Source organism: Acidilutibacter cellobiosedens, assembly GCF_004103715.1.
GTDB lineage: Bacteria > Bacillota > Clostridia > Tissierellales > Acidilutibacteraceae > Acidilutibacter > Acidilutibacter cellobiosedens.
The window spans coordinates 2,364,532-2,422,202 of record NZ_CP035282.1; the positions used below are offsets into that span (position 1 = coordinate 2,364,532).

Consider the following 57,671-nt stretch of genomic DNA (forward strand, 5'->3'; position numbering starts at 1 on the left):
AAATATTCTCTCTGAGACAATTCTATATTTCCTTGATCTTTCACTAAATTTGCTTTCTTGCTTACACTTATATTCTCATAGGACTTAACATCCCTTATAATATTAAAAAAATCTTGTATATCACTTTTCATCTTCATCTGAACTGACGGATTGACTCTGTATACGGGCTCTACGTTGTCCGAAGCTTCCTTCTTCAGCCTTTCCGTAGTAAGCTCGTCTACAACATCCTTAGGAGATCTAATATCATAAGGGGCTGCATCCCCTATAGAAATATTTAATTTTTGGGGTTCTATTTTCCCTATAATTATTAAAAGCATTGGAAAAGTAAATACCATTAGCAATATAATATATGTGATTTTACTACTCTTTAGTGTATTACAAAATATATTTCTTATCGAAATTTTTATGTTTTTCTTTTCCATTGGGATACCTCCCTGTTGACCTTAGTTCTCACTCTTATCAAATTTTTCATAGGCAGATATAATTTTTTGAACTAAAGGATGGCGTACAATATCATTTTTACCGAGATAAACAAACTCCAATCCTTTAATGTCGGTCAGTATCTTAGATGCTATCTTTAATCCGGAAGATTTCCCTTTTGGAAGATCTATCTGAGTAATATCTCCCGTGATTATCGCTTTTGACCCAAATCCCAATCTTGTTAAGAACATCTTCATCTGTTCATTTGTAGTATTCTGAGCTTCATCTAATATCACATAAGCAGAATCAAGAGTTCTTCCTCTCATATAAGCTAAAGGTGCCACTTCTATAAGGCCTTTTTCCACAAACTTACCGTATGTTTCAAATCCCAGAATATCAAATAATGCATCATATATAGGCCTTAGATAAGGATCAACTTTCTCCTGTAAATCTCCCGGCAAAAATCCCAGGCTCTCTCCTGCTTCCACCGCCGGCCTTGTAAGGACTATCCTGTTAACTTCCCCATTCTTAAAAGCATTAACGGCTGTTGCCATGGCCAAATATGTTTTACCCGTACCTGCCGGGCCTATGCCAAATACAATATCATTTTTTCTTATAGAATCGATATATTTTTTCTGCCCTAAAGTTTTAGGCCTTATACTCTTGCCCTGAGCTGTAACACAAATAATATCATCTAACAATTCTTGTATTTTATCTTCATTTCCTTCGTATACCAATTGCATGGCATAAGATAACTCTTGATTGGAAATCTTTCCTTGTTTTTTTAACATCTCGACTAATTTAAACAGCAATTTTTCGGTAAGATCAACTGAAATTTTTTCTCCGATTATTTTCAGTTGCCCTTCTCTTAATAAAATCTCTACATTATATTCCTTTTCAATAACTTTAATATTTTCATCAAACTTTCCGAACAACTCTGGAATAAGAGAATTATTATCTATCGCCAAGCTCTTTTCAACAATTTCTTTGTTCAAATCTTACCCTCCCTAGTAAGTTATAATTTGTTTTTTACCAATATTTTCCATTACCTCTATTATGACTATGGTTGTAAGTTTATCCTCGTTTTCAATATATTTTACATCTTTTGAGACTATTTTTGAATCCTCAGGCAAAACTTTATTTATTTCCTTTACAGCCAATACTTGACAGGATTCTTTTAAGGAATCTACATTTTGTTTGACTTTTTTAATTTCTACTTCCTTATATTTATGAGTAATAATCGATATAGGAAAATTGAAAGGCTCTATAGTAAAAACATTGTTTTCTTCCACTTCTTCTATATATTCCTTAAAAGGAATATCAGCCGAGCCAAATTTAATTATCTTTTTGCCAAATTTATATTCTCTATGTTCATAGGAATTGCCCGTTTCTTCCTTAATTGACTTTTCTATAGGTTCTTCTACGGTATGAGTATACCGTGTAACTGCATATACTTCTCCTTCCGCATGAACAAGCATTTCTCCTTCAAATCTATCATTTTTTATTATTCCTGTTATTAAAATTTGTCCCTTATTTACCACATCCCCTTCCTTGACTACGCTTTTGCCATTTTTTGCAATTACCTTTTTTATTATTCCTTTCTTATCAGCCACAATATTGCATGGTGTATCGTCGCTTATGTTTTCTGGTGGAATATCTTGTTCCTTCACCTCAACAATCAGCTTTGTTCCTTCTATATCTATTGAAACAAAAGAAAATGTATTAATCTTTTCCAAAAGAACATTCTTTGCGTTATCCTCATCTATCTTATATCTTAAAACCCCTTCATATATATTTTCTTCCTTAAGTATATTTTTAATTTTCGTGTCATCAATTTTTTCATTCCCTAAAATTTCAATTTCCCATATAAAGGAGGTTAAAAAAAATATAATTCCTAAAAATATTATAAATCCTATTCCCAGCATCTTCCTCTTTTTCATTTTACCCATTAAAAAAGGTAATCCTCTTTTTTCATAGGCATATACTTTGCATTTCACTTTTCTTACAATATTTCTTAAGGACTTAAAACCTTCTATGCTTACCTTCGCTTCTACTATTGTATAATCAATTCTTCTTATATCCCAAATATATATGTTTTCTTGAGCGACCAAGTTCAGAAACTTCTCTAATGTCAACCCTTCAATTCTAATAATAACATATCCTCTTAAATAATTCCATATCTTAATAGCTAACATGCCCGCACCCCTAACTTAAAAATTCTATATTGTCAATTAATCCTGTCACTATTATTTCTTCTGTCAATATAGTCTTTATTACCAATTCTTCTCCTGTAATTTTAACTACTCCGCTGTTTGTATTAATCCTTATAACGTTTTGAGTGTATTCCACTATCCCTTTATGATTTAACAGGGATAATTCTATATTTCCTATAACTGTAATCTTGGGAAGATCCATGACGATATCTTTCGGTAGTTCCAGTGCTTCGGACATGTTAAGCTTCATATCTTTAATCTTTTCTTTCATTTTTTTAAACCCTCCTCCATACTAAAATTTATGCTCTATTTTTTAAAGGTATTACACAAAAGAAGAGCAGCCTCAGAAGAGAATTCAGATTCTCTTCTAAGACTGCTCTTTGTTATCTCAAACTTTTAGGTTTAGATAAAATCTCCGAAAATATAATTCCCCGGATGACATCTTCCTTAAAATTTCTCCTGCTTAACTTTTCAGTTTTTGTTTCTATTTTAGGTTTTTTCTCTTCCTGTTGCATAACTTCCGCATTTTCGGATTTCTCTATTTCAACCGTACTTTGAGTATACTCTTCTATATCGTTACTTTGAAATTCTTCTTCCTCTTCCACATTTTCCACACTTTTTTGATAATTATCAGTTTCTTTCTTATAAACCTGGTTAGGTATTCTTTTCCTTCTTTGACGATCTAATCTTTCCCTATCGATTTTTTGCTTTTCCTGTGAACTCTTTAGCAATGCGGGAATTATAAAAATAAAAAATGCAAATATCAATGCTTCAAATCCCATTTGCTCACATCCTATTCGTTGGAAGGTTTATCTTCCGTTTGAATTTTTGATATGGCGTTTCTCATTTCCGTATCTGCCAATATATTTTTCATATTATAATAATCCATCACACCTAATTTGCCTTCTTTTAATGCATTGGCAAGAGCCAAAGGTACTTCCGCTTCCGATTCCACTACCTTTGCTTTCATTGACTGAACTTCGGCCTTCATTTCCTGTTCTCTTGCAACGGCCATTGCTCTTCTCTCTTCTGCCTTAGCCTGAGCTATTCTCTTGTCTGCTTCAGCTTGATCTGTCTGCAACTTGGCACCTATATTTCTTCCTATATCCACATCTGCAATATCAATGGAAAGTATCTCAAAAGCAGTACCTGAATCCAACCCTTTCTCAAGAACAGTTTGAGATATGCTATCAGGATTTTCCAGTACATCTTTATGAGAAACAGAACTGCCAACCGTAGTAACTATTCCTTCTCCAACTCTGGCAATTATCGTCTCCTCACCTGATCCTCCTACCAATCTTTCAATATTAGCCCTAACCGTGACTCTTGCTTTTACCATTACTTCTATTCCATCCTTAGCCACCGCCGAAATTTGAGGAGTTTCTATTACCTTGGGATTTACGCTTACCTGTACGGCTTCCAATACATTTCTTCCCGCAAGGTCTATTGCCGCCCCTCTTTCAAATCCAAGAGCTATATTTGCCCTCTCTGCTGCTATTAACGCATCTATTAAGGTATTCACGTTACCTCCCGCAAGATAATGAGCTTCCAATTGATCCGCTCCTAAATTTAATCCTGCCTTCGTAGCCTTTATAAGAGGATTTACTATTCTGGAAGGCACTACTCTCCTCAACTTCATTCCTATAAGAGTTCCCATACTTATCTTAACTCCGGAAAAATAGGCTGTTATCCACAATCCAACAGGTATAAAAGTAAAAAACAAAATAACAAAAAGAATAATAATAATCGCTATACTTAACGTAACAACAAATCCTGACATATTACAACCTCCTCACAAATATTTTAGAGCCTTCTACTTTGTATATCTTCACTTGAGCTCCTCTATCAATATAGTTTCCTTCTGAAAGAGCATCTATTCTTGTTCCATCAATTTCAATTATTCCAGATGGACGAAGATCCGTAATTGCCACTCCTTCTTTATCTAAAAGTTGTTCCTGCAAAGATGAACTGTTATATCCTTTTTCTTTCGTAAATTTAGTCTCAAGCACTATTTTATTAAATAAAGGGCTTTTGTATCCTATTTTAATAAATACTACGGCGACTACGACCGTAACCATTAAAGCTACACTTAAACTCATTACAGCACTGGAAATATCTCCGGTAGCCATAATTATCCCTACTGCCAACATAATTATTCCACTGATTCCCGGCAATCCAAACCCCGGAACCATTGCTTCAACAACAAGAAGAATAAGACCTATTATAAAAAAAAGTAAACTTGCCCAATGGGAATTTCCGGCAATAATATTGCCTCCAAAAAATAATCCGAAAAAAACAATGGAAATAACTCCTCCAATTCCAAACCCCGGAGTAAATATTTCTATAACCATTCCTACAAATCCCAATGTTAAAAATAATGTACTTATAAACGGATTAGAAATAATTGAAGCAAGTTTATCTCTGAATCCTTCATTAACATTTGTTGAATATCCTTCACCATAAACAAAAGAACTTATTATCAATAATGCCATAATTATAAAAAATATCATCTTCCATTTTTTCAATTTATCACCTCCAGTTATTTATATTATATTATTACCCAAACAAAATACAATAAAAATATTAAATTTTATCTGAGCATAAATAAACCCAGGTAAAACCTGGGTTATTCCAAATATTTCTTACATATTCTATTTACTTCTTTTCCGTCAGCCTTACCCTTTATCTTAGGCATTACCGACTTCATCACCTTCCCAATATCTTTTATGGATTTTGCTTCAACTTCATCTATAGTTTGTTTAACAACTTTTTCTAATTCCTCTTCCGTCAATTGAGCAGGCAAATATTTCAAAAGAATATTCATTTCTTTTTCTGTAAGATCAACTAAATCTTGCCTTTTACCTCTTTGAAACTCTTCTATAGCTTCCTTTTTTTCTTTCAACTGCTTCGATATTATATCTATTATATCTTCATCTTTCAATTGGATTCTCTCATCTACTTCTCTTTGCTTAACAGCTGCCCTAATCATAGTAATGGTATTTTTTCTTACAACATCTCTATTTCTCATGGAATCTTTAAAGTCTTCCATAAGTTTTTCTTTTAATGACAAAATATCACCCTCTTAAAATCTACCCCTATTCTTCTTTCTAGCCGCTTCTGATTTTTTCTTACGTCTTACACTTGGTTTTTCATAGTGTTCTCTTTTTCTGTATTCAGCTAAAACGCCAGAACGGGCACATTGCCTTTTAAACCTTTTTAGGGCATTATCTAATGATTCATTTTCTCCTACTCTTATCTCTGCCATTTACTTTTCCCTCCCCTCTGCTACACCAAGAGTGCTTATACTTTATAAGTATAAGCGGAATTCGGCACTAATATATTATACATTATTCTTAATACTTCTGCAACAATATTTTAGCCCGGAGGCCATAACATTTCTCTGCCTCCTAATACATGAAAATGAAGATGATCGACACTCTGACCTCCAAATTCTCCGCAATTATTAACTATTCTGTATCCTTTTTCATCCAATAATTTTTCATGAGCAATTTTTTTAATAACAAGAAAAATGTGACTTATTATGGATATATTTTCTTCATTTATATCTTTAATTGAAGAAATATGTTCTTTAGGAATAACTAAAAAGTGTACAGGAGATTGTGGGTTTAAATCATTAAAAGCCACTACTTTATCATCTTCATATATAATATCCGAAGGAACTTCTCCACTCGCTATTTTACAAAATATACAGTTTTTCACCCCGTTCACCTCCCCTAAAAAATTGAATAATAATTATATTCTACATTCAGCTTAAAATTCCTCTATTTCTCCAATTAATTTTTCTCCGGCCAATTTAATTATTTTAGTTGAAACGATTTTTCCTTTTAAGCTTTTTCTATTTTTTGATATAACCCTCATATAGTTTGTCGTATAGCCTTCAACATAGCCCTTTTTATCCTTAGCATCCTCCTCATAAAGGACAGGCATGGACTTTCCAATAAATTTTTCTTCAAAATCTTCTCTCATTTCATTTCCTATTTTAATGAGTATCTCGCTTCTCTCGTGTTTAACATAGCCGTCAATTTGGCTTTTAAATTTACTTGCGGGAGTTCCTTCTCTCTGAGAATACTTAAACACGTGGATTCTTGAAAACCCGATTTTCCGAACAAAATTACAGGTTTCTTTGAATTCCTCTTCCGTTTCTCCGGGAAATCCCACTATTATATCGGTAGTTATCCCTACATCCTTCATATAATATCTAATGATATTAACTATTTTTTTATACTGTTCTACACTATATTTTCTATTCATCCTTTTCAGCACCGAATCACTTCCGCTTTGAAGAGAAATATGAAAATGATTACAGATTTTTTTCATTGAAGAAACTTTATTCATAAACTTCTCATCCACTAAAGTAGGCTCCAAAGAGCCTAATCTTATTCTTTCTATGCCTTCAATCTGATCTAATTCTTCCAATACATTTAATAAATCAACATCTTTCAAATCCTTACCATAACTCGCTATATGGATTCCCGTAAGGATAATTTCCTTAAATCCCTTATCTCTAAGCCTTTCCGCTTCTTTTAATATACTCTCTAAGGATCTGCTCCTTACAGGCCCTCTTGCATAAGGAATAATACAATAACTGCAGTACTGGTTACAACCATCCTGAATCTTAATATATGCTCTTGTCCTAAGCTTAACTTCGTCGATATTTAAATCTTCAAATTTTCTAAAATTTTTTATATCTCCCACTATATTTATCTTTTTTTTATTTTTCATGGCCTCTTCGCACAGATCCACCACTTTTTCCCTTCCTACAGTTCCTATTACTACATCTACATCTTTCATATTCTCTACTTCTCCCGGTGACATCTGAGCATAACAACCTACTACTGCTACTACCGAATTTTCATTGAGCTTTTTGGCCCTTCTTATAAACTGCCTGGATTTTCTGTCTCCCAAATTAGTAACAGTACAAGTGTTTATCACATATACTTCAGCTTCTTTTCCATTTTCAACAATATCATATCCCCTTTGCTGAAAAAGTTCCTCCATTGCCTCTGTTTCGTATTGATTTACTTTACAACCTAAAGTGAATATGGACACTCTCTTCATATAACCACTCCTATATATCTCCCAGCTCATATAACAATATAGATGCTGCTACAATTCCTGCCGTTTCAGTTCTAAGTATTCTCGGCCCTAAAGTCACCGTATTGGCTCCAATCCCTCTTAAAGTCTCTATCTCTTTCTGTGCAAATCCGCCTTCCGGTCCGATAATCAAATTAACCCTTCCATTTTTTATACTCTTTATTGCATCTCTAATTCTATTATTTTTTTCTTCTTCATAAGGAACTATGATATTTTCTCCCTTTATAAGTTCAATCATATCGTCAAATGAAATAATATCGTCAATCTTTGGGAATAAATCTCTTTTTGATTGTTGTGCAGCTTCTTTGGCAATCTTCGTCCATCTTGTTATTTTAGATTTCTCTTTGTTTTTATCCTTTACCTTAACTACTGTTCTCTCGGTCAAAAGAGGAAAGAACTCTTTTACTCCCAATTCTGTACATTTTTGAATTATAAAATCCATCTTTTCGCCTTTAGGTATGCCTTGATATAAAATAATATTAAAAGAAGGTTCTCCATTTCCTTTAAATATTTCCGCTATTTTTACCGTAACTAAATTTTTTTCGATCCGGAGTATCTTCCCTATATAAATAAATCCTTCGCATACCGCTTCTATTTTATCTCCTGTTCTTAATCTAAGAACATCTCTTATATGTTTTACATCTTCTCCCTCAATATATAAAATATCCTTCGATACCTGTTCGTTTTTAATAAAAAATCTATTCAATTATCTCATCCTTACCTATCTTTGCAGCTATGCAAATCCAATCATTTGTTTTTTCCGTTTCGATGATTTCAAGGCCGTTTTTTTTGAAATTTTTCTCTACATATTCCATTTTTTCGCCTATTATTCCCGATGCAACGAATATTCCGTCTTTAGACAGGTAATCCTTAATTGTTTCTGACAACGTCACTACTACTTCAGCAACAATATTAGCGACTATAATATCTGCATTTCCATTTATTCCATCTAAAAGATTTCCTTTTTTTATTTCTACAATATTTTCCACATTGTTAAGTAAAATATTATTATTTGATGACTCAATGGATACCTCATCCAAATCTACTCCGATTACTTTAGAAGCTCCCAATTTTGCACTGACAATACTAAGAATACCACTGCCGCAACCTATATCAAATACCTTACAGTCTTTCTTTATATGCTTTTCCAACATTTTAACACACATAATTGTGGTCTCGTGTGTCCCTGTACCAAAAGCCATTCCCGGGTCCATCTCAACAACTATATCATGTCCTTGTTTCTTATATTCTTCCCAGGTTGGTTTAATGACTATTTTCTCACCTATTTTTTTCGGTTTATAATATTTTTTCCATGCATCTTCCCAATCCTTTTCATATACCTCCGTTACTGTCATTTCTCCTAAAATTTTGTCTGAATTATACTGGGGAATTTTCTCAATATTTTGTCTTATCAATTCGATTTTATCAATTAAATCTTCACTTTCAGGAAAATATCCCTTAATAATAACTCCTTCAAAATCATCTTTTATAAGTGACGGATCAATATAATCCCAGTCCTCATCACTTTTCATGAAATCTAAAACGTCTTGAGGGTCTTCAATGGATAGCCCACCAACTCCCAAATCGTATAAAATATTTGAGACTGCCTCTTGAGCTTCCGTAGTAGTTTTAATTTGAACTTCCGTCCATTTCATCATCTCACATCCTTTGATCACAGATAAATCTTCCCTTATTATATCCATATTTAACTCTTTCGTCAACTAAATATAACCAACCCCTATATTGGAATTGGTTATATTGTTTTCAATTACCGAAAGCATCTTTTACTTTGTCGAAAAATCCTTTTTTCTCTCCCCGAATATTTTCTCCTGATTCTTCTGCAAATTCCATTAAAATCTGTTTCTGTTTTTCCGTAAGTTTCCTCGGAACTTCCACTTTAATTTTAAAATAAAAATCTCCTCTTCCATATCCTCTTACATTAGGAACCCCTTTATTTTTCAACTTAAACTGAGTTCCGGTCTGAGTGCCTTCCGGGATAACATATTTAATTTTTCCTTCTAAAGTAGGAACCTCTATTTCTGCTCCCAATGCAGATTGGACAAAGGATACCGGTATTTCACAGAAAATATCATTTCCTTCTCTCGTAAAAAGCTTATCTTCTCTGACATTTAAATAAACATATAGATCTCCTTCAGGTCCTCCCCGATCCCCGGCTTCTCCTTCGCCTTTAATGGAAATTACAGACCCTGTATTTACACCTGCAGGGACTTTTATCTTTATCTTCTTTGTCTTTGTCTCTTTTCCTGTTCCTCCGCAAACATTACATTTTTCTCTGATTATTTCTCCCGTTCCTCCGCATTCATCACAGGTAGCTACTCTCACAAACTGTCCAAAAGGAGTACTTTGAGTAAATCTAACTTCCCCCGTTCCGTGACATTTATGGCAGGTCTCCTTACCTGTACCAGGTTTGGCACCTGTACCGTTACAATTGGAACACTTTTGGGTTTTCCTGATTTTAACTTCCTTTTCAGTCCCAAATACAGCTTCCAAGAAATCTAAATCCAAATTATATCTAAGATCTGCCCCTTTTCTGGGCCCTTGCCGTTTGGTAGAAGATGTGAATCCTCCTCCAAATGCATCAAATATATCTCCAAATATATCCTCAAATCCTCCAAATCCTTGCCCAAAACCTCCTGTTTGTTGTCCGTTTACTCCTTCTTCCCCGAAGGTATCATATCTGCTTCTTTTGTTTGGGTCACTTAAAACTTCATATGCTTCATTTATCTCTTTAAATTTTTGTTCTGCTTCCTTATTATTCGGATTTAAATCAGGATGATATTTTTTTGCCAATATTCTGAAGGATTTCTTTATTTCATCTTGAGTAGCATTTTTTGATACATTCAATATCTCATAATAATCTTTTTTTGCCAAATATCTTCACCAACTTTCACAGCTTTATCTTAAATATTGTATCAAAAACCAAAGCTAAATGATACCATTTAGCTTTGGTTTTTGAAAATTATTTTTTATTATCTTTCTTATCATCATCATCCACTACTTCATAATCAGCGTCAACTACATCATCCTTTTTCTCACCGTCGCCGCTACTGCTCTGTGTTCCTTGATTGGTTTGGTTTTTGGAAGCTTGCTCATACATCTTCTGAGATACTGAATAAAATGCGGTAGTCAATTCTTCTGATTTTTTCTTTATCTCATCATTATCGGTTCCTTCAAGGGCTTTTTTAAGTTCTTGTAACTTTCCTTCTATTTTTGTTTTTTCATCTTGAGAAATCTTTCCTTCCATATCTTTCATGGTTTTCTCTGTCTGGTACACTAAGCTATCCGCATTATTTCTAATTTCAATTCCTTCCTTTTTCTTCTTATCCTCTTCCGAAAACCTTTCCGCTTCTTTTACTTTCTTCTTTATTTCATCTTCATTAAGATTAGTTGAGGCGGTAATGGTAATTCTCTGTTCTTTACCTGTTCCCAAATCCTTTGCGCTGACATTTACAATACCGTTAGCATCAATATCAAAAGTAACTTCTATCTGAGGAACTCCTCTTGGTGCCGGAGGTATACCGCTTAATTGGAATCTCCCCAATGTAACATTGTCTGCTGCCATAGGTCTTTCTCCCTGCAGAACATGAATATCTACAGCAGTCTGCCCATCTGCGGCCGTAGTAAACACCTGGCTTTTTCTCGTAGGTATCGTTGTATTTCTTTCAATAAGTTTGGTTGATACTCCTCCCATTGTTTCAATTCCAAGGGATAAGGGGGTAACATCCAAAAGAAGCAAGTCTTTAACATCTCCGCTTAACACTCCGCCTTGTATAGCAGCTCCTACAGCTACACATTCATCAGGATTTACTCCTTTGCTGGGATCTTTTCCTATAAGCTTTTTAACTGCTTCCTGAACAGCAGGTGTTCTTGACGAACCCCCTACCAATAAAACTTTATTTATATCATTGGGAGATAATTTAGCATCCTCTAATGCCAATCTTGTCGGCTCAAGAGTTTTTTCAACTAATTCTCTGGTCAACTCGTCAAATTTAGCTCTCGTTATATCCATAGTAAGGTGAAGAGGTCCCGATTGAGACATAGTAATAAACGGAAGATTAATATTGGTAGTAACTACGCTCGAAAGTTCTTTCTTCGCTTTTTCGGCAGCCTCTTTCAATCTTTGTAATGCCATTTTGTCATTTCTTAAATCAATGCCGTGTTCCTTTTTAAATTGTTCTGCTATATAATCCATTAAAATCTGGTCAAAATCGTCTCCGCCGAGATGATTATTTCCTCTCGTTGCTATAACTTCAAACACTCCATCTCCAAGTTCCAATATGGATACATCAAATGTTCCTCCACCTAAGTCAAATACCATTATCTTCTGGTGTTCTAATTCTTTATCCATTCCATAAGCCAAAGCTGCAGCCGTAGGCTCGTTTATAATTCTCTTAACATTTAATCCTGCAATTCTTCCGGCATCCTTTGTTGCCTGTCTTTGGCTGTCCGTAAAATATGCAGGAACGGTAATTACTGCATCCGTTACCTTCTCACCCAAATAATTTTCTGCATCTGTTTTTAATTTTTGTAAAATCATAGCCGATATATCCTGAGGGGTATAATTTTTACCATCGATATTAACGGTATAATCACTCCCCATTTTTCTCTTTATAGACATTATGGTTCTGTCCGGATTTGTAATAGCCTGTCTTTTAGCTGTTTCACCAATTAATCTTTCTCCGTCTTTTGTAAATGCAACTATAGAGGGAGTTGTTCTGTTTCCTTCGGCATTAGCTATTACTACTGTTTCTCCTCCTTCCATCACCGCTACACATGAATTTGTGGTTCCTAAGTCAATTCCTATTATCTTTCCCATGTATTATTTACCTCCTTAAATTGATTTCGTTTATTTAGCTATCTTAACCATACTTGGCCTTAAAACTTTATCCTTTAGCATATATCCCTTTTGAAATACTTCAATTATGCTTCCTTCTTCATAATTTTCATTTTCTTCTTGACAAACTGCATGGTGATAATTGGGATCAAATTTTTCCTTTAAACAGGAAATTTCCTTTAATCCATTTTTTTTCAAAATCTTTAACAGTTCATTATAAATTATTTCAACTCCTTTATAAAAAGAATCCTCTTTATTTTCTATAGTAACCAAGGCTCTTTCAAAATCATCCAATACCGGAAGAATACTCGTTATTATATCTTCAGCGGCATAAGAAATTATACTTTCTTTCTCCTTTTCACTTCTTTTTTTGTAATTCATAAAGTCTGCTTGAAGTCTGACAAATTTATCAGTAAGCTCTTTAATATTCTTATCCCTTTCTTGAATGCCTTTATCCTTTTCTTCGATTTCCTTTTTCATATCCTGCAATATTTTTTTCCCTTGTTCTTTCTCCTCATGTTTTTTCTTTCCTTTTTCCTCCGCTTTTTCTTCTTTTAAATTATCTTCATCCTCGTTTACCGCTTTCTGAGTTAATTCATCTTCCTTAGCTTTCTCATTTTTTTCCATCAGATCACCTCTTCCTATATATCAATAATACAAAAACTCCTTAATTATTTTTGAAAATACTTATCGAGTATTTCGCTTATATTAAGGGATAAAAGATTTACAGCATTTATTGTATTAATGTAATCCATTCTTGTCGGCCCTATAACGCCTATTTTCCCAACGGTATTTCCATCAAACTTGTAAGTAGCCGTAATCAAGCTGCAGTCTTTAAGCTCATCATAAGAATTTTCATCACCAATTGTAATTTCAATATCGTTATAGAAATCTTTCAACAATATACCCACCATCAAGTCCTTGTCTTCAATAAAAGACAAAAGTGTTTTAGCTTTTGCTATGTCCTTGTATTCCGGAAAATTAAATATATTCATCATACCATCAGCAAAAATCTCCACGTCTTCAATTTCGTCCAAAGACTGATTTATAATAGGTATAATATTTCCCACCACATTTCTGAAATCGTATAATTCTTTAAGCATAACAGTATCTATTTCCCTTGAAACTTTATCTAATGTTAATCCTTTAAGTTTTGAATTCAGAAAATTCGATATAGCTGTCAACTGTTCCTCCGAAATATTTTCCTCCATTTTAAAAATAGTGTTTCTAACAATCCCAGAATCATTTACTATTATAATCAGTATTTCATTGTTATCTATTGGAATTAATTGAATATGCTTTAAAGTGCTTTGATTGATCTGAGGTGTTATAGCAATTGAAGTATAGTTAGTTATTTTAGATAATATTTTTGCCGAATTCTGAATCAGTTGATCAATTTCCATAACTTCCTTCATTAAATTGTTTTTGATCTCCGCTTTTTCCCGTGAATCAATATCAGATCTTATATTTTTCATCAAAGTATCGACATATAATCTATAAGCCTTATCAGACGGAATTCTCCCTGCAGAAGTATAGGGTTTATTCAAATATCCCAGTTCTTCTAAGTCTGACATCTCATTCCTGATGGTGGCAGAGCTGACTCCAAGATTATATTTTTTTGAAATCGTTCTTGAACCAATAGGCTCTCCATTAGTGATATAGCTGCTAATAATGGCATAAAGTACTTTAAGCTTTCTATCATCTAACATTTTACCACCTCAAATATTTTTAAGATATTAATATTTATTAGCACTCTTATCTGTTGAGTGCTAATACTTACGATTTAAAATTATCACTACTTATACATTTTGTCAATAGGTTTTCAAAAACTTATTGTTGTTTATGGAAGAAAATCTACTTCTACAATATTTGATAAATCCAATCCTCTCTTAGTGAGATAAATTCTATTTTCATTTTCGTATAATAATCCGCCTTTTACGTGTCTTTCAATAATTTTCCCATATATTTCTTTTATATCAATTCCAAATCTGCCCAAAAAATTCTTTTTATCTATTCCTCTAATGAGCCTTAACCCTAATATGCAATATTCAGCCATCTCCATATCTTTATCTATGACCTCTTCTCCTGACACGGGAAAACTTCCGTTGTCCAAAGAAGATATATATTCTTTAATATCAGCAAAATTCCAATATCTTTTTCCAAAAATATTGGAATGAGCTCCTATTCCAAGTCCTATATAAGGTTTTAATTCCCAATAAAAAAGATTATGTTTACACTCATACCCTTTTTTTGCGAAATTGGATATTTCATAGTGTTCATATCCATTGGAAACAAGATACTCCATTCCCTTATGGTACATTGCTCTTTCCAAATCTTCATCCGGCAAATTCAGCTTTCCCCTATTATTCAAATCATAAAATTTCGTTCCCTTTTCAACAATGAGTCCGTAAAAGGATAAATGAGTGGGCTCTAATTTTATTACTTCCTTCAGAGTATATATGACATCTTCTAAAGTCTGAAAGGGCAATCCAAACATTAAATCCAGATTCACATTATTAAAACCTAAATTCCTTACTAAATCATAATTTTTATAAAAGTCTTCTGTATTATGAATTCTGCCTAATATTTTCAGCAAATTATCATTTAAAGTCTGAACTCCCATGCTTATCCTATTTATACCCGATTCCCTATATCTTACTAATTTTTCTTTATCAAGGGTTTTAGGATTGGTTTCTATCGTAACTTCCTTTAATTCATTTGTATCAAAATATTTATATATGCCATCCATTATTTTTTCAATATATATACTGTTAATTGATGAAGGAGTCCCTCCGCCGATAAATACGGTATTTAGCTTAAACTTTTTGCCAACAGAGGAATAAAGCCGAATTTCTTTTACTAAAGCATCTGTATATTTTTCAACATAATCAAATTTATTGGGAAAAGAAATGAAATCACAATAATTGCATTTCTTTAAACAAAAGGGAATGTGTACATATAACGCTAAATCATCCATCTATTTACCCCCTTAAACTATAGTAAGAAAGCCTTTCTTGAAATTCATTTTACGAAAAGCATAAATTGATGAAAATAATGGAACGTATCAGCCATACATTCCATTTAAAAATTATAAATTTATTTTTTTTCATCATATTTTAGCACAGATATAAAGGCCTCCTGAGGTATTTCCACCGAACCTATTTGTCTCATCCTTTTCTTGCCTTCCTTCTGCTTTTCAAGAAGTTTTTTCTTCCTTGTAATATCTCCTCCGTAGCATTTAGCTAAAACATCTTTTCTCAAAGCCTTTACCGTTTCCCTGGCGATTATTTTAGAACCGATTGCTGCCTGAATCGGTATGGCGAATTGATGCCTCGGTATAACGTCTTTAAGTCTCTCCACAATATATCTTGCCCTCTCATATGCTTTATCTTCGTTGACGATAATAGAAAAGGCATCTACCAGTTCCGAATTTATTAATATATCCAATTTAACCAGTTGGGACTCCTTATATCCTTTCAATTCATAATCAAGAGAAGCGTATCCTTTTGTTCTTGATTTTAGAGCATCGAAAAAATCATATATTACTTCGTTCAGAGGCATTTCATAATGCATAACCACTCTGTTTTGTTCTATATATTCCATATTTTTAAATATACCTCTTCTGTTCTGGCACAATTCCATAATTGCTCCCACATATTCGTCGGGAGTCATAATGGATGCATCTACAATGGGTTCTTCCATGTATTCAATTTCCGACGGTTCGGGAAGATTAGTGGGGTTCTGGATAGTCAACATCTTTCCGTCGCTCTTTTTAATTTTATATATAACGCTCGGAGCTGTAGCTATAAGCCCTAAATTAAATTCCCTCTCAAGCCTCTCTTGGACTATTTCCATATGAAGAAGCCCTAAAAATCCACATCTGAAACCATAGCCTAAAGCTTGGGAAGTCTCAGGTTCAAAGGTCAGGCTTGCATCGTTGACCTGAAGCTTTTCCAAGGCATCTTTTATCGTATTGAAATCTTCTCCTTCCGACGGATAAATCCCGCAATAAACCATGGGCACAACTTTTTTGTATCCCGGAAGGGGCTTTAAAGTTGGATTTTCAACTTCCGTAATGGTATCTCCTACTCTTGCATCTTTCACATTTTTAATACTCGCCGTTACATATCCTACATCTCCCGCTCTCAGTTTTTCAACAGGAATGTGTTTCGAACCGGTAACTCCCACTTCCGCTACCTCAAAAGTTTTTTCCGTAGACATCATTTTTATATTCATTCCCGACTCTATGCATCCGTCAAATACTCTTACATATGCGACCACTCCTTTATAGCTGTCATAATAAGAATCGAATATAAGAGCTTTCAGAGGAGCATCTTCATCTCCCTTTGGAGGAGAAATATTTTTTACTATTTGTTCTAATACCTTGTCAATATTAATACCTTCCTTCGCAGAAATCAGCGGGGCTTCTTCGCAATCCAGCCCTATCACGTCTTCCACTTCCTTTTTAACTTCTTCGGGCCTTGCACTTGGCAAATCTATTTTATTTATAACGGGAATAATATCTAAATCTTGGTCTAAAGCCAAATATACGTTTGCCAAAGTTTGAGCTTCGATTCCCTGAGTTGCATCTACTACAAGTACGGCACCTTCGCAGGCTGCAAGGCTTCTCGATACCTCATAATTAAAATCCACATGACCCGGAGTATCTATTAGATTAAGAATATATTCTTCTCCTTTTTTATCTTTATAAATAAGTCTTATTGCTTTTAGTTTTATTGTAATTCCTCTTTCTCTTTCCAAATCCATGCTATCAAGCATTTGATCATGCATTTCCCTTGCAGTATAAAGTCCTGTAGTTTCAATAAGCCTATCTGCCAAAGTGGACTTTCCATGATCAATATGTGCGATTATTGAAAAATTTCTTATTCTCTTTTGCCTATCCATATATAAACTTCCTCCTCAATCTTTGGAAATAATCATAAATAATTATAGCAAAGAATTAAATTCATGTAAATTAAAATGACCAACTTCATTGGTCATTTTAATGTTAAATAATATTCTTTTCCAAACAAATGAATTTCAATTTTTTCCTCTTCTTTTCCAATAAAAAAAATATCACTTTTCTCTCCCCTTAATTGAGAAAAAGAAATATTAACAGCTTTAACTCCGAAATACAAAAATACAAAAGCACATAAAATTAGACTCATCTTTAGAATAAAATAAGATCTATTTTTCTTTTTACTTTTACTTCTGCTCATCCTCGTTTCCAAATTTATCACCCAAATTATTATTGGGTAAATTTAGAATTTTTATACTAATTTAATTTTCCGAACCTATCATCAAAGGGAAAATATCTAAAGTTAGCAATTCCCTTTATCGAATCGACGGGAATACATCCAAAATATCTGCTGTCCTTACTTGCTCCCTGTTCTCTATTATCTCCTAAGACAAATACATACCCTTTTGGCACTTCCCACTTACTCTTATCATAAGTAAGAGTATAAGAATCTCCTAATATATAATTTTCTTTAAGGACCTTACCATTTAAATATACTTTCCCATCCTTTATTTCAACCGTATCTCCTGCAATTCCGATTACTCTTTTAATATAATCCTTATTTGCAACATCCGGAGCTTTAAGTACTATAATATTTCCCCTTCTCGGAGATTTAAAATACAGAGAGACTTTATCGGTAAATAATCTGTCTTTTTCATATAAAGTAGGATACATAGAACTTCCCAACACATAAGTAGTGTTAAAAACAAAAGACTTTATAAGCAGTGCTATAACTACTGCAAAAACTATGCTTTTTATCCATTCCATGGCTTCACTCTTTTTATCGTTTTTCCTCTCTTCTTCCATCATATATTCCTCCAATCAATTCTCTTTATATATTATATCATTTTTAAAAATTATTAAAAGCAAAAATTATTCCGATATAATGTTGGACATAACAACCCCTATTATCTTTGCTATTAGCTTGGAAGATGCCTTGGCTTCATCAATAGTATTAAGATTGCTTCCCACTTCTATTAGAGCGTAATAATTCGTTACAAACTGATTAAATCTTCCTGTAGGTTTTATTATTATTCCCTTACATAATCCGGGATACATTTTATCAGAAACATTTTTTATATATTTTGCAAATTCCGTGACCTCTTTTACGTTAGGGGAATCAGGCCCTATAACTAAAGAAAAAGTCGCTACATCTTCACCATTAACTTTTACCTTGGCTTCGGATTTTGCCTTGTCAATATAGGAGGCATCTTCAGAAACTCCGTCTCTATGAACATCAAATACCACCTTGAGATTAGGTTCTTCCTTCAATTTGGAAGTAATGGTCTTTAAACTTCTGGAATAAGACTGGCCGTAAGACGGAATATCATGGTATGTATCTATATGTATAGTATTATACCCATCTTTATTCAACGTCTCGTACATCACATCACCTATAGTAAGCATATTATATTTTCTTTCAGTTGTATGATACTGATTTTCCTTTATTGGCAAATATCCTTCGGTTCCATGAGTATGATATATTACTATGTATGGCTTACTTTTATCTACTTTTATGGGATTAATGTTAGAAGGCTTTGAAATCTTACTTACGTCCACACTGGCACTGGAGTCTTCCTCCATCAGTTTTCCTTCTTCTTTTTCCAGTTCATCTTCTATGAGAATTAAATCTTCCAATGTTTCCGCATTTGTTTTTTCTTCCTGGCTTTTACTTTTATCTTCCCCTTTGTTGTCGGATACTGTGAATTTATCATTTGCTAAAGAAAACAGTGCTGGAAACTGAGATTTAACAAAATTATTTATATCGATGGATACATTAAAATATTTTCCCCTTACATATTCATATATGGATGAACTTTCCTTATTTTCTTTTTCCAAATAATATTTAAACCATGAATTTGATTTCGAAAAAAGGTCTATGATTAGATCAGATGTTTTAACAGTTTTAGGAGAAATCTCCTCAGATTTGTTATCTGAAATAACAAACAAATTATTGATTATACTCGCCCCAATAAAAAAGATCAGCATAAGAAAAAAAGCATAGAGAATATAATCTGTTCTTGTCCTTTTGGTATTCATAATTAAGCACCCCTTATTCCTTTAGTATCTTAACAAATTATATTCTCCATTTATTCAATATATGAAATTAAGTTAGATTAACTGATATATGAATTCAAATCCTTAAAGGTCAACCCATGATGAACAGCCAAATTAATTCCGTTAGACAAAACAAAGGACAAATTAGTGATTAAAGAATCTATTTCCTTTGGGGTAACCAAAACATTTGGCATATAAGGTTCTAATACCTCCCTTATAAGACTATATTTATCCTCCTTTGAAACATTTTCAAGGAGATTATAAAACTCTTCTCCCACCTTTGCTTCCTTTTTCATGGAAGAAATAATCAGATTCATGGTATCGTTTACCATAGTGGCCGCATCTACTACTGTCGGCACTCCTATAGCTATGACGGGTACACCTAAATATTCCTTGTTTAATCCTATTCTCATATTTCCTACTCCGCTTCCGGGATTTATTCCGGTATCGGATATTTGAATGGTGGTACTGACCCTTTCCATTCTTCTTGAGGCCAAGGCATCAATTGCTATTACCAAATCAGGCCTTGTTTTTTCAACTATCCCTTTAATTATTTCACCTGTTTCTATTCCCGTAGTTCCCATAACTCCGGGAGATATTGCCGATACGTTGGAGAGTGCTTCGTCCTTTTCCTTTTCATATGTTACAAAATACTGCCTGGTAACTATTATCTTCTCAACTACTTTAGGCCCTAAAGCATCCGGAGTTACGTTCCAATTTCCAAGACCTACAATTAAAGTTTTAGTCAATTCATTGATATTAAAAAGAGATTTTATTTCCCTCGAAATTAAAAAACTGATTTCTTCCTTTAATTCATCATCAGAATTTTTAAGTTCGGGTACTTCCACAGTTATATAATTGCCCTTAGGTTTTCTCATGTTCTCTTCTCCCTGAGAATTCAATATCTTTACTTTTGTTATGCTGTAGTTTTTCTTCTCGTATTGTTTAAATTCCACTCCCGGCACTTCTCCATCTTTGCCTTCTCTATAAAATTCTCTGTCTTCTACGGCTAAATCTGTTCTGAATTGAAACACAAAATCCCTCCTATCTTTTCCTCTCCTTATTTTAAGTTTAATTTTCATATTTATGTATTGTAAAGTTAAATATCCTTGCAATTTATACTTCTTCATGGTAAAATGTTTTTTGTTAGATTAAGAGGAGGTGAAATCATTGGCAAATATTAAGTCCGCAATCAAAAGAATAAAGGTCACTAAAAATAAAACAGCTATAAATAAAAGCAGAAAATCCGAAATTAAAACATATATCAAAAAATTTGATAAAGCTCTTAATGATAATAACATAGAAGAAGCAAGAGTATTACTTAAACTTATAGATAAAAAGTTAAAGAGAGCAGCTATAAAAAACACTATTCATAAGAATGCTGCATCAAGAAAAGTCAGCAGATTAAGCAGAAGATTAAATGAGAAAGTAAATGAAGCAGTGTAAAGATAAAACTTCGGAAGATCCGAAGTTTTATTGATTATAAACACATAATTGAACTACCAGCATTTCCAACGCCAATTTTTCTTCCATTATTCCTGTTTTTATGTTTCTGTCTCCGTCAGCACAAAAATTTAATGCTTTTTTTAGCTGTTCTTCAGAAAAATTCTCACTTTTTTTTCTGATATTTTCAAATTCTCTCTCCTTTATATTAAGCTTTTCCAAAGTCTTTTTATTATCATATCCCATTTTCTTCGACAATTTATACATAAGCATAAACCTTATTTGTCTTATAATCATATAAAGAATTCTAAGTATCGGCTCCCCGGCAAGATACATTTCATTGAGAAGTCTCAGAGAATCATCCGTGTTTTTTTGAGCAATATTGTCAAGAAGCTTAAATATATTGTTTTCTAAAGTCCTGCTCATTATTACATCGATATCTTCCTTTAAAATTTTCTTTTTATTCCCGGCATATTCTGATATCTTTCCAATTTCATTTTTTAAATCGTATAAATTTTTGTCCGTATTCATTCCAAAATATGAAGATGAATCTATAAAATATCTGATATTCGATAAATCAATAACCTTGCCATATTCTTCAAAAACTTTTTTTACGAAATCGTTGAGAATCTTTCCTTTCAATCGTGAGAAGTTAACCGAATCTCCAACTTTTTTTATTTTTTTTACCAAAGTTAACGAATTATCAACTCCACTTTGTTTTTCTATGAATATTAAACATACATAATTGTCCAAAGTTTGAATATAATCTCCTAATTCCGCAAAGGAACTATTTTTAACGGTTCTACCCTCATCCGATTTTTTTCGTGAAAAAATATTCAAATCCTTAACTACCACAATCTTCTTTTCCGACATAAATGGAAGGGTCTCGCAGGCATTAAATATCATATCAAAATCCGCTTCCTTCCCTTCGATAACAACATAATTCAATGATTCCAAGTCTTTATCAACAAACTCTTTTTTCAGCAATTTCAGGGAATAGTCCATCAAATATTCTTCTTCCCCATAAAATATATATGACCTTTTTAATTTCCTGCTTTTAATATCCGTCATCAACTCTTCATAATTCATAATATTTTAACTCCTTTTCCAAAGAAACATAAATCTTTAAGAATATAAACTCCAATAATATATATATTATACCAAAATTAATTTCCCTTTCGTATTTTATTATACATTCCCATAGATCCATTTTATCTTTCAAAAAATAATCTATGATTACATTTGCTCTATCCATTTCTAAAGTTATAAGTCCCATTTCATCAGTTCTGTACAGTTTCGTTCCCAGTTCTTTATACCTTTCCAATACTACCTCATGGGGGTGATTGTATGAATTCTGCCCTACGCATATAAAAGCATATTTGGGACTTAATTTTTTAATAAATTCGTCTGTAGAGGAAGTCATGCTTCCATGATGAGGGACCTTTAAATAATCTGCAGGAGTACAGTCTTCGATTATAAGCTCCTCTACTTCTTTTTCAATATCACCCGTAAAAAGAATCTTGTTATTATAATAATTTAAGAAAAACACCAAAGAAAAATTATTTTCCTTATCCGTTCTGCTGCTTAAATCCCCTTTAGGGCTGATAACATTTATATAAATTTTATCATCTATATAAATATTGTCTCCTCCCTTAAGCTCTATAAGAGGAATCTTTTTTTCTGCCGCCTTTTTGCTCATATCATTAAATATCTTATTATCCTCCGGACAATGGCTTATATAAATTTTATCTATGTCCATATTTTCCATAAGAAGAGGAAGGCTTTTGCAATGATCCTCGTCAAAATGAGTAATAAATACCCCTGACAAATTAAATATTCCCTCTTTAACAAGGTATGGAAGGACTACTCTTTCTCCCACATCAAAATCCCCAAAGATATTTCCTCCCGTGTCAATTAAGTAATTTCCGTTATTTGTTCGCAACAATATGGAATCTCCCTGTCCCACATCTATAAACTCCACTCTCATACTTTTATCTGTAAAATCAAGAATAGAAGAAAATAATATTAAAATTAGGGAATAAAAGAAGATTGCCTTTCTTATTCTGAAATCAAAGACATCTAATCTTATTATCCTAAAAATACTTAATAATAAAAAATAATATATTATCATCTCCGATACATTCGGGGAAAAAACTTTAAAGGGCTTTGGAGAAGCTTCCATCAAAACATCTGAAATACAGTTTTGAACATTCATCACTGCTTCAAGTAACTTCCCTGCGTAAACGGCGATATTCATATTAATGAAAGAAAAAATGAGAAGAAAAAATCCTCCTATTAATATAAGTGAAAACAGTGGTAGTAATATAAAATTTGCAAGGATACTGACAAGAGATATATTGTTGAAATAATATGAGTTAACGGGGATAATGCCTACCTGAATTGCTGAAATGGCGGATAAAGAAGATAACAACCCTCTGCTGAAAGGGTAAAATTTATGTCTTATGGCTGATGTGAAAACAAATAAGGATAAGGTAGCGATAAATGACATCTGAAACCCTATATCAAACAGGAATAAAGGATTATATCCAAGAATTACAAGCATAGCAAAAAACAACGTATTGATATTATCATATCTTCTGAAAGACATCTGGGAATACAAAATGATTGAAAACATTATTAAGGACCTTAATATGGACGGAGGAAACCCTATAAACATGCCATACATCCATACAATAAAAGACGTAATTAAAATATTAATTTTTCTTTCAACTCCCAAATAAGCAAGAATCTTAATTATTATAAAGGATATAATTCCTATATGTTGTCCGGAAGCAGCTAAAATATGAGCCAGTCCCAATTCCCTGTACTTTAAAATTTCATCTTCCTTCAGATAATCATATTCTCCTAATAATATGGATTTCATTAAGTTTCCATTAGAAGGGGAAAGGGTTCTTTGGAATGTATCTTCCACTTTATCCTTAAATTTCAAAGATAGGTATTCCATCCTGTTGAGCTTTTCCTTACCTGTTTCAGCCAAGTTATAATCTCTTACGGTAGTTGTAACATATATGCCTCGCGTCATCATATAAAGCTTATAATTAAATAATTTAGGATTTGTATTTCTTTTTACTTCCTTTAAGTCACATGGAAAATATATTTCATCTCCGGGACTTAATTCATTTTTACCGACGACGTTTAAAGACATTCTTTCTTTTATAAGATGTCTTTGGCCTTTAATCCTTATTTCTTCAGTATCTAAAATATATCGCTTTTTTTCATCAGAGCTTAAAGTTACTTCTTTTATAATTCCTCTTATATTTATCTGAGAACCAACATAATTTAATAAATAGCTGCTATTCAGCTTGTTATATGTATTAAAAGCTCCGGCAATAAATAATAAAATGAAAATAATAATTAAACTCCTCTTATCAAACTTTATAAAAAAGAGCAGTATCAGTATCAATATTCCAAATATTATTTTTAATGTCGTAAAGTTAAGATTAAAAAAATAGGAAAATACTATTCCGCAGGCGAAGGAAACTGCAATAAAAACAAATGGTCTTTTCATCCTTTGATCCCCTAAAAACCATATTTAAAATTATTTTTTTCTGTCTCTATGAATTCTGTTTAAAGCCCATATCATAAGTATTAAACCTAATATAACAAAATAATATCCGTTTGATTTACCCATATCATTACCCCTTCATTCATATTTCATATATTATATCATATTTAAAATGGAAATTATAATTTATCTGTTATTGTTATTATATCAAATATAGTGGTAAAATGTTTTTAAACAATACTGTAGGGGTGAATACGATGACTGAAAAAATATTTTTGGAAAATCCATATTTAAGTGAAATTGATGCAAGAATAACAGAGAAAAAATACTTAAAAAATAAATTTTATCTTAAGCTTAACAGGACAATTTTTTACCCGAATTTGGCGGGAGGACAACCTAAGGACGAAGGAAAAATAAATGATATAGACGTAATCGATGTATTTGAAGAGGGCGGAGATATAGTTCATGTCATAGAAAAAAATATTAATAGCGATAAAGTTCACCTGAAAATCGATCTGAATTTAAGGTTCGATTATATGCAACAACACTCCGGACAACATCTTCTTTCTGCGGTATTCTATAAATTATATAACGGAAAGACTTTAGGGTTTCATATAGGAAGTGAATATTCATATATTGATATAGATATTTCCGATTTCAATGAAGAAGAAGCAAAAAAAGTGGAGACCTTTGCTAATAAAGTCATATATTCTAATCTTCCCATAAAAACTTATGAAATTCTAAAGGATGATGTCAGCAAAATACCTGTAAGACAAAAGCCTACAGTTGATTCAAATATCAGAATTGTAGAAATAGACGGATTTGATTTTTGTCCTTGTTGCGGTACCCACTGTAAGGCCACCGGAGAAATAGGGATTGTCAAAATAAGAAAGTGGGAAAAGCAGAAAAGAAACATTCGGATAGAGTTCTCATGCGGATTTAGAGCATTAAACGATTATTCATGGAAAAACAGCTATATCAACAAAATTTCCAATATTTTGTCCACAAAGGATAAAGATGTCCTACACAAATTTGAAAAATTATTTACGGAATACGAAAATTTAGAAAAAGATAACAGGGATTTAAGGGAAGAACTCCTCATATATAAAGCGAAGAACTTGCTCAAAGAGAGCCAATTAAAAAATGGCGTAAGAATAATCAAAAAAATATTTATTGATACAGATTTTAAGGAGGTAAGTTTTATATCCTCTTATTTAAAGGAAAACGAAAATGTGCTGACGCTATTTACAGTTATAAATCAAGAAAAGTGTCAATTTATATTCAGCAGAAACAAATTGATTAAAGTAAATATGCAAAGAATTCTAAAAGCTATACAAAATAGTATTCCGGAAATTAAGGGAGGAGGAAACAGTCAGACCGTTCAGGGAGGATCTGCTCCTGAAAAAGCAGATGAAATTTTAGACATGGCATTTGACTTAATTATGGAAGGAATATGATTTACCTTAGTGTACAAAAAAGGCCTCCTTAATATGTATTTATATTTAATAGAGGCCTTTTTCCATAACCTAATATATACTCTATTAATTTATTTCTTGTGTTTAGAAATCAAGAATAATATTATAACATTTTATAATTATAATATTATAAACTCTACTTTATCCAAAGCCCTCCTCAGTTTATAATTAATGCTCTGGCTGTCAGCCGCATCAATATCCGGGGATGGCCCCATTAATATGTGAGTAATATCATTTCTTTTAGCAAATTCCGCCATGGTCTTTACGATATCCTTGGACCTTAAAACAGTCAAATCTGCGCCTACCTTTTTGGATACATTAAATAAATATTCTAAGGCTTCTCCATCATTTTGACTTTCTAAAAAATTTTCTTTTTCATTAACAACGTGTATTACATATAACCTATCTTTATCTTTATTGATCATGCTATATCCGCTTAGAATTAGCCTTTCACAATTTTTTTGCTGAGTCACGCAAACCATGACATTCTTGCTCTTCATTAAAATCAATCCCCCTTATAAAGAGTTTACTCTTTTATTATACCATTTATCACGAAAATATGCTGTTCAAAATTGAAAACGTTTTTAATATAATGTTCTACTAATATATGTCCATTTATAATAAAATATCTCTTTTAAAGTTCGTGTCCTATAAACAAAATATAGACTAAGATAGAAATTAGTCTATATTAATGAAGATCGTCCAGCAAAAATATTACCACTTTTCATAATGTACTTTTTCTCTCTTAAATCTGTCTCCTGCCATCCCCTTTTCTGCAGGATAACCTACTGCAACTACTGCAAAGGGGTTAACACCTTTTGGCAAATCTATTATCTCAGATAGGGGAGCCATGAGCTCTTCTCTTGGATATACTCCGCACCAGCAGGTACCCAGCCCTATGCCATTTGCCTGAAGAAGAATATTTTGTATAGAAGCTGCCATATCCTGAGGCCAAAATACACCATTATATTTTACCTTACTTGTATCTGCACATGGTATTATGGCCAAAGATGCTTCCCTTAACATCTGAGTATAAGGATGAATCTTCATTATTCTATTCAACGTTTCTCTGTCTTTTATTACAACAAAATGCCATGGCTGCTCATTTCCTGCTGAAGGAGCATACATCGCTGCTCTTAACAATTGCTCTATTTGTTCATCTGTCACAGTCTTATTTTCATATCGCCTGATACTTCTTCTGTTAAATATTTCTTGCATAATCTTCCCTCCCATAAGAAATATTATATTCTATTTTTATTAAAATACATTGGATGCCTTTAATACTTTATAAGAAACAACAAGCATTGTTAAATAAATTAATCCCCACAATCCGTAGGCTTTTAATCCAATAAACATAATCGCCAATACTAAAACTGGATGTATCCCAAGAGAAACAGACACGATTTTGGGTTCTATCACTTGTCTGACTACACTTATTATCAAATACAATATTATAATTCCCAATGCAACAAAATATTCCTTCATAATAAAATATATGATTGCTAAAGGTATGTATATTAACCCAGGCCCTAATATCGGCAAAATATCGGCTATTGCACAGACAATGCTTAAGACTAATCCATATTTGATTCTAAATATAGAAAAACCTATAAGGGTTTGCAAAAAGGTTAAAAAATAAATTAAACAATAAGATTTAACATATTTAGTAATCATGTCAATTCCTTCATGCTTAATGTTGCTCATTTTTATTTTAGCTTTCTCTGAAAAAATAGATTTTACCTTTTCATTTATTTTATCCATATCCCTTGAAAAGAAATAAGTGGAAATAATGATAACAAATAATGCTGTAATTCCCATAGGCACACGCATAGCAATGGACACTAAGCCGTTTAAGCCCTTTCCCAATATATTAAAGCCGCCTTTAACAATATTGGATATGTTTTCGCTGTTTTCTTCCACAAAGGACGGATCTATATCTTCAAAATATACACCTACTCTTGAAATAAAATCCTGTATTGGTTTTAAAATTTTATCTATATCTATTGCAGAAATATTTATCAGAAGAAGTTTTAATTCGTTTATTGCCTTAGAAAAAAATAAATATACAATTAAAAAAAATAACGAATATATTATAAGGGATGCTAAAAAAGAGGGCAGCCCTTTTTTCAATTTTAATTTGTCTCTAAAAAATCTGACTAAAGGCTGAATTAAAAAGGCTATTCCAAATGATATAAAAAAAGGAAAAGTATAAGAAATTGTTTTAACAAACAGAATAAAAATTAAAGTATATATAACTAAAAATATGCCGAAATGTTTTAATTCATTAACAAACTTTTCATTAAACATTTATCATACCACCATCTTTACAAATGTTTCCTTATTATACTTTAAATTTGAAATTAACTTTTGAACTGATTAGTAGTTATAGTTTATATGAAAAAATATTTAATGTCAACATATTCAAAAAATCAAAGTTATAGAAAAATTCTTTTCAATTGTTCTACAATCCCTATAACTAAATTAGATAAAAGCAGCATAATCCAAATCCATTATATATAAAACTTCCTTTTCAGCTAAATAAACATAAACTGAAAAGGAAGTTTTATATCTTTTAAATTTAAGTTACTGAATTTTCACCGTTTTGTCGAGTCATTAATTATATAGACTTCATTGCCTTATCTATACGCTCTAAGGCTATCTGTATGTTTTCAATTGAATTGGCGTAGGACAATCTCAGGTAACCTTCCCCCACTTCCCCGAAGCCGGTTCCTGCCAACACAGAAACCCCTGCTTCATATAATAAATAATTCTCCAGCTCTTTGCTGCTCTTTCCGGTTCCCGTGATATTAGGAAATACATAAAATGCTCCCTTAGGTTTCAGGCATTTAAATCCTTTTATGGAATTTAAGCCGTCTACTATCAGATCTCTTCTTCTCCTGAATTCTTCAATCATTTTATCTATTTCATCCTGGGGCCCCAAAAGCGCTTCAACTCCCGCCACTTGAGTAAAGGTTGCGACGCAAGCATTGCTGTTAACCATTAGCTTGCTCATCTTTTCTGCTAACTCTTCATTCATTATGCCATATCCTAACCTCCAGCCGGTCATGGCATAAGCTTTAGAAAACCCATCAACTACTATTGTCCAATCCTTCAACTCAGGTATGGAGGCTATGGATTTTACTTCGCCCGAATATACTATCCTGTCATATATTTCATCCGATAATACATATATTCCTTTCCCTTTTATTGCATTGGCAATTTCATCAATGTCATCAGGAGTCAAGACTCCTCCTGTAGGATTTGCAGGAGAATTAATCACAATAAGTTTTGTTTTATTTGTTATCTTTGATTTAAGCTCCTCTATATCCAATCTGAATCCTTTTTCTTCTTTTATCTGTATAGGAACGGGAACAGCTCCCAAAAAATAAATCAGGTTGCCGTACGTGGGATATCCGGGATCAGGATAAATAACTTCATCTCCGGGATTTACAAGGGCTAAAAATGTATAAAATATAGCGGGCTTTGCACCGGGTGTAACAACTATTTCTTTAGGGTTTGTATCTATATTTTTATGTTTTTTTACATATTTTGTAATTGCTTCTCTCAAAGGAAGATATCCTTGCGTCGTTGCATAATGGGTATATCCTAAATTCAAAGCTTCCTTCCCTTTTTCTACGATGTTTTTCGGTGTATCAAAATCAGGCTCCCCTATTTCAAAATGAATAATATTTTTCCCTTGCGCCTCCAATTCCTTCGTTTTAGCAAGAATTTCAAAGGCCGCTTCCCCTTTTAATCTTCCTGCTCTATCTGCAAATATGTTAGCTGTCATTCTCATTCACCATCCTCAATTATATTTTCCAATTTGTGCATTGTCTTTGCCTATACTAATCTGTCATTTTACCTATATAGGTAAAATGGCAGATTAATCTTATATAAAACTTTGTTTCTTTTATTGTTCAAATTCTTTGAATAAAGCCTCGAACTGCTCCTTGCTGTCCTTAATATGATATACATGCTTGTCCTCCGGGAATTTCACATTTTTTACATCACTTATATATTCCTTAAAGGCTTCTGTTATAATCTCCGCAACGTTTGCATATTTCTTTACAAACTTTGGTGTAAACGCTTGGAACATCCCCAACATGTCTCCACAAATAAGCAATTGTCCGTCGCATGGAGCTCCGGCTCCTATGGAATACACTGGTATGCTGAGTTTTTTACTTATATACTCTGTAACTTCAGGCGGAACCGCTTCTAACAATAATGCCCTTGCTCCGGCTTCTTCAATTGCCAAAGCATCTTTAATAAGCTCTCTGGCACTGTCAATTGTTCTGCCCTGTGCTTTAAATCCTCCCAATTGTCCGGAACTTTGAGGTGTAAGACCTATATGACCGAACACGACAATCCCAGCATCGGAAATCGCTTTAATTCTACTAATAACTCTTCTTCCGCCCTCTAATTTAATTGCATCTACATTCGCTTCCTTTAAAAATCCACATGCATTATTAACTGCGTCCTCATCTGATATCTGATAAGATCCAAAAGGCATATCTCCTATAACAAATGTATTTGGTGCACCTCTTCTAACTGCTTGACAGTGAGAAATACAATCATCCATTGTAACCGGAATAGTTCCTTGATATCCTAATACAACCATACCTAAAGAATCCCCCACAAGTATCATATCAATCCCCGCTTGCTCAGCGAAAGATGCCATCGGAAAATCATAGGCAGTTACCCACGATACTTTCTCACCGTTTTTCTTCATCTGATAAAAATCTAATATTGTTTTTTTCTTACTCATATTAATTCTCCTCCTAAAATATATTATTATAACCATACGCTAAATTTAACTGAAACCCAGATTTTTCTGATATTTTATCAGTCAGTTCTACAAGAGTATTCCCCATCTTCAGCCAAGTCCTTTTTCATTCTTGAAACAAAAGATGATAGACTCGATACAATATAACCCAATTCCTCTTTGTTCTCTGCATAACCCTCCCCGCTGATTAAATAATTTTTCAGCTGTTGCTTTTCATTTTGTTTCTCCCATTTAAATAATATATAGTGTGTTCTTCTATATAGTACGCCGTATTATTATATAGTACCAAAATTATATCATGAATATAATTATTAATCAATAGGACAAATTTAAAAAATATACGAAATTTTTACAAAATTTATTTTTTTAAAACTATTGATTTTAAGAAATAAGCATGCTAATATTATATTAATATATACGTTCTATATTACAGTATGCCGTACTATGTTGTAGTATGTTTGTGCGAATTTAACGTATCCATGTATAATAATGCGATACAGCATAATTATAATCTTATATAAAGGAGAGTTGATATGGAAAAGCCGGTAGTTATCACTCATAACAATCAAAATATGATAGGAATGTTACACGAAACATCCGATAAAAAAACATCTCCTTGGATTATCATGATTCAAGGTATCGGAGACGCTAAAGCAGAAAAACATAGAATGTTTATAAAAATTGGCAGACGATTAGCAAACAAAGGAATAAATTCCTTGAGAATTGACCTCCTGGGATATGGAGACAGTGAAGGTGATTTTGAAGATATAACTGTTTCCGAAGAAATAAACCAGGTAATCACATGTATAGATTGGCTGAAACATAATAAAAACGCTAAAGATATAGGATTGCTGGGATACAGTTTAGGAGGTTGCGTGGCTGCTTGTACGGCCGCAAGAATAAAAGAAATCAAAACATTGGTATTATGGTCACCGGTTTCTAACCTATACTGGAACTTGTTAAATTATATAGGAGAAGAAGAATTTCTTAAAGGACTGGATGGGAAAACGATTTGTATACCCGACGGTGATGCGTTAAAGGGAAATTTCTTTAAAGAATTAGCCCAAATTGACCCTGTTGAAGAAATAAAAACTTATCAAAACCCTATTCTATTGATTCAGGGCACTTCCGATACAGCTATTTCTCCAATAAACGCATATAGATACAGGGAATCTTTTACTAACTTAAATAGCACGGTTCATTTTATAGAAGGAGCTGGCCACACATATGACAAACTTGAACATGAAAAACAGCTCCTTGATTCAACTGAAGAATGGTTTGCAAAAACTTTGCTGTAGCGGACATGATTCGTCGGTACAGTAATGTCTATATCAAAAATTATCCTTTCATGAGCAAACGTTTTTAATAATTATTGAAAACAAAGTTTAAAATTTACATCTTTGCCTCGGCTATAGATTTAAAAAAATATTATACTGACCTATAAATTATAAAAAATTTAGGGAGATGATGATTGTGGCATTTGAAAATTTTATTTATGCATTGGGCAACGAATTATGGAGTAAATGGGTTTTAATAGCATTATTAGGCACCGGTATAATTGTATTATTTGCTACGAGCGGCATCCAAAAATATTTAGGTTTAGCATTAAAAAAGACTTTTAAATCCTATTTTAAAGGTACAAAAGCCGAGAAAGACCAAAAAGAAGTAGCAGGAAACATATCTCTGGTAAAAGCATTATTTACGGCTTTATCGTCAAGCATTGGAGTAGGTAACGTTGTCGGAGTCGGTACAGCTATTGCCATGGGTGGTCCCGGTGCCGTACTGTGGATGTGGATTTCAGGATTATTGGGAATGGGATTAAAGTATGCGGAAGTAGTGCTTTCTCTTGTTTACAGACAACAAGATGAAAATGGAATATATCGAGGTGGTCCGATGTATGTATATAAAAACGGACTACACGCTAAGTGGGCAGGTTATATATTTGCTATTATTATATCGGTGGTATCATTAATAAGTTTAAATATGGTTCAAATAGGTTCCGCAGCAAGTTCTTTAAAAACAGCCTTCAATATTCCTCCTATAGTAACAGGAATAATTGCAACAATAATTGTGGCTCTGGTTATTTTAGGCGGATTGGATCGTTTAAGCAAAGCTGCTTATGCGTCGGTTTCCGTAATGACCACATTTTTCGTTGCAGGTGGATTGATTGTACTAATATTAAATATTACAAAGATACCTGGTGCAATTGCTCTTATATTTAAATCCGGATTAACCGGACAAGCTGCTGTCGGAGGCTTTGCAGGATCGACAATTATGGCGGCAACCAGATACGGAGTAGCAAGAGGTTTACTTGCAAACGAAGCGGGCTGCGGAAGTGCGCCTATGGCTCACTCTACAGCAAAGGCAAAACATCCCTGCGAGCAAGGACTATACGGAATATCCGAAGTATTTATCGTTTCCTATATAGTATGTACTTTTACAGCACTTGTTATATTAGTAACAGGTGTTTGGAAAACCGGCGAAGACGGGGTAACTTTAGTTGTCCATGCATTTTCTAAAAATTTGGGGTTTGTGGGTGAAGCTATAGTAGCCATAACCATTGCATCATTTGCTGTTAAAACAATTTTCGGAGGAAGCTGGTACGGGCAGACAGGTATGGCATATGTGGCAGGTACAAAAGGCATTCTGCCATACAAAATTGTAAGCTTAATATTGTGCTTTATAGGCTCACTGTTAGGGTCTGATTTCTTATTTGCACTAACCGATACTGCAAACGGTTTCGCCGTTTTAGTAAATTTGGTTTCCGTGCTCTTGTTAATAAAGGTAGTACGTGCACAAACCAAGGAATATTTTAGTCGCGAAGATGCAAAAATAGTATAGATATTAAATAACAGATAATTGAATAGAACAGTGAGGTGGAAAATTTCCACCTCCTGCCTATCGTCTTATTTCATATGACAACTATCCTGACACATAGGGTAAATATAATTTATATTAATCATCTATGAAGGAGGCATATTATGCAAGAAAGTACTTGGATTGAAAGCAGAGGATATAAAATATTAAGCATTTTAGAATATGATAAAGATGAAAATAAAGGAAAAAATTTGGTAGTTTTAATTCACGGATTTGTCGGCACAAAAATAGAACCTCATAGGATGTACAAAAAACTTTCGGAAAGATTATCAAAAATAGGATACTCCGTCGTAAGATTCGATTTTGTAGGTTCAGGGGATAGTGAAGGCGATTTCAAAAATATGACCATAAGCGGAGAAATAGAAGACGGAATAAACGTTATAGAATATTATAAAAAAGAATTCAATACAGAAAAACTATATATCTTAGGATTCAGCATGGGCGGCTGTGTAGCTTCAATATTGGCATCTAAAGTTAATAGTGACGGGCTTGTATTATGGTCCCCGGTGTCTAATCCCTTTTGGAACTTCTATAATCTACTTAGCCACGACGAATTTCTCAAAGGAATTAAGGGTAATGATATAGACTATTTAGGAGATGTGGTAGGCAAAGACTTCTTCAACGAATTATTGTATATTAATCCTTTGGAATATGCCAAAAACTATAAGAATCCGGTTTTGATAATTCAAGGAAGCGGAGATTGCGACGTATTGCCGATAAATTCATACTGCTATAATATGGTATTTCCCAACAGTTCAGTGCATATAATTGAAAATGCGGACCACTGCTATTCTTCTTCAGCCTTCGAAAAGGAATTGTTAAATTATTCTGTGGACTATTTTCTCAAAAATAAAGATAAACAAAAATGTATAGAAGCATATAATTAAAGTTATCAAAGTTACGGAGCCGGTCAGAAAACCGGCTCCGTTAACTACATATATTTCAAAATCAATCTATAATTTGAATCTGACACATCTTCATTGCATTTAAAGCATTTTGATGGCTTTCCGGAGTCACTCCCGCACAACATTTTGCATCTACCGATATTTTTACTTCCGGCAGAAATGTCTTTATTGTTAATGCATTGGAAATCACACAAATATCGGTACAAAGTCCTATTAATTCTATTTCTTCTATTGACTCATTTCCATCCATTTTTACCAACTGCTGAGCCAGTTCTTTTGAACCAAATGTATTTTTGTTGTATATGGTACTTTTCGTATCTTCCATTAATTGTTTAATATCTTTTTGCAGCTCCCATCCGTATGTGCCTTCTATACAATGCTCTACGGACAAATATTTACCTTCCTGAGTGGATAAATAATCTTTTTTATGAGTATCTCTGGTGTATATAATATTGCCCTCGAAATCCTTTATCTTTTGAATTACATCCGGAAGAATACCCATTGCCTCTTTCGTTCCCAATGCTCCATCTATAAAATCATTTTGCATATCAACTACAATCAATACCTTATTCATCTAATTTCCTCCCTATTTCTATACATTCCTTGATCTTGATCCTCATAGAGCTTTATTGCTTTTTTCCTCACAGTTTATATAATCATTCTTGAATTTTTTTACAGATATGACATTATGCTTATTCATATACATAGTACCATAAAAACCAGTATTGTTCCAATATTTAGAATTTATTTTTTAAAGCTATAAAAAGCACCTTATTTCGAAATTATACCGTTGAGGATCTCAATTTTTTTATTATAAGAATTGAAATGGGAAGACCGAATGTGACTGATAACTATAAACCCCGAATCCTTCAGCTTCAATAAAGCACCGTCGATCCCTTCAACAATGTCAGAATCCAAATCCGCAAAGGGTTCATCGAGAACAATCAAATCGGGATCTTTTACAATTGCTCTTGCAACCCCTATTCTTCTTTTCTCCCCTCCGGAAATATTTGTTCCGTTTTCCGTAATAACAGTATTCAATCCGGCAGGCAATTCGGAAATAAACTTGTTAAGGCCCGACAATTCAATTGCCTTATTGAGCTTCTCCTGTTCACACTTAGAAAACATTGTAATATTATTTAAAACCGTATCCTCAAACAGGAAGATATCCTGAGGGACATATTGAATCCTGCCGTAATAATCATCTGTTTGAATACCCGAAATGGAATCTCCGTTAATCAATATTTCCCCTGAATCGGGAGAAATATATCCGATTAAGAGCTTGACTATTGTTGATTTTCCCGACCCGGAAAGCCCATAGATAAAATAGCTCAAGGAGGTATTGAAAGTATAGGTAAAATTTTTGATTATCTCCTTGCCTCCGGCATCATATTGAACATTTTTAAATTCAATGCTTTTTACCCTGTCCCTAAGTTTTTTCTTTTCAGTAACATCATTTTTTACTCCGAATTTTGCGATTATTCTCTTTAGAATCGAATACCCTCCCTTTAATCTCGGAATTGAAACTGTTACCATTACCGTAGGGGATATGATTTTGTCGGAGGAGTTCGAAATTATGATAATCGTTCCTATTGTAATCAAACCGATCTTATACATATAAAGTGACATGACAAGGAGTACTGAAAAGCTCAAAATGTATATGAGCTGATGTATAGCTGATATGTATGTTAGGAATTTGTCTATTTCATAGCCCTTATCCTGAACGTTTTTATTGACGGTTTCGAAGTCGGATTTAACCCTTGAAAATAAGTTGTTATTTTTGATGATCGTATAACCTGAAAGTATTTCTTTGACGTAAGAGGTATATTGGCCAAATATCTCGCTTTTTTCACCATATTTCTCTTGAAGGAATGATGCTGTTTTTATTATATAAACGGAAATTCCGACGGATATAAACAAAATCGCAATCAAAAATCTATAATCAATCTTCATAAGAATTACAATCCCCAATACAAAATTTGAAATATGATAAATCATATCAAGAAGATTTCCGCAAAAATCTGATTCTACGGCAGCCATATCGTTTGTAAAATTGGATAAAAACTTTCCTATACCGGCTTCTTTTAAGCTGAAGGAATCGGATTCTAAGATCATATTCAGATAACCGGACTTTAAGAATTTCATTGTATTTTTCTTCACATTCAGCTTGAAGTAATCAGCAGCCATGGAAATTATCAGCAACATAATCTCCAACAGGAGAAAATTTCTAACCGTCTTGAGTACCCTTGAGCTTCTGCTAATCAAAAAATCAACGGAATCCCCCATGAAAAGTAATGCTTTGTATTTAACTATATTGAGGATTAAAATAAAAATAATATAAATGACAAGGAATAAAATTATCCTTTTCTTATTTTTCATCTCTATTCCTCCAATATGAAGCCGAATCCATAAGCCGTATTTTCCCATCAACAATTTGAATTACATAATCATATTTAATGTGAATATCCTTTATAAGTTTATGGGTTGCATTTATTACGGTAAAATCTCCCGACAGAATAATATCCTCTATTCTTCTTGAGTTCTCCTCATCAAGGCCTTTTGTCATTTCATCAAGGAGAATCAATTTCGGTTCTTTTATCAATTCTCTTGCCAGTGAGACCTTCTCTTTTTCTCCTCCTGATAAGGTTAAATACGGATTATTGTCCGAAGTGATTTTTTCTATACCCATCAATCGGATGATTTTCTGATACAGCTCCTCACTTTCGGCTTTATAGAGCTTAATATTATTTTCAACGGTATCGTTGAATAAAAATACATCTTGGGTGAGAAAGGATACGTTTTCAAAATATTTTTTGAGGCTTATTTTCCTTATATCACAGCCGTCATACTTGATTTCACCTGAAAAAGATTTATTCATACCGGATATGCACTTTAAAAATGTGGATTTCCCCGAACCGCTTTTCCCCAGAAGAAGGTATTTCTTTCCCCTTTCAATTTCAAAATCGGAGGACTGTAATATTTTTCTGCTGTCGTAAGCAAATGAAAAATCCTTGATTTCAATTTCCTTCTCAAATCTGAAATCCCTTCCGATATCATAATCATCTGCTGTTTTTTCTGAAATATATCCGTCTAAAATGTCATATGCAGCCTTCATTCTGTTGTATGAAAAACCTATTTCGGAAATTGACGAAAACATTGAAATTGAAAAGGGTAAAACTATAGACAAAAGTTTTGAACTGATTTCTAAGTCAAAATACATTATCCCAATATAGAATATAATAATCGGAGTGACAATACTGAAAAACTCTTTGCCAATCCTTAGGATAGAATAGAGAAATTGTTGATTAAACTTGACTTTCTCATTAAGTTCCACATTCCAATTAATCCTGTCAGCATAAGCTTTCTCAACAAGATTCATCTTCAATTCCTGAAGTCCGCCTAAAAAATCGGAGAAGATTTTCATAAGCTTTGAGTTTGTCTTATTTACTCCTAACTGTAATTCTTTTGTATATTTTCTTAAGAAGAAGGTAAAGACTAAAAAAAGCATACTCGCTGAGAACAAACCCAATGCGATTTTTCTGTTATTTATAAAAATTATTCCGAATGAAAAGATGTAAACAAGAATTGCTGAAATGTTTTCAAGCAGCACGGGAAAAAAATTGCTTTCAAATTGAGAAATGTCGTTAGTAAGCCTTGACAGGTATTCGGAAGTTAGATGTTCGAAATATTCTTTATAACTCTTATGTAAAACGCTTTCAAAAATTTTCTTTCGAATTTCACTTAACGCATCACGAATGAAACCGATCCTGAAAATCCTTGAAATAAGATAAAGTATCGGATTCAAAATACTTATTGTGATTAAAATAAAAAGAACCGCCTTCAAGCTCAATTGTGAAGCAGGCGAAACAGCATAAAGTACGACGGTAAAGATCAACTGCAAAAGAATCGTAGTTACTGCGGAAAAAACAATTCCGATAAAAAATTTGATAATTCCTTTCTTGTCGCCGAATAGAATATCTCTCATATATCCATGTTCTCCCCCTTTGATTTAAACTCAAATCTGACAAGCTTAATTTTCTATCAGCATCTTCGAATACCTGTCCTCGAACTCTTCAATCAAATTATATACTAAGTTAACATCATATTCCAAGTAATATTAAATAAATTTTTTATGTTAAACCGCCTTTAATAAATTAAGAAGGCCTTTTTTGAAACCCACGTTGTGGGAAATACATTTAAGAAAATTATGATTTTCCTATGAGTTATAAAAAAAGGCCAGGAATTAATCCTGACCAATTTTTCTCGTCTTTCGGCTATATAACTTATTTCTTATATTAAAATTTTATATTCTACTTCACTCTTGTCTTTTCTGATTTCGGATCTGTTATAATCTCATAGGTTCCCATAGACGATACAGAAATAATGACAGCATTTATTATTGTCAGAACAACTCCTTGAATCCCCTGTCCCGTTCTTGCAAATACAAAGGCAAGTACAAGGGCAATCAAGAAAGTATAAAGTCTTACAAAAGCATCTCCAAATTTATTTTTGATTATTGATTTTGAGAACTGAACTATTAAAGTTACCGCCGCTACTAGACCGGCAAAGGTCCCCAAAGTCTCTAAAGTCATAAAATCATTATACATATTTATTTCCCTCCTGCAATCTAAAACATAGGCTCTTAATCAGCACTCATTTTATGATACTACTATAGCATCATAGCCTTTACTTCTTAACTCTGCTGCTAAATTATCCGCATTTTCTCTTATGTTAAATGCCCCCACCTGTACTTTATATAATCCTCCCACATAAACTACTATAGCATCGTATCCTTTTTCCTGAAGCTCAGCGGCAAGATTATCTGCATTTGATTTTATTGCAAAAGCCCCTACCTGCACTTTATAAAGAGTCGTTCCTCTGTAGGGTATCCCCAAATTTTTCAGTATACCCTTTGCTATGGCTAATGCCAATTCATCCTGTCTGTTTTTTAATATATTGGCATCCTGGGCGTTTGTTATAAACGCTGTTTCTATCAGAGTCGCCGGCATATTTGTCAGCCTTAGAACCGCAAAATTGGCTGTTTTCATCCCTCTGTCCACAGTATATACCCCTTCTGAAATTATACTGTCGTGTACATCTTTCGATAATTTTCCCCCTGAAGTACTTCCAGGATAGCTGTAAGTTTCCATTCCCTTAGCCGAAGAATCCGTAAAAGCATTGCAGTGAACAGAGACAAATACATTTGCTCCAAAGTTGTTTGCCAGCGAAGCTCTATCCTCTAATTCCACGAATATATCTGTAGTCCTTGAATAACCTACATTTATATCATGATTCTTTAATATATCCCCTATTTTTAACGTCACCGGCAGTGTTATATTTTTTTCTTGTATTCCGTTTCCTCCGGCTCCAGGATCTCTGCCTCCATGACCTGCATCCAAAAATACTTTTGCCATAATAAATCCCCCTTGTACAATATAGTTATAATCAAATTACAGTTTTCCACTGTAATAATTATCAATTTCTTAAATAATAATATAGTCTTCTTTTCTAATCATTAAATACATTTCTTTGGCTTCTCACCCTAGCCATAAAGCCAGTTTAATTTGGCCTGAACCATGAACAATATTGTATAATTAATTTATGGATTTGGAGGTTGATGCAATTCCTCCTAGGACGCCTTTATGCGACTACCTGTAAAAAAGAGTATCTATCCATTCTCATAAGATTACATTATTTGGCTGGTTGAGGCCAGTTAACACTGGTTCCTCGTGTCACATGCAAGGTTGTGTACTTATTTGAGAAGGAATGGATTTCTAAATCCAAATACTTTATTTAGGAGGTTTCTTATGGATTATCCACCTGTAGCTGGAATTGATGTTGGTAAAAATTTTAGTGAGATGTGTATTTTGTCCCCTAATAATGAGATTTATCATCGTATTAAGATCTATCATGATTCAATTGACAGTATTAAAGAGGCTATAGGTCTATTGCAAAAAGCAGAAAAGGATTTTGCAATTAGGCCTGTCGTAGTCTTAGAATCCACTGGGCACTATCACAAAATCCTCTTCCACTATCTTTCTGATTCTGGATTTGAGGTCTCTATCATAAACCCCATCCAATCTGATTCTATCAAAAATATTGGAATAAGGAAAGTAAAAAATGATAAATTTGATGCCCATAAGATTGCATTGCTTTATAGGTTTTCTTTTATTAAGACTACTGTTGTTCCTGATGATGTTATTGACTGCCTTAAAAGCCTTTGTCGCCAATATTACAAGTTAGGTGATGAACTTACTACTTACAAGAATAGGCTTATTGGCATTATTGATCAAGTAATGCTAAACTTTACAGATGTCTTCCAAAATGTATATTCAAACACTGCCTTAGCAGTACTTGATAGGTATCCTTCACCTAAGCAAATTCTAAAGGCTAACAAACAAACATTAATATCACTTATTGAAAAAACTTCTAAAAAAGGTTTAGCGTGGTCCACTGAAAAATATGAACTTTTGGTTTTAAAAGCTAAGGAATTTAAAGATTTAAGCATCAATAACCCTGGAAATCTAGCCATTCTCAAAGTTAATATTTCCATGGTAAGAACCTTACAAGATGCCCAAAAAGACATACTTGACGCAATTAATGAAATTATTTTAGCAGATTCTTTAGAAGATAATCCTGTATTGGCACCTATTATTAATCTGCTATGCAGTATTCCTGGTATCGGGATACTAACTGCTGCCACGATACTTGCTGAGGTTGGTGATTTTTCTGCATTTTCTAGCCCCAATAAACTTGTAGCTTTCTTTGGAATTGACCCCTCTGTTAATCAATCGGGTGAATTCACCGGAACCCGTAACAAAATGTCTAAAAGGGGCTCTAGATTGCTTCGTAGGGTCATCTTTACAACTGCTTTAGCCAATATTCGAAGTAAGAGAAATGGTGACAAAACTAATCCAGTGCTCTATGAGTTCTACCAAAAAAAGTGTACAAACAAGCCCAAAAAGGTTGCATTAGGTGCTGTAATGAGAAAATTAGTAAATATTATATTCGCCGTCATGAGAGACAAAAAGCCTTTTGAGCTAAGAACCCCAGAAGAGCATGAGGAACTACTTCTTACTAGGTCTTCAGTAGCCTAATGATCTGTATTTAATGTTTAGTTTTCAAAGAACAATTTTAAATAACAGCTTCGTTTTTTAAACCAATAATCATTGGTTTATTAGGTGTGCATTTTTTTATTATTAATTTTTCAAAAAATATTTAATATTATTTTGCTAAAATCTATTGACTTTAATTAGCTGGTCTTTTTTATTTCAGGATTATTTTACCCTGTAATATATAAATAGATATTAAAATCAAATTTTACTATTCTTAATTTAAAATTTTTTTATAAAATATAAGAAAATTTAATTTATCTTAATAAAAATTTAGCCTTAAATAAATTTCAAAAAGGCTTCCTTAACGTATTCTGCTTTAATGGAAGCCCTTTCGATTTATAGTCAATATAGATTAATTTAATCAAAGATTATAAAATTCCTTTAGTTTTCCTTTATTTATTTTTTAATTCATCCTTTATACAGGTAACATCATTTTGAATGTCTTCCACTATTCCGAATTTCTGAGATAACTCCTTTATAATATCCTGATTTTCCTTTATGGTCTCCTGATACTTGCTCTCCCTCTTTTTACTGTCATACAGTACATATAAAAAGAGAAACACAAATAATGCAGACCAAATACCGTTACCTGCTGCTAATTTGAAAAGCTGCTGTTCCAATCTGCCACCTCCAAAATTAATTTAAATAATTTATAAATTCTTCTTTACATACGTGTTAATACGTGCTATAATATTTATAGAGAGTGAGGGAAGATAATGAAAACAAGTGAATTGTTAAAACTACTTAAAAGTAATGGAATTCGTCTTTATCGTCATGGGAAGAAGCATGATATTTATTATAGTCCCATAACTGATAAGACCTTCCCGGTGCCAAGGCATAACACCGAAGTTGCCGGCGGCACTCTCAAAAGCATTTTAAAAGATGCAGGGTTGAAATAATCCTGCATCTAAATGAAAATAATACACTTAAGGAGGTGTATCATATGTCTAAATATTTATTTCCGGCAATATTTACCCCTGAATCAAATGGAAGTTATTCTGTAAACTTCCCTGATATTGAAGGTTGCTATACTCAAGGAAATAATTTAAAAGAAGCTTATGAAATGGCAGAAGATGTATTGTGCCTTTGTCTATATGATATGGAAGAAACTAATAAACCAATTCCCTCACCTTCCAATCCAAAGGATATTGTAAAAGATGATAACTCCTTTGTAGCAATAATCGGAGTTGATACTCTTGAATACCGTATGTTTTACGATAATAAAGCAGTTAAAAAAACTCTTACAATTCCGCAATGGTTAAATACCATGGCTGAACGTGAAGGCGTAAACTTCTCCTATGTTTTACAATCAGCTTTAAAAAAACAACTCGGTATAACAGATAGATAAGAGGTCCAACAAAGACCTCTTTTTTCTATCTTAGCTGCCACCTCCAAAATTGCATTAAAAAAGAACCTACCTGAGTAAGTTTTCTTTGAAAAATTTCAGATAATATAAAAAGCAGCCAAAGCCGCATATAATTAATGGCGGGAGCATGTGGGAATCGAACCCACCCAGGACGCTATTAACGCCCTATACTGATTTTGAAGACCAGAAGGCACACCAGCACCTATCTACCCCCATGTGAACAAATACCATTATAAGATATAAAACGACATATTACAAGTTGTTTTTAAAAATTCGTTTCAGTTATTTTAAAGTTTCCCTTCTCGTTTACAATTTTAAAATTCACTACCTTTTTTTCTTCAACCTTCTCTTTTGTACTGATGGATACTCCTGTAAGTACTTCAATATTGTTGGAATAACCAGACATCGTATATCCTATTAAATTATACTGATCTATATAATCTATATTACTTTTTAAATAGGCTACCTTCGTATTATAATTAATATTATCATTACCCTCTATTTTCATGATACTCAAAAGCCCATTCAAATTTTCCTGAGTTATATAATCATAATATTGTTTCACTATATCTATAGGACTCGCGTAATCTTTATTAACAATTAATGAGCTGAATGATAACGGTTCTCTTATTAGGTAATATTTTGTCAAAACATTCCTCATTTTCCCATCGATAAGGATTTGAACCTTTTTTATAGAGGAAATACTCGTCAATGAGTTGACTATAGAATATATTACAAATGCTTCTTCCTTCTCGGAATAATCTTTTAATATTTCCTTTGAAAAATTTACATATGCCGTATCGTCAATAACTTCCGCCGATAGCAGTTTTACTTCCCGTGGAATAATATTTCTTAATTTATTTTTGTCAGTTCCTTTTAATAACTCTTGAATCACCACATTTGCCAGTTCCTCATTGCTTCTCGATACCAACCTTATTTCCGGAAGCAAAAATTTCATCTTATTATTAGGATAATAAAGCACTATTTCGGTCTTATCTCCCGGAAGAGGGCTGATGGGAGGATAATTATTACTTCCTTCATATATTACATCATAATTCTGACAAGAAGAAAGTATTGAAATTAAAAGGAGCATAGTAATTATGATAGAAATTACTCGTTTCATGCATATTCCTCCAATTAAATGAATCATAAAAGTTACTGCAAAGGTAATTTTATATAAAAAGTACTTCCCTTTCCGTACTGACTGTCAACCTCAATTATTCCTTTATGAAGAGACACTATCTGCCAAGAAATAGACAAACCTAATCCGGTCCCTCCTGTTTCTCTGGACCTGGCTTTATCCACTCTGTAAAACCTTTCAAATATATGAGGGATACAATCTTCAGGTATCCCAATACCGTTATCTTTAATAGCAATTACTGCATATTGTTCTAAAGTATATAATTTTATTTCAATTAATCCGTTTTGTTGAGTATACTTAATAGCATTATCTATAACATTAATTACAGCTTGTTGAATTTTATCTTGATCTATTGATATCTGAACCTTTTCTTCCAATATCAATGTTAGTTTTATGGATTTTTTTTCAGCCAAAGGTTTCATACTTAAAACTATTTTCTCCAATAAAAAATTGATATAAGTGGTTCTATAATTTAAAATAATATTTTCCTTTCCCAAAGTTGTTAAAGAAAGCAGATCGCTGATTATATTATTCAGCCTATCAACTTCACTGTCTATATCCTGTAAAAACTCCCTGTAAATTTCTATATTTTCTTCATTTTCACTCAGCAGAGATTCTGATAATATCTTTATGGAAGAAAGAGGAGTCCTGAGCTCATGAGAAACATTAGCTACAAAATCTTTCCGCTCCGTATCTGCCTGATCCAATTTAAGTATCATCATATTAAAAGCATCTGCTACATCCCTAAACTCATCATTTGTTTCAATATTTATCTTCTCTTTTAAATTTCCCTGGGAAGCCTTATTTATTACTCTTTTAAATTCATCTAAAGGTTGAAATATCAAACCCATTAATAGAAAGCTGATGCAGATGTTTACCAGCATACTTACAATAGATATTATAATGATCTTGTTTTGTATATGTTGAACCTCTTCATAAATACTGTTGATAGAAGCAGATATAAGAGTAGCCCCGATTACATTTTTGTCAACAGTAACAGGAACAGCTACATACATAACTCGTCCCATAATCTTAAAATTATGAATGTTGGAAGTTGCCATCCCTTTTAAAGCACTATTTATCTCGTCATGCTTAAAAACTTCCCCTACAAATGTATCTCCTGAGTCCGCCTGCACTATATTATTTGTATCAACAATGATAATTCTCGACTTAATTTCATTACTATATTCCTTTACCATTGATTTAATATAAGCTAAATCCATATTACGGGTTAAAAGATAATTTTTAACTCTGATGGAGATGATGTTTGCTTTCGCAAAAGTATCAACTTTTTTCTTTTCTAAGGAATTTTCCAAAATAGAATTGATTGTAACAGCATTAATAATGAATAAAGATACCATAAGTAACAACAAATAGGTGGAAATTAATTTCCACCTTACACTATAAAACCATTTTCTCCTATTGAACTTTACTCCTAAAATAATAACCAACTCCCCACTTAGTGAGAATATATTCTGCTTGGCTGGAATCCTTTTCTATTTTTTCTCTTAACCTCCTAATATGAACATCTACAGTCCTTAAATCCCCAAAATATTCGTATCCCCAAATAGTCTCCAAAAGTTCTTCCCTTGTAAATACCTTCCCGGGATTCGTCACCAAAAGGAGAAGCAGATCAAATTCCTTTGCAGTAAGATTTACTTCCCGTCCTTTAACCGTAAGTTTTCTTCCTAATGTATTAATAGTAAAATCGTCAATTTGAACTACCTGATCTACAATTTTCGTATTTTTCATATTAATTCTTCTGAGCACTGCCTTAATCCTTGCTTTCAATTCCAATATATTAAATGGCTTTGTAAGATAATCATCAGCCCCATATTCCAATCCCAATATTTTATCGATATCGTCTCCCTTGGCGGTAAGCATAATAATCGGGATCTGAGAGTCCTGCCTTATCCTCTGACAAACTTCAAGGCCATCAATTCCGGGAAGCATAAGATCAAGTATTATCAAATCATAATCTCTTTTAAAGGTTTTATCCAAAGCTTCATGGCCGTCAAAAGCGGTATCAACTGTATAACCATCCTGTTCAAGGCTGTATTTCAATCCCTTTACAAATATCTTTTCATCATCAACTATTAATATCTTGGTGTCCATAAAATTTCACCTCGTATTTTAACAAATCTGAGTATCCATAAACCATCAAACAACTTTTACGTTATTTTAAATATATTCTTTCATTGTCAATTCTTTTTGTAATTTTCATTTCATCAAAATTTTCTAGTAAGTTAAGGGCTGCTTTTCTGTTTGTATTCAATAAATCTCTATAATTTCCTACGGATATCTTATCATTATTTTTGAAATATTCCTCTAAAATATTTAGTGCTTTTAAATAAATTTCTTTATGAATAAAAAAGTCATCTTTAATCTTTAAAATAATTCCCTCATCCAGCAATGCAGCAAATACCTTTTCAGTTTCCTTTTTATCATATTTCATTATTCTTAATATTTCCTCCTTATTAGGAGGATTTAATTCTGAATCCATATAAACTTTTTCTATTTCCTCTTTGATTTTTTTCTGAACATCACTATATTTAATTTCAAATTCTTTTAAGGATATACTTTCCTTTACCTGTTTAATATACCCTTTTTCAATCATATAATTTATAAATAAATCCCCTACCTTTTGTTTCGTATCCTTCAAATATTTGCTCCTCAATTCCTCCTTTGAAATCCCGGCTTTTAAAGGATTATCTTTATGATAAATATTTAATTCGTTAATAATGTTGTTTTTCAAACGCTCAAAATAATCCTTATGAATAACGGCTGTATCTTTTGTCAGAGGAAATAAGATTATTTTATCTGCTTTGCTCAATTTCTTTACTTCTTCTTCAACTTTTTCTTCAGGTATGACGGAATACATGGATATATCTTTGATTGTAGGATACAATCTGCTTTTTTCAAATATAATCTTTTCGATTATGTGAGAAATATCTCCCTTTTCCTTTAATTCCAACTCTTTTATAATCTTTTCATCAAATCTTTTTTTCTTCTCCGGATTAACCTCTATTATCTCCCCCCCTCCTATAGTAAACATCGGAGAATAGAACCTTAGTATAAACTTATCACCTTTTTTAGCTACTATTTCTTCTTCCAATCTCAACTGGACATATGCACTTTCTCCCGGATATAAGGATTCCTTATCCAATAATATTATTCGACATAATACCTCTTTGGATTCAATATAAAGTCGGAGCCTTGTTCTGTTTTCTATGCTTCTCGAAATATCTTTTAACAATCTGATTTTACCGTCTATCATCATTGTTTTTTTCATGGAACCCTTATATCCTAATACGTCTCCTCTCTGAATTTCATTTTTTTTGACTCCTGCAAGATTTGCAGCTACTCTTTGTCCTGCATAAGCTATTGAAACATCCTCATCATGGACCTGCAATGATCTTATCCTGCAAACTTTATTTCCTGGGAAAATCTGAACTTCATCCCCGACTTTAAAAGTTCCCGAAAGAAGAGTCCCTGTAACTATGGTTCCGATTCCTGGCAGGACAAACACTCTATCCACAGGTAGTCTTGGAGTTCCCGTGAAATCCCTTTCCTCCACTTCATCAGCAGCTTTGTCGATAGCACTTATTACTTTATCTATTCCTTCCCCCGTCATTGAAGACGCAGGTATTATATCGCAGTTTTCCAGAAAAGTTCCTTTTGTTTCATTTCTTATATCTTCTACTACTAATTTTCTCCATTCATCATCTACCAAATCAATTTTGGTTAATACAACAAATCCTTTCTTCGTCCCCAGTAAATCAAGTATAGCCATATGCTCCTTAGTCTGAGGCATTATTCCTTCATCTGCTCCTATTACCAAAATGACAACATCCATTCCCATGGCTCCAGCAAGCATATTCTTTATGAATTTTTCATGACCGGGGACATCGATTATTCCTGCCCGTTTTCCACTCGGCAAATCAAAATAAGTAAAGCCCAAATCAATTGAAATTCCTCTTCGTTTTTCTTCTTCTAATCTATCTGTATCTCTCCCGGTTATTGCTCTTATTAAAGTGGTCTTGCCATGATCTATATGTCCTGCGGTACCAACGATAATGTGTTTCAACTTACTCTACACTCCTTCATCAACTGTTAAGCCATATAAAAGTCCTTCTATTAATATATCATAATCATCAGGCATTATGGTTCTTAAATCTAAATATATATTATCTTTATATATTCTGGCAATTATAGGCACTTTGAAATTTCTCAACCTCTTTTCGTATTCCTCCGGCCTGATATTTTTTAACGATAACATTATACACTTGGTCGGAAATTTTCCTATAGGAAAAGAACCTCCTCCAACCTCAGAATAATCATCAACCAAATCTATATCCGCAAATTTTTTATCAATGCACTCTTTAATTCTATTATACAACTTTATTCCCCTATTTTCCAATTCTTTCGATTTTAATGTCAACATGCTTAAAGTAGGAATCATCTCTACCGCTTTTTCTTCATCTAAATAAAGCCTCAATGTCTCTTCCAAAGCACATAAAGTTAATTTGTCAATTCTAAATGCCCTCGTAAGGGGATTCTTTTTCATCTTATCTATATACGTCTTCCTGCCTACAATTATACCTGCCTGAGGTCCTCCAAGAAGTTTATCGCCGCTAAATGTAATTATATCCCCTCCGTTTTTAACGGAGTCCTGTACCGTAGGCTCATATTCCATTCCATATTTAGAAAAATCAATAAGGGTTCCGCTTCCTAAATCTTCAATAACAGGTATACCATATTTATCCTTCAGCCCACATAGTTCCGTTACGGATACGGAAGAAGTAAATCCCAATATTTTGTAATTGCTCGTATGAACCTTTAATAAAGCTCCTGTTCTCTCATTAATTGCATTTTCATAATCCCATAAATGAGTTTTGTTTGTCGTTCCGACTTCTAATAAATGAGCCCCGCTTTCCTCCATAACTTCCGGTATCCTGAAAGAATCTCCTATTTCAATTAATTCTCCTCTCGAAATAATTACTTCTTTCTCCTTTGCAACAGTATTTAAAACAAGCAATACCGCCGCCGCATTATTGTTTACAACAATTGCACTTTCACAACCGGCTATGCTCTTAAGAAGTTCTTCCACATGACTATATCTCGAGCCTCTTTCCCCTGTTTTTAAATTGAATTCCAAATTTGAATAATTGGTTGAAATTTCTTCAAGCCCTTTCAGGACATAAGAGCTTAACATAGAACGCCCTAAATTGGTGTGAAGCACTACACCTGTTCCATTTATAACCTTTCTTAAATTAAATTTATTTTTATCTTCAATTCTCTTTCCGATAACCGTAGGAAGTTCTTCAATTTTCTTGACTAAATCCTTTTCTTCAATTCTTCCGTCCTTGATTTTTTTCCTCAGTAAATCTGTTTCATCTCTAATTGAATTTACTATAATTTTTCTGGGAACATAATCTATATATTTTTCTATAATGCTATCTTCCAACAATTCATCAACTTTAGGAATCAATTTAAATAGGTTTTTATTTTCCATAAAAACTGTCCTCTCTTTTTATTCCACTATAATTGAGTGGCTTTCTTTTTTTAATACTTCTCCAATAACATTATACTCAAGGGAAGTCCTTTCCAATTCTTTCAACAACACCTCTAAGTTTTTCCTCTCCAAAGAAATCAACAGTCCTCCTGAAGTCTGAGGATCATACATGACGTCCTTTATTTCTCTCGGAATTTCAGATTTGAAAAATACTTTTTCTCCCACATGTTTTTCATTGGAATAAGCCCCTGCAGGTACTAAACCCATTTGGGCATATTCCAACACATTTTTTATTATGGGTAAGCTTCTGTAATTTATTTTTATTGTAACATTGCTTCCCTGTGCCATTTCCAAAGTATGACCTAAGAGTCCAAAGCCCGTAATATCCGTCACACTGTTGGCTCCCGCTTTAACTGCCGCATCTTTGGCTTCTTTATTTAATGTCGTCATAACTTTAACTGCTTCGTTATACGACTTTTCATCTGCCATTTCACCTTTTATTGCAGTATTTACAATACCGATACCTAAAGGCTTTGTAAGCACAAGAACATCTCCTGATTTTGAATTGCTGTTGGTAAATATCTTATCAGGATGAACAAATCCTGTTACAGAAAGTCCATATTTCGGTTCATCATCTTCTATAGTATGGCCTCCTGCTAAAGCTGCTCCTGCCTCGTGAACTTTGTCATATCCCCCTTTAAGTATTTGAACCAATATATCCGGTGATAAACAATTTGGAAAACATACTATATTTAATGCCAATTTAGGTTCCCCACCCATGGCATAGACATCACTTAATGCATTTGTTGCCGCTATCTGTCCAAAAGTATAAGGATCATCAACAATTGGAGTAAAAAAGTCCAAAGTTTCTATTACAGCCACTTCATCGCTTATCCTATATACACAGGCATCATCAGAGGTATCGAGACCTACTATTATATTGTTATCATAAGATTGTGGTAACTGGCACAAAACTTGTGCCAAGGCATCCGGCCCCATTTTTGCTGCTCAACCAGCTTTTTTTGTCAATTGAGTAAGCCTGACCATATTATCCCTCTTTTCTATTTAACGATTATATATTCTTTAACGCTTTCAAATTTTTTATCTCCAATTCCTGAAACATTCTTTAAATCTTCAATAGTTTTAAATTTATTATTTTCTCTATATTCTATAATTCTATCGGCCAATACTTCTCCTATACCGTTCAAAGTCATCAGCTCTTCTTTATCTGCATTATTAATATCAATTTTATCATTTTTTTCACCATTAGTCTGATCTTCAGAATAATTTTCAATTTCTTCTCCGATTGCAGGTATGTAGATTTTTTCTTCATCTTCCAGCTTCTTAGCAAGGTTTATTTTATCAATATCTGCATCTTTTTTCAAACCATCTGCCTTATCTACTGCATCCTTCACCCGATCTCCCTTTTGCATTTCATAGACTCCGGGTTTGTACACTTCGCCGCTGATATGGATCATTATACTTTCTTCTTGATCTTTTGTAATATCATCCTCTATTTCATATTCTTTCTCATCCGCTTCATCAACTGTTTTCTCTTCTGACAAAGAAATGACATTGTCTTTTTTATCAAATTTCAAAATAGTTATAAAAACCATTAATACAACTATTATTAGTATAACTATTTGTTCTCTCTTTGTAAAGGAACTCATCTTTATACCCCCTAAAATATATTCCCTATTCCCATATTCTATTTTATAGACATATTTCCTCTTTTTTAAAAAAATTTGTCCATATTAAAAAATTATACATACTATTAAAAAAAAACATTTTTTTTGGTATACTTAAATAAGTACAAAAAAAAGGTAGGTGGAAAGTTTGAAGAAAATAATATCGTTTTTTTTATTTCTATTATTAATAACAAGTTATAGCTATACATTCGCTGATGATTTATCCATTACTGGAGAGAGCGCTATCCTAATAGATGGGGATACAGGCCAAATTTTATATGAAAAAGATCCTCACAAGCTTCTCTACCCTGCCAGCACTACTAAGATAATGACAGGAATATTAGCTATCGAATTGGGAAATCCCGAAGACGTTATCACCATTGATGAAGAAGTTGTGGATAGGACTGACGGGTCCCATATTGCTTTAGAACCCGGAGAACAATTGACACTACACGATCTTCTTCGTGCTCTTTTGATTCAATCCGCCAACGATTCCGCTGTTGCCATTGCCAAATATATTTCAGGAAGCGTTGAGAGTTTCGCAGATTTGATGAATAAAAAGGCAGAAGAAGTGGGAGCACTAAATACACATTTTAATAATCCTAACGGTCTGCCTGATGAATCACATCAGACCACTGCTTATGATTTAGCTATGATGGCTAAATATGCAATGAAAAACGATACCTTTAGAAGTATCGTTAAAAACTATACATATACGATACCAAAGACAAACAAAAAAGATGAGCCACGGCATCTGCAATCAAATAACAGATTGTTATATAGTAATGAAAAAATTGATGTAAACGGCAAATTAGTCCCTATTAAATATGACGGTATAATCGGTATAAAAACAGGCTTTACTAATGCCGCTCAGCAATGTCTTGTGGCGTCTGCCGTGAGAAACGGCAGATATTTAATTTCGGTAGTACTGAAGTCAACAGGGAAAAATATATATTCGGATACCCATAAGTTATTGGACTACGGTTTTGACAATTTCAACGAGGTCAATCTCTCCTTTAAAAACGAATTTATCAAAAATATAGAAATAGACAATGGATCTTTAAACCTTGTTGCGGGAGTTACCGATAAAAATTTAAGTACATTGATTCCTAAGAATTCTTCTGATAAAATAGAAAAAAAGATAAACCTTCCCAAAACGATTGAAGCTCCTATAAAAAAAGGAGCGGTTTTAGGGAATATAGAATATTTTTTAGGCGGGAAATCCATAGGAAAAGTAAATGTTGTATCCACTGTTAATGTTGAAAAAATACCTACAACTAAAATCTTTACAACTTTCATATTCCATAATTTATGGATACTTATATTGGTATTATTTTCTATCTTATTATTAAGAAAAATAATAAAATACAATAAAAGAAAAAGAAGAAAAAGGAGAAGAAACAATTACCTCTAAATAAAAAAATCCCGTTAGATAAACGGGATTTTTTTAACCATAAGAAAGTCATGTCCTTCCTATTTTATTTAAATGCTGTTGCCTCTATTTCAATTTCTGCATTCTTCGGCAATTTGCTTACCTCAACACAAGTTCTTGCAGGTTTGTGCTTATTAAAATATTCTCCATATATTTCGTTTACAAAGCCAAAATTATTCATATCAGTTATAAAAATAGTTATCTTTACTATATCCTCTAATGTAAAACCGGCTTCAGCAAGTATTGCCTTAATATTTTCAATACATTGTTTTGTAGCTTCCTTAATATTACCTTCTATAAGTTTCTCATTCTCAGGATTTATAGGCAACTGGCCTGATGTAAAAATCACATTATTCGATACTATCCCCTGAGAATAAGGTCCTATTGCCGAAGGTGCCTTATTTGTTGATACATAAGATTTACTCATAAATATCTCCTCCTACAATTTTATTGCATTTAAAAAACGACCGTTGTCAATTTCCTCTCCATCTGACCAAAGTCTTTCCAAATTATAAAATTCTCTGTCCTCCCTGTGAAAAACATGAACAACAATATCTCCAAAATCCAAAAGAATCCATCTGCTTGACTTATAGCCTTCTTTATGAAATACATTAAAACCATTATCACTCATCTTTTCTTCTATTTCATCTGAAATAGCGGCAACCTGAGTAGTAGAATTCCCACTTGCTATTATAAAATAATCAGCAATGGACGTCAATTTTGATATATTCAATGTTTTAATATTAAAAGCTTTTTTATCATCACATGCTTTAACTATTATAGATATTCTCTTATCAATATCTTCCAACCACTATACCTCCTGTAAATATTAATTTGGTTCTGTCAAATCTTCAGATTGATTTTCTACAGTTTTATGTTCTAAGAACATATTGTTAACTATGTCTTCATTCTCCTCTTTATATAACACATAATAGGATACTCCGTCTATGGTTTTCGGTTCGCCTTGAAGAGTCGCTGTTTGTATATTGTCAACATCAATTTTATTAAACTTCAAAGCAAATTTCGTTAACAAATCAAAAGGAATATTTGTATCCACATTGGAATAATAGCTCTTAATCATCCCTGGAACTTTTGTAATATTACTGGGCTTTAAAGCCTGGCTTATGGCAGCCTTAACAAATTCCTGCTGTGCTTTTATTCTTCCTAAATCTTGATCTTTATATCCCTTTCTGTATCTTAAAAATTCCATAGCCTTGTCCCCATCAAGAACCTGATTTCCTTCCTTCAAATGAATATGAAGAGGAGGATCCGCAGTAGGATCGTCATAATTCATATCCATAGGGACATTCATTTCTACTCCGCCTATTAACTCAACAACATCTTTAACTAATTTATAATCTACTCTGACATAATAATCTAAATCTATACCCAATAAATCTCTTACGGTTTTCACGGATAATTCCGGTCCTCCATAAGCATGAGCATGGTTGATCTTTTCTTCATTTTTTCTTCCTCTTATAACAACTCTTGAATCCCTCGGAATCGAAAGTATTGATACTTGACCACTTGATTTGTCGACTTTGCAAAGCATCATAGTATCGGATCTTTCCTTATCCCTTTTAGTAATATCTTTAGAATCTATACCCAACAATAAAAAAGTAAGTTCATCCTGATCATCTGCAAGCCTCGTTAAAAAATTACCTCCATTTTCATCATTACCATCCTTCTTAAAATTAATCCAATAATAAATAGCCCCTGAATAAATCAATACAAATGCCAAGAAAGAAACTAAGAACGTTCTCAAAAATTTTTTCTTCATTTCGACCTCACTCCGAATCTTTTTCTAATATAAGATAATTTCTTGCTTTAATTGTATCAAGATGAATCAATATTTTCTTGTCTACAATATACTTTATAGTATTATCCATAGATTGTATCAAGCTTTCATTTAAATCCACAAAAGCCAATTCTCTAACACGTTCTACTCCTTCAAAATCTCTGTTCGGTTCAATATAATCTGCTATATATACTATTTTTTCAAGTAAGGACATATTTTCCTTTCCAGTAGTATGATAATATATCGCGCTCAATATTTCCTTATCATGAACATCGTACACCTTTTCTGCTATTTTAGCCCCAAGGGGTCCATGGATAAGGTCTATATTATGTTCCATAACATTATCTAAAATTATATCAAAATCATCAATCATTTTCAAATAATTTTTTTTATCCTGCAATTTCCCGCAATCATGAAGTAAACCTGCCATTCGAGCCTTATCCATATTACAGTTATATATCTTCGATAGTTTCACGCTTGTTTCCATAACCCCTACAGAATGAATATATCTTTTATAGCCTATATCGTCTATAAGCCTTTTTTCAATCCATTTTTCTATCATTTTAACACCTCTTAATTATCTGTACAACCTATTTTTCTTTATGTAAGCTTCAACATCCAAGGGTAAATAATACTTTATGTTCTCTCCATTTTTTACTCTTTTTCTTATATCCGTGGAAGAAATATCAATATATGGGGTTGTAACTGAAAATACAATTTTAGAATATTTATCATTAATCTCATTTATTCTCTCTTCAAGAAGAGAATATTCTATACCTACTCTTTTAGCAACAATAAACTTACTTTCTCTTAACAGTTCTTCTGAATTTTTCCATTTATCTATATTTATTAAAGAATCAGCTCCAATAATAAAAAATATCTCGGATTTCGGATACCTCTTTTTGAAATATTTAATTGTATCTATAGTATAAGTTAGCCCTTCTCTTTTTATTTCTATATCTGATATATAGAAATAAGGATTGTGCATAATGGAAAGAAGAGTCATTTCATATCTATGCTTTGCTGAAGTTACATTCTTAAGATTTTTATGGGGTGGTTCTCCTGTAGGAACAAATATTATCTTATCTAAATCAAAATTAACCCTCGATTCTTCAGCGATTATTAAATGTCCAATATGTATAGGGTCAAAAGTACCTCCCATAATACCTATCTTATTGCTCTTCATATATAAATCCCTCCAATACACATATAAAGATTGGCAAAGCCAATCTTTATGGAAGTTCTATTTTCTTTTTTTCCTTAGACTCTCTATAAATAATAAATTTATTCCCTATACTCTGAACAAATTCTGCTCCTACTAACTCTGAAATTTTTTTTGCCATTTCATCTGTCTCCAAAAAACTATTATTCAATACTTTAATTTTAATTATTTCTCTTGATTCCAATGCACTATCCACTTGTTTAATAAAATTATCGGTAATTCCATTTTTACCTATTTGAAAAATTGGTTCTATACTATTTGCTATAGCTTTTAAAAAGCTTCTTTGCTTCCCTGTTAACAATAGGAACACTCCTTCTTATCTTTAAACTTCTACTTCTTTTCTGGTTTTTCTTCTATGGATTTCATAACCTTTAGTTCCCTTTTTCCACCCTGATCTGGACTTTTCTTCTGGTACATAATTCTTATTTATAACAACTTCCCCCTTCGCAAGGCAATAATAGGTAGGCTGATTTTCTTTACAATTTCCACAATTCATACATTCCATAAAACCTTTCTAACCTCCATTTTATCTATTCAAAAAATTCGAATTCATGATCACAGATGAATACCGATTCGTTTTCCCGTATGCCTAACCTTTTTAACTCATCTACTATTCCCCTCTTTCTCATAGTATTCTGAAAATATCTAAGTGAATCAATATCATCAAAATTAGTTGAGTATAAAAGTTTTTCAACAAAACTTCCTTCTACAATATACTTCTCATTTTCCTTTTTAACTATTATGTCATCTTTATTATTTTTATTACCTTCTTCTCCACTAAATTCTAACACTTCGTCAAAAGTTTTATAATCCCTTTCTATTTTGAGCAACCTGTTCCATATATTATATTTAAGGGCATCTATTCCTTCCTTAGTAACCGAAGATATTTTAAATACCTCAAAACCTTTTTCCTTAAGTTCATTTTCAATGGAAAAGCTTCTTTCCATTGCACCCGGAATATCCATTTTATTTAAAACTACAATTTGATATTTATCCGATAATTTTTCATTGTATTTAAACAGCTCATCATTAATTTTATAAAAATCATTCAAAGGGTCTCTCCCTTCAGAAGCAGAGCCGTCCAATACATGAACTATAAGCCTTGTTCTTTCTATATGGCGAAGAAAATCATGCCCCAATCCTACTCCTTCGGCAGCTCCTTCTATTAGTCCCGGAATATCTGCCATAACAAAACTTTCTCCTTCTCCAATATATACTACCCCTAAATTAGGCTCTAACGTAGTAAAAGGATAATTCGCAATTTTAGGTTTAGCAGATGACAATATAGATAAAATCGTCGATTTGCCTACATTAGGAAAACCTACCAATCCTACATCAGCCAAAAGTTTTAGTTCCAGTATTATATTTTTTTCATCCCCCTTTTCACCAGCTTCAGCAAACCTCGGTGCTTGTCTGGTAGAAGTAGCGAATTTGGCATTTCCCTTACCGCCTTTTCCGCCTTTAGCAATAATAAACCTTTGATTTGCTTCCTTTAAATCCGCTATTACTTTCTTTGTTTCTCCATCTTTAATTAAAGTTCCTGCAGGAACTTTAATTAGAAGATCTTTTCCTTTTTTCCCATACTGCTTTTTTGTTTTTCCATCTTCTCCATTCTCGGCTATATATCTTCTTTTATATCTAAAATCCATTAAAGTTCTGATACTTTCACTGGACTCAATAATTACACTTCCTCCATCTCCCCCGTCT

The 57,671-nt window shown here is 32.9% G+C and carries 60 protein-coding genes and 1 tRNA gene (2 of these 61 only partly in view); 9 read left to right on the forward strand and 52 right to left on the reverse strand.

The window, feature by feature from the left end:
* From EQM13_RS11385 to gpr, 23 genes are all read right to left on the reverse strand, one after another.
* Nucleotides 1–422, reverse strand: partial view of an HD family phosphohydrolase gene (locus tag EQM13_RS11385; protein WP_128752715.1) — the 5' portion only. Its footprint begins 1,663 nt before the window's first position; 422 of the gene's 2,085 nt are visible here — the first part of the coding sequence; its start codon is at nt 420–422; the stop codon falls past the left edge of the window.
* A 21-nt stretch (nt 423–443) separates the two neighbouring features.
* Complete coding sequence (locus EQM13_RS11390) at nt 444–1,415, reverse strand: PhoH family protein (RefSeq protein ID WP_114218076.1); 972 nt, start codon at nt 1,413–1,415, stop codon at nt 444–446.
* Nucleotides 1,416–1,427: 12 nt separating this feature from the next.
* Nucleotides 1,428–2,615 (reverse strand): sporulation protein YqfD, encoded by a 1,188-nt coding sequence (yqfD, locus tag EQM13_RS11395; protein WP_071139010.1) that lies wholly within the window; start codon nt 2,613–2,615, stop codon nt 1,428–1,430.
* 10 nt (nt 2,616–2,625) lie between these two features.
* Nucleotides 2,626–2,904, reverse strand: a complete 279-nt coding sequence (gene yqfC / locus EQM13_RS11400) for a sporulation protein YqfC (protein ID WP_071139009.1) — start codon at nt 2,902–2,904, stop codon at nt 2,626–2,628.
* 112 nt (nt 2,905–3,016) lie between these two features.
* A complete protein-coding gene (locus tag EQM13_RS11405; protein ID WP_071139008.1) occupies nt 3,017–3,415 on the reverse strand; it encodes a hypothetical protein in 399 nt (132 codons plus the stop codon).
* 11 nt (nt 3,416–3,426) lie between these two features.
* Nucleotides 3,427–4,413, reverse strand: coding sequence for a flotillin-like protein FloA (gene floA / locus EQM13_RS11410; protein ID WP_128752716.1), 987 nt, complete (start codon nt 4,411–4,413; stop codon nt 3,427–3,429).
* A 1-nt stretch (nt 4,414) separates the two neighbouring features.
* A complete protein-coding gene (locus tag EQM13_RS11415) occupies nt 4,415–5,158 on the reverse strand; it encodes an NfeD family protein (protein WP_071139006.1) in 744 nt (247 codons plus the stop codon).
* Between the two features lie 101 nt (nt 5,159–5,259).
* A complete protein-coding gene (locus EQM13_RS11420; protein ID WP_071139005.1) occupies nt 5,260–5,703 on the reverse strand; it encodes a GatB/YqeY domain-containing protein in 444 nt (147 codons plus the stop codon).
* Nucleotides 5,704–5,715: 12 nt separating this feature from the next.
* Nucleotides 5,716–5,898 (reverse strand): 30S ribosomal protein S21, encoded by a 183-nt coding sequence (gene rpsU / locus EQM13_RS11425; protein WP_071139004.1) that lies wholly within the window; start codon nt 5,896–5,898, stop codon nt 5,716–5,718.
* Between the two features lie 110 nt (nt 5,899–6,008).
* The gene (locus tag EQM13_RS11430) at nt 6,009–6,353 is read right to left on the reverse strand and encodes a histidine triad nucleotide-binding protein (protein ID WP_071139003.1); all 345 of its coding nucleotides are present in this window, start codon (nt 6,351–6,353) and stop codon (nt 6,009–6,011) included.
* A gap of 51 nt (nt 6,354–6,404) precedes the next feature.
* Nucleotides 6,405–7,712, reverse strand: a complete 1,308-nt coding sequence (mtaB, locus tag EQM13_RS11435) for a tRNA (N(6)-L-threonylcarbamoyladenosine(37)-C(2))-methylthiotransferase MtaB (protein WP_128752717.1) — start codon at nt 7,710–7,712, stop codon at nt 6,405–6,407.
* Between the two features lie 10 nt (nt 7,713–7,722).
* Nucleotides 7,723–8,454, reverse strand: coding sequence for a 16S rRNA (uracil(1498)-N(3))-methyltransferase (locus tag EQM13_RS11440; protein ID WP_071139001.1), 732 nt, complete (start codon nt 8,452–8,454; stop codon nt 7,723–7,725).
* Nucleotides 8,447–9,451 (reverse strand): 50S ribosomal protein L11 methyltransferase, encoded by a 1,005-nt coding sequence (gene prmA / locus EQM13_RS11445; RefSeq protein WP_240662926.1) that lies wholly within the window; start codon nt 9,449–9,451, stop codon nt 8,447–8,449. Before prmA ends, EQM13_RS11440 begins: the two co-directional genes overlap by 8 nt.
* Before the next feature lie 61 nt (nt 9,452–9,512).
* The gene (dnaJ, locus tag EQM13_RS11450) at nt 9,513–10,640 is read right to left on the reverse strand and encodes a molecular chaperone DnaJ (RefSeq protein ID WP_128752718.1); all 1,128 of its coding nucleotides are present in this window, start codon (nt 10,638–10,640) and stop codon (nt 9,513–9,515) included.
* Nucleotides 10,641–10,728: 88 nt separating this feature from the next.
* Nucleotides 10,729–12,585, reverse strand: a complete 1,857-nt coding sequence (gene dnaK / locus EQM13_RS11455; RefSeq protein ID WP_128752719.1) for a molecular chaperone DnaK — start codon at nt 12,583–12,585, stop codon at nt 10,729–10,731.
* A gap of 30 nt (nt 12,586–12,615) precedes the next feature.
* Nucleotides 12,616–13,230, reverse strand: a complete 615-nt coding sequence (gene grpE, locus EQM13_RS11460; RefSeq protein WP_128752720.1) for a nucleotide exchange factor GrpE — start codon at nt 13,228–13,230, stop codon at nt 12,616–12,618.
* Between the two features lie 44 nt (nt 13,231–13,274).
* Nucleotides 13,275–14,312 carry a heat-inducible transcriptional repressor HrcA gene (gene hrcA, locus EQM13_RS11465; protein WP_128752721.1) on the reverse strand — a complete coding sequence of 346 codons (1,038 nt, stop codon included), beginning with the start codon at nt 14,310–14,312 and terminating at the stop codon, nt 13,275–13,277.
* A 131-nt stretch (nt 14,313–14,443) separates the two neighbouring features.
* Nucleotides 14,444–15,580 carry a radical SAM family heme chaperone HemW gene (gene hemW / locus EQM13_RS11470; protein ID WP_071138996.1) on the reverse strand — a complete coding sequence of 379 codons (1,137 nt, stop codon included), beginning with the start codon at nt 15,578–15,580 and terminating at the stop codon, nt 14,444–14,446.
* 119 nt (nt 15,581–15,699) lie between these two features.
* The gene (gene lepA / locus EQM13_RS11475) at nt 15,700–17,508 is read right to left on the reverse strand and encodes a translation elongation factor 4 (protein WP_071138995.1); all 1,809 of its coding nucleotides are present in this window, start codon (nt 17,506–17,508) and stop codon (nt 15,700–15,702) included.
* Between the two features lie 92 nt (nt 17,509–17,600).
* Complete coding sequence (locus EQM13_RS11480; RefSeq protein WP_161567233.1) at nt 17,601–17,822, reverse strand: hypothetical protein; 222 nt, start codon at nt 17,820–17,822, stop codon at nt 17,601–17,603.
* Between the two features lie 56 nt (nt 17,823–17,878).
* On the reverse strand, nt 17,879–18,427 hold the full coding sequence (lepB, locus tag EQM13_RS11485) for a signal peptidase I (protein ID WP_128752725.1): 549 nt from the start codon (nt 18,425–18,427) through the stop codon (nt 17,879–17,881).
* Between the two features lie 66 nt (nt 18,428–18,493).
* Nucleotides 18,494–19,660 carry a stage II sporulation protein P gene (spoIIP, locus tag EQM13_RS11490; RefSeq protein ID WP_128752727.1) on the reverse strand — a complete coding sequence of 389 codons (1,167 nt, stop codon included), beginning with the start codon at nt 19,658–19,660 and terminating at the stop codon, nt 18,494–18,496.
* A 77-nt stretch (nt 19,661–19,737) separates the two neighbouring features.
* Complete coding sequence (gene gpr / locus EQM13_RS11495; protein WP_128752728.1) at nt 19,738–20,712, reverse strand: GPR endopeptidase; 975 nt, start codon at nt 20,710–20,712, stop codon at nt 19,738–19,740.
* A 136-nt stretch (nt 20,713–20,848) separates the two neighbouring features.
* Between gpr and rpsT the strand changes: the two genes are divergently transcribed.
* Nucleotides 20,849–21,124: a 30S ribosomal protein S20 gene (rpsT, locus tag EQM13_RS11500; protein ID WP_071138991.1), complete on the forward strand. Its 276-nt coding sequence runs from the start codon at nt 20,849–20,851 to the stop codon at nt 21,122–21,124.
* A gap of 27 nt (nt 21,125–21,151) precedes the next feature.
* Here rpsT and holA read toward each other — a convergent pair whose 3' ends face one another.
* Both holA and EQM13_RS11510 read right to left on the reverse strand, forming a co-directional pair.
* On the reverse strand, nt 21,152–22,210 hold the full coding sequence (gene holA / locus EQM13_RS11505) for a DNA polymerase III subunit delta (RefSeq protein WP_071138990.1): 1,059 nt from the start codon (nt 22,208–22,210) through the stop codon (nt 21,152–21,154).
* Complete coding sequence (locus EQM13_RS11510; RefSeq protein WP_071138989.1) at nt 22,200–24,650, reverse strand: DNA internalization-related competence protein ComEC/Rec2; 2,451 nt, start codon at nt 24,648–24,650, stop codon at nt 22,200–22,202. Before EQM13_RS11510 ends, holA begins: the two co-directional genes overlap by 11 nt.
* A gap of 254 nt (nt 24,651–24,904) precedes the next feature.
* On the opposite strand from EQM13_RS11510, the gene EQM13_RS11515 reads away from it, so the two are divergent.
* Nucleotides 24,905–26,104, forward strand: a complete 1,200-nt coding sequence (locus tag EQM13_RS11515; RefSeq protein ID WP_071138988.1) for an alanyl-tRNA editing protein — start codon at nt 24,905–24,907, stop codon at nt 26,102–26,104.
* Between the two features lie 137 nt (nt 26,105–26,241).
* Here EQM13_RS11515 and EQM13_RS11520 read toward each other — a convergent pair whose 3' ends face one another.
* From EQM13_RS11520 to panB, 5 genes are all read right to left on the reverse strand, one after another.
* The gene (locus EQM13_RS11520) at nt 26,242–26,622 is read right to left on the reverse strand and encodes an adenine nucleotide alpha hydrolase family protein (RefSeq protein WP_071138987.1); all 381 of its coding nucleotides are present in this window, start codon (nt 26,620–26,622) and stop codon (nt 26,242–26,244) included.
* 214 nt (nt 26,623–26,836) lie between these two features.
* Entirely contained in the window at nt 26,837–27,340 is a 504-nt protein-coding gene (locus EQM13_RS11525) for a nitroreductase family protein (protein ID WP_114218095.1), read from the reverse strand.
* 39 nt (nt 27,341–27,379) lie between these two features.
* Nucleotides 27,380–28,429 (reverse strand): sporulation integral membrane protein YtvI, encoded by a 1,050-nt coding sequence (ytvI, locus tag EQM13_RS11530; protein WP_128752730.1) that lies wholly within the window; start codon nt 28,427–28,429, stop codon nt 27,380–27,382.
* 310 nt (nt 28,430–28,739) lie between these two features.
* On the reverse strand, nt 28,740–29,912 hold the full coding sequence (locus EQM13_RS11535; RefSeq protein WP_114218096.1) for a pyridoxal phosphate-dependent aminotransferase: 1,173 nt from the start codon (nt 29,910–29,912) through the stop codon (nt 28,740–28,742).
* A 120-nt stretch (nt 29,913–30,032) separates the two neighbouring features.
* The gene (gene panB, locus EQM13_RS11540; RefSeq protein WP_114218097.1) at nt 30,033–30,887 is read right to left on the reverse strand and encodes a 3-methyl-2-oxobutanoate hydroxymethyltransferase; all 855 of its coding nucleotides are present in this window, start codon (nt 30,885–30,887) and stop codon (nt 30,033–30,035) included.
* Between the two features lie 551 nt (nt 30,888–31,438).
* Between panB and EQM13_RS11545 the strand changes: the two genes are divergently transcribed.
* The 3 genes from EQM13_RS11545 (at nt 31,439) to EQM13_RS11555 (ending at nt 34,669) form a co-directional block, all read left to right on the forward strand.
* Complete coding sequence (locus tag EQM13_RS11545; protein WP_071138982.1) at nt 31,439–32,203, forward strand: alpha/beta hydrolase; 765 nt, start codon at nt 31,439–31,441, stop codon at nt 32,201–32,203.
* 175 nt (nt 32,204–32,378) lie between these two features.
* Entirely contained in the window at nt 32,379–33,746 is a 1,368-nt protein-coding gene (locus EQM13_RS11550; protein WP_161567234.1) for an alanine/glycine:cation symporter family protein, read from the forward strand.
* A 140-nt stretch (nt 33,747–33,886) separates the two neighbouring features.
* Nucleotides 33,887–34,669 carry an alpha/beta hydrolase family protein gene (locus tag EQM13_RS11555; RefSeq protein WP_114218099.1) on the forward strand — a complete coding sequence of 261 codons (783 nt, stop codon included), beginning with the start codon at nt 33,887–33,889 and terminating at the stop codon, nt 34,667–34,669.
* A gap of 61 nt (nt 34,670–34,730) precedes the next feature.
* Here EQM13_RS11555 and EQM13_RS11560 read toward each other — a convergent pair whose 3' ends face one another.
* From EQM13_RS11560 to EQM13_RS11580, 5 genes are all read right to left on the reverse strand, one after another.
* A complete protein-coding gene (locus tag EQM13_RS11560) occupies nt 34,731–35,261 on the reverse strand; it encodes a cysteine hydrolase family protein (protein WP_114218100.1) in 531 nt (176 codons plus the stop codon).
* A 197-nt stretch (nt 35,262–35,458) separates the two neighbouring features.
* The gene (locus EQM13_RS11565; protein WP_161567235.1) at nt 35,459–37,066 is read right to left on the reverse strand and encodes an ATP-binding cassette domain-containing protein; all 1,608 of its coding nucleotides are present in this window, start codon (nt 37,064–37,066) and stop codon (nt 35,459–35,461) included.
* A complete protein-coding gene (locus tag EQM13_RS11570; RefSeq protein WP_114218102.1) occupies nt 37,056–38,672 on the reverse strand; it encodes an ATP-binding cassette domain-containing protein in 1,617 nt (538 codons plus the stop codon). The genes EQM13_RS11565 and EQM13_RS11570 overlap by 11 nt, the downstream gene beginning before the upstream one ends.
* 325 nt (nt 38,673–38,997) lie before the next feature.
* The gene (locus tag EQM13_RS11575) at nt 38,998–39,294 is read right to left on the reverse strand and encodes a hypothetical protein (protein ID WP_128752734.1); all 297 of its coding nucleotides are present in this window, start codon (nt 39,292–39,294) and stop codon (nt 38,998–39,000) included.
* Nucleotides 39,295–39,345: 51 nt separating this feature from the next.
* Entirely contained in the window at nt 39,346–40,101 is a 756-nt protein-coding gene (locus EQM13_RS11580) for an N-acetylmuramoyl-L-alanine amidase (protein ID WP_114218103.1), read from the reverse strand.
* Between the two features lie 393 nt (nt 40,102–40,494).
* Here EQM13_RS11580 and EQM13_RS11585 point away from each other — a divergent pair, with 393 nt between their 5' ends.
* Nucleotides 40,495–41,784: an IS110 family RNA-guided transposase gene (locus EQM13_RS11585; protein ID WP_128751741.1), complete on the forward strand. Its 1,290-nt coding sequence runs from the start codon at nt 40,495–40,497 to the stop codon at nt 41,782–41,784.
* Nucleotides 41,785–42,194: 410 nt separating this feature from the next.
* On the opposite strand, the gene EQM13_RS11590 is transcribed toward EQM13_RS11585, so the two are convergent.
* Nucleotides 42,195–42,422, reverse strand: a complete 228-nt coding sequence (locus EQM13_RS11590; RefSeq protein WP_114218104.1) for a BhlA/UviB family holin-like peptide — start codon at nt 42,420–42,422, stop codon at nt 42,195–42,197.
* Between the two features lie 96 nt (nt 42,423–42,518).
* Here EQM13_RS11590 and EQM13_RS11595 point away from each other — a divergent pair, with 96 nt between their 5' ends.
* Together EQM13_RS11595 and EQM13_RS11600 are read left to right on the forward strand one after the other, a co-directional pair.
* Complete coding sequence (locus tag EQM13_RS11595; protein WP_071139177.1) at nt 42,519–42,701, forward strand: type II toxin-antitoxin system HicA family toxin; 183 nt, start codon at nt 42,519–42,521, stop codon at nt 42,699–42,701.
* 44 nt (nt 42,702–42,745) lie between these two features.
* Nucleotides 42,746–43,150: a type II toxin-antitoxin system HicB family antitoxin gene (locus EQM13_RS11600; RefSeq protein WP_114218105.1), complete on the forward strand. Its 405-nt coding sequence runs from the start codon at nt 42,746–42,748 to the stop codon at nt 43,148–43,150.
* Nucleotides 43,151–43,285: 135 nt separating this feature from the next.
* Here EQM13_RS11600 and EQM13_RS18095 read toward each other — a convergent pair.
* The 8 genes from EQM13_RS18095 to EQM13_RS11635 form a co-directional block, all read right to left on the reverse strand.
* A tRNA-Sec gene (locus EQM13_RS18095) sits at nt 43,286–43,382 on the reverse strand.
* Between the two features lie 51 nt (nt 43,383–43,433).
* Nucleotides 43,434–44,291: a GerMN domain-containing protein gene (locus tag EQM13_RS11605; RefSeq protein ID WP_071138970.1), complete on the reverse strand. Its 858-nt coding sequence runs from the start codon at nt 44,289–44,291 to the stop codon at nt 43,434–43,436.
* 32 nt (nt 44,292–44,323) lie between these two features.
* Nucleotides 44,324–45,670, reverse strand: coding sequence for a sensor histidine kinase (locus EQM13_RS11610; RefSeq protein WP_206172689.1), 1,347 nt, complete (start codon nt 45,668–45,670; stop codon nt 44,324–44,326).
* A 58-nt stretch (nt 45,671–45,728) separates the two neighbouring features.
* Complete coding sequence (locus EQM13_RS11615; RefSeq protein ID WP_114218106.1) at nt 45,729–46,424, reverse strand: response regulator transcription factor; 696 nt, start codon at nt 46,422–46,424, stop codon at nt 45,729–45,731.
* A gap of 61 nt (nt 46,425–46,485) precedes the next feature.
* A complete protein-coding gene (selB, locus tag EQM13_RS11620) occupies nt 46,486–48,396 on the reverse strand; it encodes a selenocysteine-specific translation elongation factor (protein ID WP_128752736.1) in 1,911 nt (636 codons plus the stop codon).
* A 6-nt stretch (nt 48,397–48,402) separates the two neighbouring features.
* Nucleotides 48,403–49,824 (reverse strand): L-seryl-tRNA(Sec) selenium transferase, encoded by a 1,422-nt coding sequence (gene selA / locus EQM13_RS11625; RefSeq protein WP_128752738.1) that lies wholly within the window; start codon nt 49,822–49,824, stop codon nt 48,403–48,405.
* 18 nt (nt 49,825–49,842) lie between these two features.
* Entirely contained in the window at nt 49,843–50,871 is a 1,029-nt protein-coding gene (gene selD, locus EQM13_RS11630) for a selenide, water dikinase SelD (RefSeq protein WP_114218109.1), read from the reverse strand.
* 14 nt (nt 50,872–50,885) lie between these two features.
* A complete protein-coding gene (locus tag EQM13_RS11635) occupies nt 50,886–51,494 on the reverse strand; it encodes a helix-hairpin-helix domain-containing protein (RefSeq protein ID WP_071138965.1) in 609 nt (202 codons plus the stop codon).
* A 166-nt stretch (nt 51,495–51,660) separates the two neighbouring features.
* On the opposite strand from EQM13_RS11635, the gene EQM13_RS11640 reads away from it, so the two are divergent.
* Nucleotides 51,661–52,926, forward strand: a complete 1,266-nt coding sequence (locus EQM13_RS11640; RefSeq protein WP_128752739.1) for a D-alanyl-D-alanine carboxypeptidase family protein — start codon at nt 51,661–51,663, stop codon at nt 52,924–52,926.
* A gap of 64 nt (nt 52,927–52,990) precedes the next feature.
* On the opposite strand, the gene EQM13_RS11645 is transcribed toward EQM13_RS11640, so the two are convergent.
* The 8 genes in view from EQM13_RS11645 to obgE are tightly spaced (at most 46 nt apart) and all read right to left on the reverse strand, a layout consistent with a single transcriptional unit that may run on beyond the window.
* A complete protein-coding gene (locus EQM13_RS11645) occupies nt 52,991–53,371 on the reverse strand; it encodes a RidA family protein (RefSeq protein WP_071138963.1) in 381 nt (126 codons plus the stop codon).
* Between the two features lie 12 nt (nt 53,372–53,383).
* Nucleotides 53,384–53,752, reverse strand: coding sequence for a ribosome silencing factor (rsfS, locus tag EQM13_RS11650; RefSeq protein ID WP_114218113.1), 369 nt, complete (start codon nt 53,750–53,752; stop codon nt 53,384–53,386).
* A gap of 21 nt (nt 53,753–53,773) precedes the next feature.
* On the reverse strand, nt 53,774–54,724 hold the full coding sequence (locus EQM13_RS11655) for an LCP family protein (RefSeq protein WP_071138961.1): 951 nt from the start codon (nt 54,722–54,724) through the stop codon (nt 53,774–53,776).
* Nucleotides 54,725–54,731: 7 nt separating this feature from the next.
* Nucleotides 54,732–55,304: a bis(5'-nucleosyl)-tetraphosphatase (symmetrical) YqeK gene (gene yqeK / locus EQM13_RS11660; protein WP_114218115.1), complete on the reverse strand. Its 573-nt coding sequence runs from the start codon at nt 55,302–55,304 to the stop codon at nt 54,732–54,734.
* Nucleotides 55,305–55,319: 15 nt separating this feature from the next.
* Nucleotides 55,320–55,928: a nicotinate-nucleotide adenylyltransferase gene (nadD, locus tag EQM13_RS11665; protein WP_128752741.1), complete on the reverse strand. Its 609-nt coding sequence runs from the start codon at nt 55,926–55,928 to the stop codon at nt 55,320–55,322.
* Nucleotides 55,929–55,974: 46 nt separating this feature from the next.
* Nucleotides 55,975–56,265: a ribosome assembly RNA-binding protein YhbY gene (gene yhbY / locus EQM13_RS11670; RefSeq protein WP_071138958.1), complete on the reverse strand. Its 291-nt coding sequence runs from the start codon at nt 56,263–56,265 to the stop codon at nt 55,975–55,977.
* A gap of 21 nt (nt 56,266–56,286) precedes the next feature.
* A complete protein-coding gene (locus EQM13_RS11675; protein WP_071138957.1) occupies nt 56,287–56,469 on the reverse strand; it encodes a hypothetical protein in 183 nt (60 codons plus the stop codon).
* A 25-nt stretch (nt 56,470–56,494) separates the two neighbouring features.
* Nucleotides 56,495–57,671 carry the 3' portion of a GTPase ObgE gene (obgE, locus tag EQM13_RS11680; RefSeq protein ID WP_128752742.1) on the reverse strand. It continues 107 nt past the right edge of the window, so the window shows 1,177 of its 1,284 coding nt (coding positions 108–1,284); its start codon lies off the right edge, out of view; it ends in the stop codon at nt 56,495–56,497.

Coding starts and splice junctions, on each gene's coding strand:
- yqfD (WP_071139010.1), bottom strand. CDS start 2,615: ATGTTAGCTATTAAGATATGGAATTATTTAAGAGGATATGTTATTATT.
- yqfC (WP_071139009.1), bottom strand. CDS start 2,904: ATGAAAGAAAAGATTAAAGATATGAAGCTTAACATGTCCGAAGCACTG.
- EQM13_RS11405 (WP_071139008.1), bottom strand. CDS start 3,415: ATGGGATTTGAAGCATTGATATTTGCATTTTTTATTTTTATAATTCCC.
- floA (WP_128752716.1), bottom strand. CDS start 4,413: ATGTCAGGATTTGTTGTTACGTTAAGTATAGCGATTATTATTATTCTT.
- rpsU (WP_071139004.1), bottom strand. CDS start 5,898: ATGGCAGAGATAAGAGTAGGAGAAAATGAATCATTAGATAATGCCCTA.
- mtaB (WP_128752717.1), bottom strand. CDS start 7,712: ATGAAGAGAGTGTCCATATTCACTTTAGGTTGTAAAGTAAATCAATAC.
- prmA (WP_240662926.1), bottom strand. CDS start 9,451: ATGGATATAATAAGGGAAGATTTATCTGTGATCAAAGGATGTGAGATG.
- dnaK (WP_128752719.1), bottom strand. CDS start 12,585: ATGGGAAAGATAATAGGAATTGACTTAGGAACCACAAATTCATGTGTA.
- grpE (WP_128752720.1), bottom strand. CDS start 13,230: ATGGAAAAAAATGAGAAAGCTAAGGAAGATGAATTAACTCAGAAAGCG.
- hrcA (WP_128752721.1), bottom strand. CDS start 14,312: ATGTTAGATGATAGAAAGCTTAAAGTACTTTATGCCATTATTAGCAGC.
- hemW (WP_071138996.1), bottom strand. CDS start 15,580: ATGGATGATTTAGCGTTATATGTACACATTCCCTTTTGTTTAAAGAAA.
- lepA (WP_071138995.1), bottom strand. CDS start 17,508: ATGGATAGGCAAAAGAGAATAAGAAATTTTTCAATAATCGCACATATT.
- EQM13_RS11480 (WP_161567233.1), bottom strand. CDS start 17,822: ATGAGCAGAAGTAAAAGTAAAAAGAAAAATAGATCTTATTTTATTCTA.
- lepB (WP_128752725.1), bottom strand. CDS start 18,427: ATGGAAGAAGAGAGGAAAAACGATAAAAAGAGTGAAGCCATGGAATGG.
- spoIIP (WP_128752727.1), bottom strand. CDS start 19,660: ATGAATACCAAAAGGACAAGAACAGATTATATTCTCTATGCTTTTTTT.
- holA (WP_071138990.1), bottom strand. CDS start 22,210: ATGAATTATGAAGAGTTGATGACGGATATTAAAAGCAGGAAATTAAAA.
- EQM13_RS11510 (WP_071138989.1), bottom strand. CDS start 24,650: ATGAAAAGACCATTTGTTTTTATTGCAGTTTCCTTCGCCTGCGGAATA.
- EQM13_RS11515 (WP_071138988.1), top strand. CDS start 24,905: ATGACTGAAAAAATATTTTTGGAAAATCCATATTTAAGTGAAATTGAT.
- EQM13_RS11520 (WP_071138987.1), bottom strand. CDS start 26,622: ATGAAGAGCAAGAATGTCATGGTTTGCGTGACTCAGCAAAAAAATTGT.
- EQM13_RS11525 (WP_114218095.1), bottom strand. CDS start 27,340: ATGCAAGAAATATTTAACAGAAGAAGTATCAGGCGATATGAAAATAAG.
- ytvI (WP_128752730.1), bottom strand. CDS start 28,429: ATGTTTAATGAAAAGTTTGTTAATGAATTAAAACATTTCGGCATATTT.
- EQM13_RS11535 (WP_114218096.1), bottom strand. CDS start 29,912: ATGACAGCTAACATATTTGCAGATAGAGCAGGAAGATTAAAAGGGGAA.
- panB (WP_114218097.1), bottom strand. CDS start 30,887: ATGAGTAAGAAAAAAACAATATTAGATTTTTATCAGATGAAGAAAAAC.
- EQM13_RS11545 (WP_071138982.1), top strand. CDS start 31,439: ATGGAAAAGCCGGTAGTTATCACTCATAACAATCAAAATATGATAGGA.
- EQM13_RS11555 (WP_114218099.1), top strand. CDS start 33,887: ATGCAAGAAAGTACTTGGATTGAAAGCAGAGGATATAAAATATTAAGC.
- EQM13_RS11560 (WP_114218100.1), bottom strand. CDS start 35,261: ATGAATAAGGTATTGATTGTAGTTGATATGCAAAATGATTTTATAGAT.
- EQM13_RS11565 (WP_161567235.1), bottom strand. CDS start 37,066: ATGAAAAATAAGAAAAGGATAATTTTATTCCTTGTCATTTATATTATT.
- EQM13_RS11570 (WP_114218102.1), bottom strand. CDS start 38,672: ATGAGAGATATTCTATTCGGCGACAAGAAAGGAATTATCAAATTTTTT.
- EQM13_RS11575 (WP_128752734.1), bottom strand. CDS start 39,294: ATGTATAATGATTTTATGACTTTAGAGACTTTGGGGACCTTTGCCGGT.
- EQM13_RS11580 (WP_114218103.1), bottom strand. CDS start 40,101: ATGGCAAAAGTATTTTTGGATGCAGGTCATGGAGGCAGAGATCCTGGA.
- EQM13_RS11585 (WP_128751741.1), top strand. CDS start 40,495: ATGGATTATCCACCTGTAGCTGGAATTGATGTTGGTAAAAATTTTAGT.
- EQM13_RS11595 (WP_071139177.1), top strand. CDS start 42,519: ATGAAAACAAGTGAATTGTTAAAACTACTTAAAAGTAATGGAATTCGT.
- EQM13_RS11600 (WP_114218105.1), top strand. CDS start 42,746: ATGTCTAAATATTTATTTCCGGCAATATTTACCCCTGAATCAAATGGA.
- EQM13_RS11605 (WP_071138970.1), bottom strand. CDS start 44,291: ATGAAACGAGTAATTTCTATCATAATTACTATGCTCCTTTTAATTTCA.
- EQM13_RS11610 (WP_206172689.1), bottom strand. CDS start 45,670: ATGGTATCTTTATTCATTATTAATGCTGTTACAATCAATTCTATTTTG.
- EQM13_RS11615 (WP_114218106.1), bottom strand. CDS start 46,424: ATGGACACCAAGATATTAATAGTTGATGATGAAAAGATATTTGTAAAG.
- selA (WP_128752738.1), bottom strand. CDS start 49,824: ATGGAAAATAAAAACCTATTTAAATTGATTCCTAAAGTTGATGAATTG.
- EQM13_RS11635 (WP_071138965.1), bottom strand. CDS start 51,494: ATGAGTTCCTTTACAAAGAGAGAACAAATAGTTATACTAATAATAGTT.
- EQM13_RS11645 (WP_071138963.1), bottom strand. CDS start 53,371: ATGAGTAAATCTTATGTATCAACAAATAAGGCACCTTCGGCAATAGGA.
- EQM13_RS11655 (WP_071138961.1), bottom strand. CDS start 54,724: ATGAAGAAAAAATTTTTGAGAACGTTCTTAGTTTCTTTCTTGGCATTT.
- yqeK (WP_114218115.1), bottom strand. CDS start 55,304: ATGATAGAAAAATGGATTGAAAAAAGGCTTATAGACGATATAGGCTAT.
- nadD (WP_128752741.1), bottom strand. CDS start 55,928: ATGAAGAGCAATAAGATAGGTATTATGGGAGGTACTTTTGACCCTATA.
- EQM13_RS11675 (WP_071138957.1), bottom strand. CDS start 56,469: ATGGAATGTATGAATTGTGGAAATTGTAAAGAAAATCAGCCTACCTAT.